The following is a 55,776-nucleotide window of genomic DNA, read 5'->3' as shown; positions in this document are numbered from 1 at the left end:
AAAGCGGCGGCACAGCTCGCAAGGGACAAGGCCAAGGAACGGGCCGCCAATCAGGTACTGCCCGAGACATTCAGCTGGGTTGACTCCGTCAGCAATCGCTTTCGAAAGAAGCCTTGATCATGCCGTTTCAACAGAACACAGCCAGCCCACGCCCTGTCGACGGGCTGGCTTTTTCATGATGGAAGGGGAAGGTTCTGACCCTTGATGTGACATTATCTGTCGACTCGCATGACCCTTTATCTCGTTTTTTCTGCGCACAAAGGGATTCACCCCAACCCGAAAAGCACCTGAAATGGATATTCATGCTATTGATATAAAAGGTAAAATCGTCCTGAAAATCCAGACATCCGGCACAGAGTACCAACTGAGAGATAAAGTTTGCTTTAACAAAGCGTGCGTGTTCTAATCGACAGCGATAGTTCGGCAGTTCAGTCCTGATTATGTTAGGCAGTCATTTTAGTAAAGCAGTGATTAGTGCAAGTGTTATTTCGATGATGCTTGACGAATAATTCTCCTTCTTTAGTGCTTCCCCTACGTATTACTGACGAAAAATCAAAACTTGCCATCTGATGGCATTTCAAACACTAAATTTGAGAGTAATTATTATGTCCAAAGTGACTGGTACCGTAAAATTCTTCAACTCCGAAAAAGGTTTTGGCTTCATCTCCCCGGTTGACGGCAGCAAAGACGTGTTCGTACACTTCTCCGCTATCCAGTCCAACGGTTTCAAAACCCTGGAAGAAGGTCAGCGCGTTGAGTTCACCATCGAGCAAGGCCAGAAAGGCCCGGCTGCTGCCAACGTAGTTGCCCTGTAATTCAAGTCAGGGATACCGTCACCCCGCTTCTGCCGGCTGAACGGATCCACTGCAAGAATTGAAAAAACCCGCTTCGGCGGGTTTTTTGTTGCCTCAAATTCACCCTGCCCGCCATCCCCACCCTGCTCCTATCCTTGCATACCTCCGCTTCTCTGCTGGCGAGAGGATAACCGCACAATATTAATGAGATTAATTATCATTTACATGGTCATCCGTGATCACTACAATGCCTGCCGACCGCCGGGATCACTATTCGATTGAACCTGCCTGGTCCGGGTTTCACGCGGGATGCGGTGAGACCCCCCATCGATTCACCCAAAGGATGAATGCATCTTCTTACTAAAAAAGAGTTCAGGCCAACATGATAACAATGCACCGCAACAAGCTGACCACGCTCATTCTCGCCGTCCTCGCCGCCAACGCCCATGCCGCCGAACAGGAGGTCATGGTGGTGACCGCCTCCGGCTTCCAGCAGAAGATCGAGAACACCGCCGCCTCCATCTCGGTGGTGACGCGCGAGCAACTGGAGAAACGCGCCTACCGTGACGTGACCGACGCCCTGAAGGACGTGCCGGGGGTGGTGATCACCGGCGGCGGCAGCAGCAGTGACATCAGCATTCGCGGCATGAGCTCCAAGTACACACTGATGCTGGTCGACGGCAAGCGGGTCGACAGTCGCGGCACCCGTCCCAACAGCGACGGTCCCGGCATCGAGCAGGGCTGGCTGCCGCCACTGCAGGCCATCGAGCGGATCGAGGTGGTGCGCGGCCCCATGTCCTCCCGTTACGGCTCTGACGCCATGGGCGGGGTCATCAACATCATCACCCGCAAGACCGCCAGCATGACGGCCTGGCAAGGTTCGGTGCAGGCCGACTCCACCTTCCAGGAGAACAAGGAGTCCGGCAACATCTTCCAGAGCAACGCCTACACCGCTGGCGCCCTGGTGGATGGTCTGCTGGGGGTGCGAGTGAACGGTCTGCTCTCCCACCGCGGCGAGGATCAGTTCCAGAACGGGTTCGCCGAACAGGAGATGCGCAGCGGCACTGTGGTGTTCAGCCTGACGCCGGACGAGCACAACCGCTTTGACTTCGAGGCCAGCCGCGGTCTGCAGGATCGCAACCGTACACCAGGTGGATCTCTCTCTGCCACAACGAAGCCCAGTATCTATACCTACGAACGCACCAACTACGCCATCACCCACGACGGCCGTTATGACTTCGGCTCTTCCACCAGCTACCTGCAGCGGGAAGAGAACACCAACCCCGGCCGTCAGATGAAGCTCATCAACACCATCGCCGACACCCATACCCAGTTCGAACTGGGGGCTCACTACCTGAGCGTGGGCGGTCAGTATCGTTATGAAGATCTTCAGGATCAGCAAAACCAACTCAACGTGGCCAACCGTGCCAATCAGCTGACTCGCTGGAGCTGGGCCCTGTTCGTGGAAGACGAGTGGTCGCTGACCGACAGCTTCGCCCTCACCGGCGGCGTGCGGATGGACCGTGACCAGAACTACGGCACCCACTGGAGCCCGCGTCTGTACGGCGTCTGGCACCCGGCCGAATTCTGGACCCTGAAGGGTGGCGTCTCCACCGGCTACCGCTCACCGGATCTGCGCATGTCGGCCGCCAACTGGGGCCAGGCCACCGGCGGCGGCACCCAGGACGGCATGCTGGTCGGCAACCCGCAGCTCAAACCGGAAACCAGCGTGAGCCAGGAGATCGCCCTGCTGTGGGATGGTCAGGAGGGGCTGAGCACAGGGCTGACTCTGTTCAATACCGACTTCGAGGACAAGATCTCCGAGATCCGCCGCTGCACCAGCAAGGATGATCCCTCCTGCACCCTGAACGGTCACACCTATGACTTCATCAGCGACCGCATCAACGTCGACAAGGCGAACATGCGCGGGGTGGAAGGCACGGCCAACTGGGCCATCAACGAAAAGTGGTCGCTGGCCTCCAGCTACACCTTCACCCAGTCCGAGCAGAAGAGCGGTCCGAACGAGGGCAAGGCACTTAACCAGATGCCGCGCCACATGTTCAACACCACGGTCGACTGGAAGAGTACCGATGACGTCAGCCTCTGGTCACGGGTCAACTTCCGCAGCAAGACCTCGGACTACCTGAGCCGGGTCAGAATGGCCGACGGCACCCCTTCCTACACCTTCTTCGACACGGGTCTGGTCTACAAGGCCAACGAACATCTGAACGTCACCGCAGGCGTCTACAACCTGTTCGACAAGACGGTGGACTACAGCAGCTTCGGCACAGTGCTGGATGGTCGCCGCTACACCCTGGGCATGACCTACAACTTCTGATGACTCACCGCCGCCCACCCTGGGCGGCGGTTCTTTATTGCCCCGCCTCGTCTGCCCCCTCTTTCACATAGCTTGCCGCCTGCCAGGTGTTGCGCCCCAAAGATTTGGCACCATACATCAGCTGATCCGCCTGCAGCAGCACTCGTCGGCCCTCTGCCCTCACCTCGGCCGGCACCCACACCGCCCCCGTGCTGATGGAGATGCCAAGCTCCCCGGCGCTGGTCGACAGCTTGCGGCCATTGACCTCCCGCCCGATCCGCTCGGCCCACTGCTGCAGCGTTGCCATGTCGACCACCAGCAGACTGATGCAGAACTCCTCGCCGCCGATGCGGGCGAACAGGGCGCTGGCGGGCAACACCCGCTGCACGCGCTCCACCATGGCCGACAGTACCTCGTCGCCGACCCCGTGCCCGAAGTGATCGTTGATCCCCTTGAAGCGATCGAGATCGAACAGCAGCAGGGCACACGGCTCGCTGCTGCTCAGTCGTTGTTCCAGCAGCGGCAAGAAGGCGCGCCGGTTGAGGATGCCGGTCATGGAGTCGGTGCTGGCGAGACGCTCCAGCCTGGCGTTGGCCTGGATAAGCTCGGCGGTACGGCTCGCCACCGCCCGCCGCAGCTGGATGATGTAGGCCATCAGCACCAGGCCGCCGACGGCCAGCAGCCAGGGCCAGAGATGAGCCGGGTAGACGGTCTCGATATGCATCCACTTGCGGATGATCCGCTCCCGATCCGCCTCGCCGATGTGGGCGAAACCTTGCTCCAGCTCCTGCAGCAGCGCCTGATTGCCCTTGGCGACGGCAAAGCGGACGTCATCGCTGTAGAGGTGGCGCACCGGGATGAAGCGGGTGGGATCCGCCGCGGTGTAGATGTAGAAGTTGGCCACCTGCAGGTCGGCGATGAAGGCTTCCAGTTCGCCGTTCAAGGCCGCGCGCAGCATGGCGTCGTTGTCATCGAAGGTGCGCAGCCGGGTGCGCGGGAAGTTCTTGCCGGCGTAGTACTCCTCGAACCCTCCCGCCACCACCCCCACGCTCTCGTGCAGCAGGTAGTAGTTCACGTCCGAACCGCGCAGGGAGTTGGCGAAGAAGAGCTGGGCGTCGAGGTGGGAGAGGGCCTGGCCATAGTCGTAGACCATATTGCGCTCCGGCGACCAGAGCAGGCCACCATGGACATCGGCCTGGCCGTTGCGAACCAGATCCAGCGAGCTCTGCCAGTCCACCAGCTTGAACTGGATGGGGCGACCGGTGACGCGGCCATACTCGCGCCACAGATCGATCAGCAGGCCATCGGGCTGACCCGCTTCATTGAGATAGGAGAAGGGCTGCCAGGCCTTGGAGTTGGCCACGATGAGCGGTTTGGGCGCTGTGTTCGCCCATGCCGGCAATACCAGCGCCCAGAGCAGCAGCAACCACCCGTATCCGACTCGCCACCTGACTCCCGACTCACCTGCCATCCCTGTACCGACCCTGCTGTTTGGCCGTCTGCGCGGCCATCGATTATCACCATCTTCAGCATAGGAGAACAAGCATGAGCGAGTATGAAACGAGCGTGATGCCGGCCGGACCAGTGCAAGACCAAAAACGAAAAGGGCACCCGCAGGCGCCCTTTTCATCGACTCGTTCGCCCCTCACAGCGGCAGGCTGATGCGAGCCTCCAGCCCGCCCTGCTCCCGGTTGTGCAGGGTCAGTTCGCCCCCATGCTGGTGCACCAGAGTGCGGGCGATGGAGAGCCCCAGCCCTACGCTGCCGGATTCGGTGTTGCGGGCCTCGTCGAGGCGCACGAACGGCTTGAACACATCCTCCAGCCGGGCCGGATCGATGCCGGGCCCCTGATCGCAGACCCGGATCACCAGCTCGCTGTCGGTGCGTTCCAGCGACACCTCGGCGCTGCCGGCATACTTGATGGCGTTGCCGATGAGGTTTTGCAGCACCCGGCGCAGGGTGTTGGCGCGGCAGGCGTAGACCTGCTTGCCCTCTGCCAGACAGGTAACCGGCTGACCTGTGTCGGCATAGTCGTCGCACAGGCTCTCCAGCAGGCTGACCAGGTCCAGCTCCCGGGTCGCCTCCTGCTGCCCCTCCTCCCGGGCAAAGCTGAGGGTGGCCGCCAGCATCTGCTCCATCTGTTGCAGGGTCTGCTGGATCCGCTCCTTGTCCTCCCCCTCGTCCAGGAATTCGGTGCGCAGTCGCAGGCTGGTGATGGGGGTACGCAGATCGTGGGAGATGGCCGCCAGCATGCGGGTACGGTCCTGCACGAAGCGATCGAGCCGGGTGTGCATGCGGTTGAAGGCCTGGATGGACTCACGCACCTCGGTCGGCCCCTCTTCCCGCAGCGGCTCTATGTCCTCGCCGCGGCCGAGCCGGTCCGCGTTGGCGGCCAGCTGCTTGAGCGGCCGGGTGGCACGACGGAACAGCCAGATCATCATGCCGATCACCAGGCTCGCCACCAGCATCAGGTTGAAGGTGGTCTGCCAGGACCAGCTGGCCGACTCCTTGTCCACCAGCGAGCTGAACTGCAGCCAGCCGCCGCGCGGCAGCTGGATGGAGCCGTACAGCCGCATGTCCTGCGGTGGCGGCACCCCCTTGCGGTCCTTCATCATCCGGTTGTGGTGCTGCCAGGCCCGGCTGCGCTGGGCATCCTGCTTGAGCTCGGCGCTGATCTCCACCATCAGGGTCGAGGGGTAACCCAACCGGGAGCGCACCAACTGCTCGAAACGGGGGCTACGGTTGTCCGGCTGCAGCGGCTCGTCGGCGATGCGCAGCAGCAGGGTCTCGCTGCGGCTCGCCTTGAGGATCTCGTCATAGAGGGAGGGGGGCGAGAGGGCCAGCAGCCGCACCACCGAGACGATGCGCTGCATGGCGTTGCGGCTGTTGACGTAGCCGAGCGCCTCCTCCCGATCGGTGCGATAGATCTGGATGCTGAGCAGCTGGATCAGCACCAGCCCGGCCAGCGCTACCAGGATGATCTGGCCGGTCAGCCCCTTGGGCCACAGCTTCGACCAGCCGCGTCTTAACATCCCCACCGCCTTATACCTGGGTCACATCGGCGGCGAACAGGTAACCGCCGCCCCAGATGGTCTTGATAAGCTCCGGATTCTTGGGATCCCGCTCCAGCTTGCGCCGCAGCCGGCTCACCAGGGTATCGATGGCGCGGTCGAACGCCACCGCCTCGCGGCCACGGGCCAGATCCAGCAGCTGATCCCGGCTCAGCACCCGCTGCGGCCGCTCCAGAAAGACCCGCAACAGGTCGAATTCGGCGGTAGAGAGGCTCAGGCCCACCCCTTCCTCATCCACCAGCTCGCGCCGGTTGATGTCGAGGAGCCAGCGATCGAAGCGCAGATCCCGGGTCAAGGCCTCGGCCGCCGGCTGCGGCTCGACCTGGGTGCGGCGCATCACCGCCTTGATGCGGGCCAGCAGCTCGCGCGGATTGAACGGCTTGGCGAGGTAGTCGTCGGCCCCCATCTCCAGCCCTATGATGCGGTCGGTCTCCTCCCCCATGGCGGTAAGCATGATGATGGGCAGGCTGGACTTGGCCCGCAGCTCGCGGCAGAGGGTCAGGCCGTCTTCTCCCGGCATCATTAGATCCAGCACCAGCAGATCGAACTCCCGCTCCTCCAGCAGCCGCTTCATCTCCTTGCCATCGCGGGCACAGCTGACCCGCAGGCCGTGCTGTTCCAGAAAACGCTTCAGCAGATCGCGGATCTCGCTGTGATCGTCGACCACCAGAATGTGGGTGCTGTTTTGATTCATGGGGACCTCCTGTTAGAGCTGGCACGAGTATACGAAAATCCGCCGGGCGGTTTGTGTCAAAGTGTGCCAGATCAGCAAGATGCCACACTCTGCTACAAAAAAGCGGCCGCTCGGCAAAGTTGAGACACAGACCGGCTGTTTACTGTGACCACCCCATCGGTTGCAGGAGCAGACAGGCCATGCTGGCCCTCACCACCCCCTTGCTGCTGGCCTTTGCCGCCAGCGAAGCCCTTGCCAGACAGGCAAGGCGCACATCCGGCCAGACCGACCCGGTGCAAGCCGGCGCCGTCGACGCGGCAGCAGACGATACCGGCGTGCCCGCCGACCAGGCGACCGAGCCCCCTTCGTCATGATGCGCCCCCTCCAGTGCGCACCCTGACCTTCCCGCCGCCCCTGCGGCATCTCATCAAGGAGAATCGACTCATGATCAACAAGACCATGGCCCTGTTCATGCTGGCCGGACTGGCCCACACCGGGCTAGCCCAGGCCGCCCTGCCGGCCGACGTCAGCGTTGCCCCCGGCCTGCTGTTCGTCAACTGGCACGACACCGCCAGCAGCGGCGATGCCCATCCGACCCTGGAGGTCCACAATGCCGCCGGCGACCTGATCAAGCGGGTCCCTGCCCGGCTGAACGGCATGCAGCAGGTACGCCTGCCGATGCGGGCCCAGGGTGACCTGACCCTCAGCCTGGATGGCGAGAGCAGCAGCTATCGGATGCCCTACAACGTCGGTAGCGGTCGCCAGCGCTAAGCCGGCCAGCCTGAAAATACCCCGTCAGCGACCAACGCTGACGGGGTATTTTTATTGCCCGCCCAACATGGGCCCGGTCAATGCCCGGTACAGGGTCATGGTGTCACACTCTGCTACAAAATAGGCTTCAACTGGCAAAGTTCAGACACCTGTCTGGTGTGTAATCAGGGTCAAGGCGAGCAAGCCGACCCCGAACTCAATCCGCAAGGAGATAGACCATGAAAAAACTGACCAAGACTCTGCTGACCGCCACCCTGATCCTTGGCCTGCCGCTTGGCGCCTATGCCGCCAGCGAAGCCGTCAGCACTGCCCAGCCCGGCATGATGACCGACTGCCCGATGGACGGCAGCGGCATGATGGGCGGCAAGCACCATGGCGGCCGCCACGACAAGATGGCCCGCATGCAGAACATGACCCCGGAGCAAATCCAGGCGAACCTGCAGCAGCGTTACGACAAGATCGAAGATCCGGCCAAGAAGGCCGAGTTCGTGAAAAACCTGAATCTGCGTGCCGACGGCATGACCAAGCACGCCGAAGCGATGAAGCAGTTCGCCGAAGCGCACCAGTAATTCGAAAGCAGCAAAAAGGGGCCCGCGGGCCCCTTTTTTCATGCACGTCGTTCAGACTCAGGCCTTGGTCTTGTCGGCCAGGTTCAGGGTCTTGACGGTTTCGCCTTCGAACTTGATGAGCACGGTTTTCTGGGCCACTTCGGACTCCTTGAACAGGCTCTTGGAGGTCTCTGCCAGCATGGGGGAGACCTTGTTCAGGGCGCCCAGATCATAGGTCCACACTTCCAGACCGGCTTCGGTCTTGGTGCTGGCCGGTGCGCCCAGCTTCTCTTTGATGGCCTGCTTGTTGGAGCCGCCTTCCTTGATGTCCAGCGCCTTCTTGATCGCCTCGTTGGAGGCGCTGTCCATGGCGGTGCCGGCCATCTCTTTGGCAGTGCTGGTCACGCTGCTGGTCACTGTGTCGGTCAGGGAGTCCATCAGGCCGGCGTTGGCCATCAGAGGCAGTGCAGTCAGGGCAACCAGGATGCTCTTTTTCATCGTTTCATGTCTCACGGGGTTTAAAGAGCGCGCATCAGACCAGCGTACCCGTACGGAGTCAAGATGAGGCTGAGGTCAAGACGCATTCGGGGGGAAGGATTAGCACCATCCGGCAGCCAGCGGCCTGGCGGGGCGGCCGGCTACTGGCAGATCTGGTTCTTGCCCGTCTGCTTGGCCTGATAGAGGGCCCGATCCATTCTGACCATCAGCTGACCCATGCTCTCGTCCGGCCGGTACTCGGCCAGCCCGAAGCTCATGGTGATGGAAAAGTGCTCACACACCGGCGTCGCCATCAGCAACTGCCGCAGCTTGTCGGCCACCCGCCAGCCATCGGCCAGGCCGGTATTGGGCAGCACCACCATGAACTCGTCCCCGCCCCAGCGGGCAATCAGGTCTATTTCGCGAATGTGGCTGCGCACCAGCGCCACTATGTTGATCAGGGTCTGATCCCCCGCCTGGTGGCCGTGGCTGTCGTTGATCTGCTTGAAGTCGTCCACGTCCATGGCGATGACGGAGAAGGGTTGCTGAAAACGCTTGGCCCGCTCGCACTCCTGCCGAATGGTGCGCTCCAGCCGGTAGCGGCTGGCGGCACCGGTCAGGGCGTCGGTTTCCGCCAGCTGGCGATTCTCCTCCGCCTTCTGCTGCAGCGCCTCGTTGAGCCGCACCAGCTCGGCGGTGCGCAAGGCAATCTGCTGCTCCAGGGTGTGGTTGCGCCGCTCCAGCTGCTCCAGCAGCAGCTTCTGGGCGTGGATGTTGCGGTGAGCGCCGATCATCCGGGCCACAGAACCGTCCGGGTTGCGGGCTATGATGCGGCCGCAATCCTCGATCCAGATGTAGTCGCCGCCGCGGCTGCGGCAGCGATACTCGACCCGGTAGTCGGGGGCGGCGCCGCTCAGGTAGGCGTCGAAGCAGGCCATCACCTGCTCCATGTCGTCGGGATGGATCACGCTCTCCCAGGTGAAGACAGTGTTGCCGAGGGTGTGGGGCTCGTAGCCCAGCATCCGGTACCAGCCGGGATTGCGATAGACGAACCCGGTGTTGGCGTTCCAGTCCCAGATGCCGTCGCTCACCACCGCCAGGATGCCGTGCACCACAGCTTCGCTGACGTCCGAGATCCTGATCGTGTCACTGTCTTGCAGCATAGAGACCATCCTTGCCCTCTCACCCCCAACTGCGGGAAATGCAATCTGATTGAAGAAAAACGACTATGGGGAGACGACTCCCATGAAACCCAACTCTGTCGCGGCCAGCCGGCTCATGGCCCGTCTCCGGTTATCGGCCGCAATCAGGTTCGTCTGAACAACAGTAGCAACCAGTGTGACTCAATACACTAGCCTTTTCCGGTTTTAAAGGCGGGATGATGCCGGTGGCGATAGTGGCTGGGCGCCAGGCCATGCTGGCGTTTGAAGGCGGTAGAGAAGTGGTACTCGTTGCGAAAGCCACACTGCTCGGCCAGCAGCTTTACCGAATCGGCCCGGCTGGCCAGCAACAGCGCAGCCCGTTGCAGCCGCAGCCGTTGCAGCAGCGCCATGGGTGCCAGCGCGAAGTGCTGCTGGCAGAGCCGGTAGAGCTGGCGCTCGGAGAGATGCAGGGCGCTGGCCATGCGCGCTATGTCCCAGGGCTCGGCCAGCGCCTCCTTGAGCAGCAGTTCGAGGCGCAGCGCCAGCCGCTCGCCGCGCCGCTGCCCCTCTCCTTTCTGCAACAGACGGCGCAGATAGAAGCCGAGCTGCTCCACCAGTAGGGCGCTGAGCAGCGGGTCCTGGTGGCGCTCCTGCTCCGCATAGAGGTTCTCGATGGTGCGCAGCAGAGTGGCCTGCTGGGAGGTGCAACCCAACCGGGATTGGCTGGCGAAGGCATCCCAGGGGGAGTCCTTGTGCAGCAGCAGCCACACCAGCTCCCACTCGCTCGACTGCTGGCTCAACGGCTCGCTCGGTGGCTCTCTCAACTGCTCACTAATCGGCTCACTCAGCTGCTCACTAAGCTGCTCTCTCAACTGATAGCAGAGCGGCTCCCCGGCCGGGATCAGAGCCCATTCACCCACCTGCAGCCGCGCCATGCGATCGCCCACCAGCACCTCCCCCTCGCCCCCCAGGGTCAGCAAGAAGCAGTGCATATCGGCAAAGCGGCGCGCGATGCGGTAGCGAGTCTTGAGGCGAGAATAGCCCGCCAGCCACACCTGCTCCTGCGCGAGGGCCGGCAGCAGGCTGTCACAGCAGATCTGCTCGCGGCAGTCGGGGGAGACATCGATAAGCTCGATGTTGGCAGTTTCAGACATCATCAGGACGGACTCAACCATGTCGAAGGGGCAGGCCCCAGCATAGCATTAAGGGCATCAAGTCACAGGAGACCAGCCATGCATATCCATCACGTCGCCATCTGGGCGCAGGATCTGGAGGCGCTCACAACATTCTACTGCACCCTGTTTGGCGGGCAGGCCAATGAGCGTTACCACAATCCAAGCAAACAGTTCAGCTCCTACTTCGTGCGCTTCGAAGGGGGGGCCAGTCTGGAGCTGATGCACACCCCCATCCTGTTTCCGGCGGATCTGCGCCTGCCACACCCGCTGCAGGGGCTGGCCCATATCGCCTTCTCCCTCGGCAGCACAGAGGAGGTGGACAAGATGACCGCCCGCCTCAAGCTGCTCAAGGGCGCCGAGGTCAAACACCTGGACGGCCCCCGCTGGACCGGCGACGGCTATTACGAGAGCACCTTTCTCGACCCGGAAGGCAACCGGCTGGAGTTGACCATCTAATCCCAGAGATCTCCCCTCACCCTGCCCTCTCCCAACGGGAGAGGGGATAAAGCAGCATCGAAGATATGATCGCCAGCCATGTTGATTCGGTTGAAGGAAAAATAGCCAACCAAGTAGGTTCGATTAGCGAAGCGTAATCGGACAGCGTATTTGCTCCCTTCTCCCCTTGCGGGAGAAGGGTCGGGGATGAGGGGGGAGGAAAAAAGAGATTACACGGTAAACGTTGAACGTTGAACTTCGTTCAGCCACCACCTTCGCAACAGCCTGATTGATGCGGGTCTCGAGCAGAAATATATACGGGACTACCAATTGCCAGATCATATCACCTGAGGCGCAACACCATATTTCAGACAGGGTGACACCAGCGCCACTCAATATCATATTCAGAAAAATAAATATTAATTTGGCCCGCGGTACCAAAAACAGCGTCTCAATATTTAATCCTGTCTCTGGCGTGATGCTGCTTTTGATTGTCATCATCGTGTAGCCCCATATCGTGTCGCAACCAGTCTGGCATATTCTCCTGCTTGAATGTGCGAGCCTTGTCGGCCCTTCTGGTCAATATTTTCATGATCGATTCGATCAGATTGCTTCCTGCCGTTTCCATGATAACCTCGCCTTGATTTCGCCGTTTGATTGGACGTCGAGTGTTATTAATCCGGGCCAGGAAGGCCAACGATGAAAGCTAACCAGACACATAAGCGCAAGTTATACATCGCCCAGATCGGTGCCCTGCACACCTTCGAGGCGGCGGCCCGCCACGGCAGCTATTCCCGCGCCGCCGAGGAGCTGTTCATCACCCAGGCGGCGGTCAGCCAGCAGATCCGGGGACTGGAGCAGAGTCTGGGGGTCAAGCTGTTTGTCCGCGAGGGGCGCAACATGCGCCTGACCGAGCGGGGTGCACGCCTGCTCCCCTGGGTCAGCCAGGGCATGGCGGCATTCGAGCAGGGCATGGCCGCCCTCGAGTGTGAACCGCTGGCAGGGGTGCTGAACGTCACCGTCATCCCCTCCTTCGCCAGCCGCTGGCTGATGCCGAGGCTCTGGCGCTTCGTCGAACGCCACCCCGAGGTCGAAGTGCGCCTCAACGCCAATCCCCAGGTGCAACCCATAGGCCGGGGTGGCATGGATCTGGCGATCCGCTACTGCAACCGGGTCGACCCCGAGCTGAGCTCCTGCCTGCTGATCCGGGAGTGCGTCTTTCCGGTCTGCTCGCCGGCCCTGGCCGAGCGGCTGCAGCGTATCGAGGATCTCTACGACACCGTCATCGTCTCCGGGCCCGACTACGCCGGAGTCTCGTGGGAGAAGTGGCTGCAGGAGTCGGGCTATCGGCTCGACCTGAGCCGGATCAAGCGCTTCGAGGTCAACAACAACAGCCTGGCGATCGACATGGTGCTCTCCGGCAAGGGGGTCGCTCTGAGCCGCAACGTGCTGGCGGGGGATCTGATCGCCAGCGGCCTGCTGACCCGCCTCTTCACCAAGAGCTACAACCCCGACAACGACTACCATCTGGTCTGGGATCCCGACTCCCCCCGACTGACCCGGATCCGCTGCTTTACCGACTGGCTCAAGGAGGAGGTCGCCCAGGGCCCCGGCTGCCAACCGGATATGCAGGCCGAACCATAAGCCAGAGGCGGTTGGAGAGTGTGGATATCCGACGACCCGAATATCTGGTTTGTCGAAATCCCGCTTAAGGGGGCCTCCAATTAGGTGATCGTCGGATTACGCGACCATCCGGTTACGCTATTGTCCGATTACGCGACCGTCCGATTACGCTTCGCTAATCGAACCTACAAATGCCGGATAATCCCTTGGTGCGAAAGATATAAAATGATGCCCAACCTCCCTTCTCCCGTTTATTAAAAAAGGAGGAGAAGGGTCGGGGATGAGGGGGAGGAAAAAAGAGATTACGCGGTAAACGTTGGGCTTCGCTACGCTCAGCCACAACCTACACAATCGGTAGGTTGGTGCTGAGCCTGCGAAGCTCAACATACGAGATGTTATTTGTTTTTTGACAATCTTTCTATTTCACCAGATTTTTCTAGGACATACCACATAGCCTGGCCTAAGTTAGTCACATGATATTGCGTTATATATATCGGATTATGTTTTAGTAAACCTAAGTTTGAAAGCTCATATTGATAGTCCTCATCAAATCCCATCGAGATATCAGCATAATATGACCCCATGCATTTAGAAAGAGGCGGGCTATATCTTTGAATTACATTTATTAGACGCTGGAATGTATCTACATCGTATCGTTTCTCACTCAAGCCAATCACCGCTTGAGCAAGCCATTCTGCCCTATTAACGTTCTGAGCATTATCAATAATGAAGATCAGCTCACATCCAAGCTCACTCAGCTTTTCTTTATCTAAAATGTTTTCGTCAACAGCGGTGATGTCATGTTCATTTAACTTACTGATAAATGCTTGCAATTTTTTCGCAAAGATAAGATTAGATATGTCATTTCCTGCTTGGAGTATTTTAAGCACAGAGCCAATGAGAGGAAAATCCTTGAGAACCCCCTCTTTTAAAAAATAATCCAAGGTAAACTCACCTACCTCGGAAAGCATGTCCAAAGCCTTGCCCTTCATATATATTTCTCCAACACTATTACCTCATACCACAATATTCGGTATGTAGAAAGATGATTAGACAACAGCAATCTCCCTTCACCGCCGTCCAACCCATCACTCCCCCAACCTCTGTGCCAATCCCGAATAACGCTCGGTCTTTTTCCGCACGGCCTGTGCCAGCAGGGCGCGATCGCCGTAGAGATCGAGCCGGGCTTTGGCGCGGGTGATGCCGGTGTAGACCAGCTCGCGGGTCAACAGCGGGCTGGGACTGTCCGGTAGTACCAGCACTGTATGGGCAAACTCCGAGCCCTGGGACTTGTGGATGGTCATGGCGTAGACGGTTTCGTGGGGCGGCAGCCGGCTGGGCAAGAGGGCCCGCAGGGTGCCGTCCGGCTGCTCAAACCATACCTTGAGCCGCCCAGTTTCATCGGGCAGGCAGAGCCCCATATCGCCGTTGTAGAGGCCGACCCCGTGGTCGTTGCGCACCACCATCACGGGGCGACCCGCATACCAGTCGCCATCGCGGGCAATCAGGCCAGCCCGTGAGAGGGCCAGTTCCAGCCGCTCATTGAGCCCCAGCACCCCGAACGGGCCGTCACGCAGAGCGCAGAGGATCTGGAAGCCGTTGAACGCCTTGAACACGGCGGCGGGCTCCTCCCCCGCGCGGGCCGCCTTGAGGTAGCTGCCGTAACCGGCCACCCCCTGGGCAATCAACTCGTCGTAGGCCTCCCCCGCCCAGGGATGCAGGCTGATATCCATAAATCCTGCGCCCCAAACCGCCTCCACCGCCGCCGCATCGCCGCCATTGCAGGCGCGCGCCAGCTGGCCGATGCCGGAGTGCTGATCGAAGCGCCAGCTCTTGGCCAGCAAACAGAGGCTGTCACGCACCGGGGCCCCTGCGGGCGTGCCCTGCAGGCGATAGCCGGTCTGGCGGGAGAGCCAGTCCGCCTGCGCGGGGCTGATGCCCTGTTCGATAAAGCTGCAGATATCGCCGAGCACGGCCCCCGCCTCCACCGAGGCGAGCTGATCCTTGTCACCGAGCAGAATGAGGCGAGCGTGGCTTGGCAGCGCGTCCAGCAAGCGCGCCATCATCGGCAGGTCCACCATGGAGGCCTCATCCACCACCAGCAGGTCGAGGTGCAGCGGGTTGCCCGCGTGGTGGCGGAACTGGCTGCGCCCCGGGATAACCCCGAGCAGCCGGTGCAGAGTGCCCGCCTCGGTGGGGATGGCCTCCACCCACTCGGGGGGCAAGTCCAGGGCCTGCAGGGCAGAGCCGATACTCTCGGTCAGACGCGCCGCCGCCTTGCCGGTGGGGGCCACCAGCCGGATCGCCGGGGCCTTGCCCCCTTGCAGGCCGGTCTCCACCAGAATGGCCAGGAGCTTGGCGACCGTGGTGGTCTTGCCGGTGCCGGGGCCGCCGGAGATCACCGCAAAGGGGCGTGCCGCCGCGGTGGCCGCCGCCAGCTTCTGGCCGTTGCAGCAGAGCGCCTCGGGCACCAGCGCATCCAGTTTGTTCAGGTCGTTTGCGGCCTGGGCGCTGGTCAGCAGCCCTTCGATGGCGGGCCACTCCACTTCGTTGGGGAACACCAGATCCAGGTACTTCTCGATAAAGTGGCGGGCCGAGAAGTCGGGGGCGAGGCGGGCCTTGAGCAGGGCCGCGAACACCAGGCCGTAGTCGCGGGCAAAGAGGCGCGACAGGGCCGGGGCGATCTCCGGCCATTCGGCCCTCTCGCTTAACGCACGCAGATGGCGGGCCACCTCTTGCTCGTGATCGTGGTAGCGGGTGAGGTAGAGGCGGCCGTGCCAAAGCCGCAGCGGCCAGCGCGGGGCGAGCCCCTCATCCTGTTCGCTGCCAACCAGCGGGCTTGCCGCAAACAGGGCGGGCCAGCTCGCCGGATCCGCCAGATCGGCCAGCAGATCCCGGCCCTGATCCGGATCCAGCCCGAACGGGCGCAAGGATCCGGCAGATAACATCTCCAGCGGCAGACAGACATGGCCGCGCCCCAGCTCAAAGCAGGCGAGCGCCGCCCCCAGCACCAGCTCGGGGCTGCCGCCCAGATCGGCCACCAGCTTGGCAAATTGCAGATCCAGCTGGCGGATGCGCCCCGCCAGCGCCAGGGTCTTGAGCCGTTCGATCATCATTGCGCTCTTCATGCTTCTACCCCGTTATCCGAAACTTGTGCGAGGGCGGGCGTAGCCCCCTCGCTAAACAGCCGATCCAGCCCCAGCACCAGCTCACGGCTGGGGCGAGTATGGAAGATCCCCCCCTGCGGCATGCCACGCAGGAACAGATAGAAGACCCCGCCAAAGTGCTGGTCGAAGTCGTAGCCCGGCAGACGCAGGGCGAGCAGCCGATGCAGCGCCAGGGAGTAGAGCTGGTATTGCAGATCGTAACGATGCTCCACCATGGCCTGCTCCAGCGCCGGACGGCTGTAGTCGGCCGGGCTCATGCCGAGGTGGTTGGATTTGTAGTCGAGCAGATACCAGCGCCCCTGCCACTCGAACACCAGATCGATAAAGCCCTTGAGCATCCCCTGCACGGTGGCAAAGCTGAGGGGCTTGTTGCCCCGCGACAGCGGGTCGTGCTGCTGGCAGAGGGCGGTCAACGCCGGTGCCGTCACCCGCCCCATGGGCAGGAAGAATTCCAGCTCCACCTGCTTGCGCTCGGGGGCCAGATCCCGCAGCCGCACCGGCTCGCCACTCTCTGCAAGTAACGCGGTTTCAAGCGGCGTATCCAGCACCGCCTCCACCTGCTGTTGCAGCACTTGGGCCCAGCTCTCGTCGAAGCCGTCCTGCGCCAGCAGGGTAGCGATATGCTGTGCCAGCGGCTCGCCGCCCGCGCTTTGAAAGTCGATGGTCTCGAACAGGCTGTGCAGCAAGGTGCCGGGGCGCGCCCCCTTCGGGAAGGTGAAGATGGAGGGCTGGGGCGCCTGCACTGGCTCTTCGGCAGCCAGCGCGGCCGCCTCGGTCACCACTTCGTCATCGAAGCCGGGATTGGCCAGCACCCCCTTGCTGTGACCGTGGCCCTGGGCCGCGAGACCGGTGTAGGAGCTGATCCACCAGTCCCGCTCAAGGGTGCCGCCAAAGCGGCGCACCTGGGGCTCGCCCAGTTGCTCCTCTTCTGCCGGCAGCGGGGCCGGACGGGTGAGCGAGGGCTCACCGACGGCTACCCCGGGCAGCGCCTGCGCCAACTCGGTCAGAGCGGTCGCCAGGGTGGCGGCGTCCCCCTCTTCGCCCTTTTGCAGCAGGTAGCCGATGGCGGTCTGGTGCAGGTCGGTCTTCTCCGACTTGCCATTGCCGGAGCGCACCGGCGCCAGCCCCAACCAGGTGGCGTAGACGCCCCGAGTCAGCGCCACGTAGAGCAGGCGCAGATCCTCGGCGAGGCGCTCCTTGTCGGCCTCTGCGAGAGAATCCTCGTTGCCGGTGAGGTCCAGTATGGTGCGATTGCCCGCTTCATCGGCCTCGTGATAGAGGGGGGTATCGGCGCTGCGGTGGCTGCAGATAAAGGGGAGGAACACCAGCGGGTACTCCAGCCCCTTGGATTTGTGGATGGTGACGATCTGCACCAGCTTGCGCTCGGACTCCAGGCGAAGTATCTGCTCAGCATCCTGGCCGCTCTGGCGGTTTACCGCTTCCCCCAGCCAGCGCAGCAGGGCGTATTCGCCGTCCAGCTCGCTGCTCACTTGCTGGAGCAGCTCCCCCAGATGGAGGAAGTTGGTCAGCCGCCGCTCCCCGTAGGGGCTCGCCAAGAGGGATGCGGCGAGATTGCGCCGGTGCAGCAGGGCCCGCAGCATGGCCAGCACGCCGCGCTTGTGCCAGACCTTGCGGTACTCCATAAACTCCTGCACCGCGCTCTCCCAGGCCCGCTCGTCACTGGCAAGCTCGTCGAGTGCCTTGGCGTCGAGATCGAACAGGCCGGTGGCGAGCGCCGCCCGCAGGCTCCTCTCCTCGCTCGGGTTCTGGCAGGCGTGCAGAATGAGCAGGATCTCCCGCGCCTCCACCTGTTCCAGCACGCTCTCGCGATTCGACAGATACACCGAGGCGATGGCGAGGCGTGCCAGCTCCTGCTGCACTAGCTTGCCCTCGGCACCGGTGCGCACCAGCACGGCAATATCGCCCGCTTTCACCGGCGTCTCGCCGATCAGCGCCTTGTCCTCGCGGGCCAGGGTCAGCAGGCGGTGGATCTCCGCCGCCGTGGCGCGGGCCATCTTGCTCTGGTAGTCCCCCCGGTTGAAGGTGGGCTGGCCGGTGAGCTGCCAGCAGTGCAGCACGGGGGCGGTTTCACCGTCGAGGCGCAGCGCCTTGCTCTTGCCCTGCGCCTCCACCGGCAGGAAGGGGATATCCGCCTCGTAGATAAAGGGATCCTTGGCCTGCTCGAACAGGCCGTTGACCGCGGCCACCAGGGCGCCGCTGGAGCGCCAGTTGCGCCCCAGGGTGTAGTGGGCGCTCACATTTCGCCGCGCCTGAATGTAGGTGAAGATGTCGGCGCCGCGAAAGCCGTAAATGGCCTGCTTGGGGTCACCGATCATCAGCAGCGCCGTGTCCTGGTGGCCGCCGTACAGCCGATGGAAGATACGGTACTGCTGGGGGTCGGTATCCTGGAATTCATCGATCATCGCCACCCGATAGGTGGCGCGAATGCGCTCGCAGAGCCGCTCGCCAAGGCTGGAACCCAGCGCACCGTCGAGGTCTTTGAGCAGATCGTCGAACGAGAGCTGATGAGCCTGGCGCTTGCTGGTCTGCATCCGGCTGCGCACCACCACGGCGGCCCGCTGCAGGATAAGATCGCGGATGCCGGGGCGACTCGCCAGCAGCTCGTCGATCTCGTTGAACAGCGGCAGGGTCGGCACGTCGCCCCCCTTCTTGAGGTTCGCCTCCAGCACCGTCTGGCCGAAGCGCTCCAGCTCCTTGGGAATGGCGTAGCCGCTGGCATCAATCTGCGCCCAGTCGGCTATCTTGGCGAGCCACCCCTCGTAGTTCTTGCCGGTGTAGCGGCTGATATGGCCGTCGGTCTGGCGGCGGATCTCGTCCACCTGCGCCAGCCAGGCCTCCTTCACCGCCTCGATGCGACCCATGGCCGCCTGATGGCGGGCGGCCAGGGTCTCGTCCCCTGCCGGCGGGCGCATCTCCAGCTCGCTGTTGTCGAGCCAACCGTTCATCTCCCGCAGCAGGGCGGCGGGGCTCGGCCAGAGCGCGCGTACCGCGCTGGCCAGGGTTTTATCCACCGGATAGAACTCGGCGCGCCAGTAGTCGCTCACCGCCTGCAGCCTGAGCTGGCTGTCATCGGTGAGAAATTCGGTTTCGAAGAGGGCGCCCGACTCGAAGGCGTTCTGTTTCAGCATCCGCTGGCAGAAGCCGTGGATGGTGAAGACGGCCGCCTCGTCCATCTGCCGCTCGGCGGCCAGCAGGCGGCGGGCCGCCAGCTCGTGATCCTCCACCTCCTCCAGCAGCTGGGCCAGCAGGGTATCGCCGCTTTGCCCACGCATAAAGGCGAGGCGCGCCTCGTGGATGCGGCCGCGGATCCGCCCGCGCAGCTCGGCGGTGGCCGCCTCGGTAAAGGTCACCACCAGGATCTCGGTCACCGACAGGGGCCGCTCGTGGGCGCTGGGCTGACCGGCGTCTTCCCCTTCTTCGATGAGCGGGCCGTGGCCCAGCAAGAGGCGCAGATAGAGACCGGCGATGGTGTAGGTCTTGCCGGTGCCGGCAGAGGCCTCGATCAGCCGCTCGCCATGGAGGGGAAAACGCAGGGTATTGAGCGGATTGGCCATTATTGCAACTCCTCCAGCGCCTTGAGCAGCGGGGTCAGGTGTTCGCGGGCCAGCGTCTGCAGCTGGGCCAGCACCTCGTCATCGAGTTCCGGGAAGCAGCGGGCGACGTAGACGTCCTGCCCCTCCCCCGTCACCATGTAGCCGCCGTTGAAGCGGGCGAGGGCCGCCTTGTCGGCGGCCTCCGGTTTCTCCGGATCCTTCTCGATCCCCTTGATCCACTCCCAGGCGGTGCTGGGGAAGAACGGCAGCGGCCGCTTCATCCCCTGCATCCAGAGGGCCACCAGCGCCGCCAACTTGGGCCGAGCCTCGTCTGCCGGGAGCCTGGCCAGGCGCAGGCTCTGCTTGGCGTCGAACAGCAGGGTGTCGCCGGGGGCATCACTCAGGGAGAGGCAAAGGTGCTGGATCCAGCCCAGCAGCAGATCCTTGCCGTTGAAGCTGCCGGGTTTGATCACCAGCAAGCGCCCCTTCTGGGTGTCGATCCACCCCTGCAACTGGCCCTGGGTCAGGGAGATATCGATCTCCACCGCCTGTTTGTCCGCCTCATTGGCCGCCACCCAGGGACGTAGCCTCTCCGCCAGCTTGCCCATCTCGGCGTCCAGATCGTCCAGCAGCAGGCTGCCGAACCAGCCCTGGGGCAGCAGGCCGGAGAGCTGCAGGCGCTGGCGACGCTCCTCACTTTCCCCCTGTGCCAGATGGGCATCGAGCAGCAGCGCCTTGAGCTGGTAGTGCTGCAGGCCGTCCAGCTCGAACGGCTCGCTGTCCTCGATCTCGGCCTCGTCCAGCTCGAACCACACCTTGAGGCGGCGGTTGAGGAAATACTTGGCGGGCTGGCGATAGAAGCGCAGCAGCTCCGCCAGCTCCAGCCCCTGCTCCTTGCCCCATTCGGGGGGCAGCGGCAGCTCGCCGCTCTGGAAGTTGGCGGCCCCGCGCTGCGGGCTCAGGGCCGGCAGCCAGTCGGCGGCATAGGTGAAGAGGCCGGAGCCTGCCTCTGGATAGAAGTAGCTGCGACTGTAGGGGGTGAGCGGGTGTTCGACGATCAGGTGTTCGAGCAGCCGCTTGCCGGACGTCTCGTCATCTAGGCCCTCATCCCCCGCCAGCACGAAGCCCTGGCGCACATAGTCGATGAGTTCGGCCAGCAGCACGGAGGGCACCTTCTCGCTGTTGTCCTGGGCACTGAAGCCCTGATAGCTGATGTAGAGCCCCTGCTGAGCGCTCAGCAGCGCCTCTAGGAAGAGGTAGCGGTCATCGTCGCGGCGCGAGCGATCCCCGCGCCGGCCGGCCACCGCCATCAGGTCGAACCCCATGGGGGGCAGGGTGCGCGGGTAGACGCCATCGTTCATGCCGAGCAGGCAGACCTGCTTGAAGGGGATGGAGCGCATCGGCATCAGGGTGCAGAAGTTGACCTGACCGGCGAGGAAGCGCTGGCTGGAGCGGGACTCCCCCAGCACGCTGCCGAGGTGATCCTGCAGCAAATCGGCACTGATGGGCTGCTCGAAGCGGGCCTCGCCGAGCTGGGCGAGCCAGTCCGCCAGCTGGCTGCGAATAAGCTGCAGCTGGCGCTCTTCATCCTCGTCGGCCTGATAGAAGCGCTCCAGCAGTTCGTTGAGGCAGGCGATCCACTCGGGTAGCGACTGCGCCTGTTGCAGGCGGGGCAGAAATTCCGCCAGGGAGTCGACAAACCAGGCGAGCTTGCCGAGCGCCAGCCCCTGCTGCCCCTCGATATCGGCGTAGGGCAGGATGCCCGCCACCGGCTCGCCATCCCCCATGGCAAAGCCGAGCAGCATGCGGCGCAGGCCGAACAGCCAGCTGTTGCCAGAGAGGCGCGGCAGATCGAAGCGCTCCGGGTAGCCGTCATCCAGCCCCCAGCGGATGCCGGTCTCCTGCACCCAGCGCCGCAGCTGGTTGAATTCGTCGTCATCGAGCTCGAAGCGGCGCAGCACGGCGGGCACCTCGAGGATGGCGAGCAGCTCGCCGGCCCCCAGCCGGGCGTTGGGGAGTCTCAGCAGGGCGAGGAAGCTCTGCAGCAGCGGGCTCTCCTGGCTCGCCGCCCGATCGGACACCGCGAAGGGGATCTGGCCTCTCGCCCCGAACACCGCCTGGATATAGGGACCGTAGCTGTTCACATCCGGCATCATCACCACCACGTCTTTCGGGGTGAGGGTGGGGTCTTGCTCGAACAGCGCCAGCAGCCGGTCGTGCAGCACCTCGAGCTCCCGCATCGGGCCGTGACAGGCGTGGATCTGCAGGGAGCCATCGGCCGGATCTATGGGGCTCTTGTGATGGCTGCTGTCGAGATCGAACTGACCGGCCCCCCGTTCGGCCAGCTCCAGCACATCCTTCTGGATGGCGCGCAGCAAGCTGGTATCGTCGATATCGACAAAGGCCTCGATCTGCGGCACCTCCAGCTCCATCAGCTGGTGCAGGTAGTCGCGCCCCAGCTTGCCCATGGAGGCGAGCAGCGGGTTGGCGGGGCCCTGCAGGGTGTCGAGATCGGTACCGGGCTTGAGCTTGTTTTCGAGGCGCGCCAGGGTCTTGCGATCGAGCAGGTCCCCCCAGTAGTAGCGGCAGGGGTTGGTGACGAACAGGTGCACCTCCACCTCATCCCGGCTGCCGAGGGCCAGCAGCGCCTCCACATAGCGCGGCGGCAGCGCCGAGATGCCGAACACGAAGACCCGCCGGGGCAGCTTGCCCGGCAGCTCGGCGGTGCGCTCCAGCTCGTGGATAAACTCCTCGTAGAGGTTGGCACGGTGGTAGCCGCTGGGGGCCAGCGCCAGGGTGCGAGCCACCAGCTCGCGCCAGAGCTCCGGCTGCCAATCCTGACCGCTCACCCCGGCCAGCTCCTGGCTCAACCCTTCCCCCTGTTCCCAGCGGGCGATCCAGTCCGGCCGATAGACCAGATACTGGTCGAACAGATCCGCCACCTTCTGGCAGAGCTGCCACAGCCGCACCTGCTCGGGCGCCTTGGCGGGATCCTGCAATGACTCCGCGTCATCCCCGCCCAGATAGGCGGCCAGCGGCGCAAAGGCGGGGCGGTCGAGCAGGGCGGGCAAGATGGTCATCAGCTGCCAGCTCATGGAACCCTTGTTGTAGGGGCTCTGGCGCGGCACGTCCGCCAGCACCCGGGTGAACATTTCCCAGATAAAGCTGGCGGGCAGCGGAAAGTCGATATTGGCGGCGATGCCGAAGGCCTTGGCCAGCTCCAGCTTGAGCCACTGGGCCATGCCCGGGCTCTGCACCAGGATCTGCTCGCGCTCGAAGGGGTGAGCGAGGGGGGTCTGCCGGATGCGGCTCACCAGCAACTCTTTGAGCAGATCCAGCTGATTGGAGTGGTAGAGGGTAAACATGGGCAATTCCCGCCAGTGCAAAAGAGGGGTCAGCGCGGGAAAACCTCAAGGATCCCCGTCACGTCACAGGTATCGGGATTGTCGGGGATCGGGGGATAAGATGCAAAAGGCGCTTGTTGTCGCCGATCACGTCGCCGTCATCTGCCGCAGGCAAATGTGGCGGGCATAAAAAAGCCGGTGCAACTGCACCGGCCAAAAGGCGTTGGAAAACTCGAACCTGCGGGGTTTACCAGTTCTTGCCGAGGCGGCCATCCAGGCTGAAGGCCCCTGCACCGGCCGCCGCCAGGGCCAGGAAACCACCGGCCACGGAGACGTTCTTCATGAACATCAGCATCTGCATCTGGTCGGCAGGCTGATAGTGGAAAATAAAGGCGGCCATCAGGGTGAAACCGGCCATCAGCACGGAGAGGCTGCGGGTAAACAGGCCCAGCATGATGGCGAGGCCACCACCCAGCTCCAGCAGGATCACCAGCGGCAGGATGAAACCGGGCACGCCCATGGCTTCCATATACCCCTGGGTACCGGCGTAACCGCCGATCTTGCCCCAGCCCGCAATCACAAACATCAGAGCCAGCAGTACGCGACCCACCAGCAGTGCCAAATCTTTCATCTTGTCCATTTCAATATCCTCGTTTTGCGTCACATCACCGCTGACTGCTTCAGGGTAGGTCAAATAACAGGGCTTGGCTGGCACTCATGGCCACCAGATCCCATTTGGGCTCATCACGACTGAGTACCCCGTCGCCGGGTCGGGCAGCCAGACCGTTGGCGGCAAGCTCCCCTGAAATCATCTGCAGGTAACCGTGTCGGCCGGCCAGCTCCCAGGTGAGGCTCTCACCCGGTTCAAGCTGCAACCGCCATACGCGGGCCTGCTGGCGGATCCTGAAGGATCCTGCTTCGCCGTCCGGTGACGCCACCAGCGTCATGCCCGGGTTGGCTTCAATCTTCTTCTGCTGATAGCCGGGTGTCGTGCCGTGTTCGTTCGGCTCGATCCAGATTTGCAGCAGGGAGAGCGGCTCGGTCTGCGAGGGGTTGTATTCGCTGTGCCGGATGCCGGAGCCTGCGCTCATCAGCTGGAAATCCCCCGCCGGGATCTGCTCGGCATGGCCGAGGCTGTCCTTGTGCTCTATGGTGCCTTGCAGCACGCAGGTCAGGATTTCCATGTTGGCGTGAGGGTGGGTCGCGAAACCGCCACCCGGCGCCACCAGATCCTGATTGATGACCCGCAGCACTGAATGCCCCATCCAGTCCGGGTCGTAGTAGTGCCCGAAGGAAAAGCTGTGGCGCGCATCCAGCCAGCCGAAGTTGGCCTTGCCGCGCGCTTCTGCGGCTCTCAATTTCATCATGGTGTGCTCCTCACGTACCGATACGGTTGATTAACGCTGTTTGCCGCTACCGATGCCGAACGGAATGCGGTAGTCGCTGCTCTGCTCACCCAGGCTCACGGTCAGGTTGCCCTGGGTGCGGCTCGGGATCTGGACCTGCTGGCTGCCCATCAGGTTGGCGTGGACGGAGGCAACCAGGTCGCCAGACTCGTCACGCACTTCCAGCATGGGGTTGCCCTTGCCTTCCACCGCGGCGGTGGCGTGCCAGTTTACAAACAGCACACCCGGGGCGGCGTTGAGGTCGGCCGGAACGGAAGCCTGAGCAAAACCTGCGGTCATCAGGCCTGCAACGGCCAGCATCTTGATTACGTTTTTCATGTTCATTCACTCTCTTGGTTTTATGTCATTGCCAAGGCCGCTGTGGCCAGAATCAATGCATCCATGCAAGAGGTCATTCAAATAGTGTGTTGTTCTTTCACCGAAGTCAGACGCCCTGATTGAGGGGGTCACAGTCTGGAACTACCCGTTTATTTGGCTGCTTGGCGCTCCTGCCTAAGCGTTGATTGAATATTAAAGACACTTGGCCTAACTTGTTAGCGAGATAAACTGGCAAACATGTTCAAAAAAATTGAAGGCAATTTATGGCCAAGGAACTGAACAAGGAACGGGCGCTGACCCTGGAAGCCATCCGGGTGCTGGATGCCATCGATCGCCGCGGCAGCTTCGCGGCGGCAGCCGACGAACTGGGCAAGGTGCCCTCGGCGCTGAGCTACACGGTACAGAAGCTGGAAGACGAGCTGGACGCCATGCTGTTCGACCGCAGCGGCCACAGAACCAAGTTCACCCCGGCCGGCCGCATGCTGCTGGAGCGCGGCCGGATTCTGCTGGAGGCGGCCGAGCATCTGGTGGGCGAGACCCGGGCGCTGGCCCGCGGCTGGGAGACCGACATCACCATCGCCGTCGATGCGCTGGTGCCGCTGCAGGCGCTCTACCCGCTGGTGGAGCGGCTGGCCGAGCTGACCGATACCCGGCTGCGGCTGCGGGCCGAAGTACTGGCGGGCAGTTGGGAGTGTCTGGAGGATGGCCGGGCCGACCTGCTCATCTCCTCCCTCAATCCCGACATCATGATGACCGGCATCAAGCACCAGCCGCTGCAGGAGGAGGTGATGCTCTACGTCGCCCACCCGGATCATCCCCTGCATCAGGAGCCGGAGCCCCTGGCGGACGATACCCTGCGCCGCTACCGGGCCATCGCGGTGGCCGACACGGCGCTGCGCAAGCCGGTGCTCACCTATCGTCTGCTCGACAAGCAGCCGCGGCTGACCGTCAGCACCATGGGCGAGAAGCGCGATGCCCTGCTGGCGGGGATCGGGGTCGGCACCATGCCGCTGAGCTGGATTGAAGAGGACATCCGGGCCGGACGGCTCAAGGTGATCAGCCCCGAGTATCGTCACCAGATCCAGGTGGTGCTGGCCTGGCGGCGCGACACCATGGGCAAGGCCAAGAGCTGGCTGATCCGGGAGATACCCAAGCTGTTTCCCTGCAAGGGGGAATAAATGTCTGCCGCGCGAGGGCGGCGGCGCAGGAAGTGCCGAAACTGAGCCCCTGTCTTGACGGCGGGCTCAGATTCTAGGAAAAGAAAAAAGCGGCCCTCTTGCGAGTTCCGCTCAATGCCAGGAAAGAATAAAAAACCTTGCGGTTTAAAAAACCCTTAAATTGGAAGCAAACAATCGATTTCTCAACCAGGAAGGTCTTGAATCCGATTCGTTTTGAATTATGCGCGATGTTTTATGCGCCACCAGCAAAATGTTGAACGGTTGAAGGATATGCACCGCAGAGTATCACTATCTGCAACCTTCGAGCGCGACTGGTCTGGCCATTTCAATCGATTAGGTCGGGTTTGTTTCCTCTGGTTTTTTAAAGTGTCAATATCTGAGCCCACAACGACAAAAGAACTCAATTTCTGACACAACATAAAAATGCAGATAAAGGAATAGTTGCATGACCTACAGCCAGACCCTGGCCAACAATATTCTCGACACCCTGAAGAAGACCCTGACCGACAAGGGGATCCGCTATCAGACCCTGGCGGAAGCCATGGGGGTCTCCATCGCCACCGTCAAACGGATGATGAACAAGCCCTCCCTGCCGTTCGACACCCTGCTGGAGGTGTGCCATCTGGTGGGGCTCTCGTTCGAGGAGTTGCTGGACCGCACCCAGGACGCCCAGAGCCGGCGCGCCGTCTTTACCCAGGAGCAGGACGAGGCGTTCCACAATGAGCCCGGTCTCTACGCCTTTCTCGCCAACATCTTCTGGCGCGACAAGACCCTGATCGATCTCAAGCGGGAGTACGGCCTGACCGATGCCTCCTGCTACCTCTATCTGCGCAAGCTGGAGAAGCTCGGCATCCTGCAGCTCGGCATCGACAACAGTTACCACTTCCTCATCAGCGAGCGGATCAGCTTCGAGCAGCACAGCCGCTTCGCCCGTCAGCAGGCGCGCCAGGCGATGTCGGTGCTGGGGGACTATCTGGTGGAGAACATGCACAGACCCAACAACTACATGGCCCTGTGTCAGCTCCATCTGGACGAGAGCGAGGCGATGGCGCTGATCGAGCGGATGAAGGAGTACTGGCACCAGGAGCTCAAGCTCAACCGCCCCGCCATCGGCCAGCGGGAGGGCAGCAAGACCTACACCATGTCGCTGCAACTGGCCGACTGCGGCTACCAGAGCTTCGACGACCTGATCCCCAATATCGACAACTGATCCCGGCGGATCCCGCGGGATCCGCTCCCCCTCCTTTCCTCACAGGCATGACCCGCCAGGACACGCCGGATCCACGAGCCGGGTTTGCGGCAGCTTGCCTGCGAGTGGCTGCAATGCTCGCGTATCGAAACAGATGCGGATGGCGTCCGGTCGCCAGTGTTCGATGTCGCAATCCACCAGCGCTCCCCGCTCGTCGTAGTTGACCCGCACCAGCCGCAGCACGGCGCTCCCCTCCGCCAGATTGAGGGCGCGGGCAATGGCGCCGCGCGCCGCCGAGGGGGTGATCTCAAGGCTCGCCCCACCCTGGCCTATGCCATAGCGCTCCCGATAGAGCTCGGTGAGGGAGCTGGCCAGCGGCGCGCTGGCGATGTCGGGAAACCGGCTGGCCAGCAGGTGGTGGCTGACGTGCAGCACGGGGCGGCCGTCGATGAGGCGCAGGCGGCGGATTTCATAGAGCGGGGTGAAAGGCTCCAGCCCCATCCAGCGGCAGAGCTCGCTGCTGGCCAGCTCGCCGCCGTGGGCCAGCACCCGGGTCTCGGCGGTGCGCTGCTGCTCGCCGATCCACTGGTGAAAGTGGGTGTGGATGGCGGGGTCGTAGGTGAGGCGGGGCGGTGCCACGAACCAGCCGCGCCGCTCGGCCCGGTAGATGAGGCCATCCGCCTCGAGGCTGGAGAGCGCCTCCTTGATGGTGATGCGGGTGGTGGCGAAGCGCTCGCTCAGGGCCCGCTCGGCCGGCAGTTGCTGCCCTGCACCCAGCTGGCCGCTGCCGATATAGCGGCGCAGGGTCTGGCAAATCTGTTCACACTTGGAGGCGCGGCCATCGGCCACTGCCCGCTCGCTCAATCTCGGTTCGATCACGCTCATCTTCCTGTCGATCATCCTGGCTGCCGTGGCTGGTTCAACCTCTCGCTGGAGTAGTCCAGCCTCACTCGGATTGAGAGTTGTAACCGTGCAGGATGACAGCGCCATGACAGGGCGATTGTCATCAAACTGCCATCAAAGCGCCCCGCCACCGTCATATTTCCCCTCTAGCATCCCTCTCGAACCTTAACTGACCTAGTCCAGAGGGATGGAATGATGAAAAGCGTGATCGCAAGTGCACTGGCCCTGGTGGCCATCAGTCAGCCACTGTTTGCCGCCGAGAACATCGCGGATCTCGAAAAGGCCGCCCGCGGTGAAGGCCAGCTCAGCAGCGTCGGCATGCCGGACAGCTGGGCCAACTGGAAGGATACCTGGCAGCAGCTCGGCAGCATCTACGGCATCAAGCATCAGGACACCGACATGAGCTCGGCCCAGGAGATCGCCAAGTTTGCCGCCGAGAAGGGCAACGCCACCGCCGACATCGGCGATGTGGGCGGTGCCTTCGGCCCGGTCGCGGTCAAGCAGGGGGTCACCCAGCCCTACAAACCCTCCACCTGGGCCGACATTCCGAACTGGGCCAAGGATGCGGATGGTCACTGGATGCTGGCCTATACCGGCACCATCGCCTTCCTGATCAACAAGGATCTGGTCAAGGCCGCCCCCACCAGCTGGCAATCCCTGCTGGGCGGCGACTACAAGGTGACCCTGGGTGACGTGGGTGTCGCCTCCCAGGCCAACAACGGCGTGCTGGCGGCGGCCTATGCCACCGGCGGCAGCGAGAAGAACCTCAAGCCTGCGCTGGAGCTGTTCGGCAAGCTGGCCCAGCAGGGCCGTCTGTCGCTGAACGACCCCACCATCGCCAACATCGAGAAGGGCGAAGTGGAAGTGGGTGTGCTGTGGGACTTCAACGCCCTGAACTACCGCGACCAGATCGACCCCAAGAAGTTTGATGTGGTGATCCCGAGCGACGGTTCCGTCATCGCCGGCTACACCACCATCATCAACAAGTGGGCCAAAAACCCCAACGCCGCCAAGCTGGCGCGGGAATACATCCTCTCCGACGCCGGCCAGATCAACCTGGCACGCGGCTACGCCCGCCCCATCCGCAACAACGTGACTCTGCCGGATGACGTCAAGGCCAAGCTGCTGCCGGCCAAGCAGTACGCCAATGCCAAGCCGGTCCAGGATCACGCCGCCTGGGAGCAGAGCTCCAAGGCCCTGCCGCGCCAGTGGCAGGAAACCGTCATGATCAACATGCAGTAAGGAGCGGCCAGTGCAACACAAGGTGATAGTGGTACTTGTGGATGGCCTCTCTGCCGAGGTAGCCCATTGCATGGGCTACCTCGCGGGCATGGTGGAGGCGGGACAGGGGTTGCAGGCCACCCTGAGCTGTGCCCTGCCCTCCCTCTCCCGGCCCCTCTACGAGTGCATCCTGACCGGGACGACGCCGGTGGAGAGCGGCATCACCCACAACGGGGTGAGCCGTCTCAGTCGGCAGGAGTCCATCTTCCATCTGGCCCGCGCGGGCGGCAAACGCACCGCCGCGGCGGCCTACCACTGGGTGAGCGAGCTCTACAACCAGAGCCCCTGGCAAGCGGCGCGGGATCGCTTCACCCATGACGAGCGACTGCCCATCCAGCACGGCTGTTTCTACTGGGAGGACGGCTACCCCGACAGCCATCTGCTGATGGATGGCGAGTGGCTGCGCAGCCAGTACGACCCCGATTTTCTCTTGATCCACCCGATGGGGGTGGACGATGCGGGCCACAGGTTCGGCCTCGACTCCCGTCAGTACCGCAATCAGGCGCGCCGGATGGACAGCCTCTTGGCCGACCTGCTGCCCCAGTGGCTGGCGGAGGGGTATCAGGTGGTGATCACCTCGGATCACGGCATGAACAACGACTTGAGCCACGGCGGTACCCTGACCGAGGAGCGCCGGGTACCGCTCTGGCTGTTTGGCGATGCGTTCGTGGCCCAGTGGCCGGCCGGTCCCGCCATGCAGCAGACCCAGCTCTGTGCCCTGATGGCCGATCTGCTGGGGGTTTCCCACGACAAGCCGGGCTGCCCGCCGCTGCTCAAGGCCGGCAACCTGCCGGAGGTACACTGATGATGCCCGCGACTACCGAGATCCTGGCGGATCAACCCGCCATCACCCGGCGCCGGCTGCGTCGCCACTGGTTGCCCGCGCTGGTGCTGCTGCCGTTCATTCTCTTGATGATCCTGTTCCAGCTCGCCCCCATGGTGTGGGTGCTGGTGGGCAGCTTTCAGACCCCCGATGGCTGGGGCCTCGACTACTACCGGGAGATTTTGAGCTCCCCCTTCTACCTGCAATCGTTCGGCAACTCCTTGCGCATCGCCGGCATCGCCAGCCTGGCGGGGCTCGCCATCGGCACGCTCGGGGCGGCGGCGCTGCGCCACAGTGGCGAGCGGGTAAAACGGCTGCTGCTGGCCTTTGTCACCATGACCGGCAACTTCAGCGGCGTGCCGCTGGCCTTCGCCTTCATCATCATTCTCGGCATCAATGGCGCCGTGACCCTGTTGCTGAAATCCTGGGGCCTCATCGACGGCTTCAACCTCTACTCGGGCAGCGGCCTCATCCTCATCTACACCTACTTCCAGATCCCGCTCGCTCTGCTGCTGCTCTACCCGGCCTTCGATGCGTTGCAGGATGAGTGGCCCCAGGCCGCCGCCCTGCTCGGGGCGAGCAAGAGCCAATATGTCTGGCACGTGGCGCTGCCGGTGCTCACCCCCGCCCTGCTCGGCACCCTGATCATCCTGTTTGCCAACGCGGTGGGGGCCTATGCCTCCGCCTACGCCCTCACCACCGGCAACTTCAATCTGGTGACTATCCGGGTGGCGAGCCTGGTCTCCGGCGACATCTTCCTCGAGCCCAATATGGCGGCGGCGCTGGCGGTGATCCTGATGGTGCTGCTGGGGGTGGTGACGGCCGCCAACCAGTGGCTGCTGAAAAAGAGCTACGTGAACAAGGGGCAATCCCATGCATGATTTGAAACCTGGCTGGCCGCGCTGGGTGCTGGGGGCCCTGGTGGCTACCCTGCTGCTGCCCCTGCTGGCCACATTTCTCTACTCCATCTCCACCCGCTGGGGGGCGACCCTGCTGCCGGATGGCTTCACCCTCGACTGGTATCTCAAGCTGTGGGGCGATCCGCGCTTTCTGGCGGCCTTTGGCCGAAGCCTCCTGGTCTGCTTCGCCACCCTGCTGCTGGGCACCCTGGTGCTGGTGCCGACCGTGCTGGTGGTGGCCTACTACTTCCCCAGGCTGGATCCCTGGATGAACCTGTTGATCCTGCTCCCCTTCGCGGTGCCGCCGGTGGTCTCCTCAGTCGGGCTGCTGCAGATCTATGCCGATGGCGTCCTGCCCATCATCGGCACGCCGTGGATCCTGATCGGCACTTGGTTCACCGTGGTGCTCCCCTTCATGTACCGGGCGCTGGCCAACAGCCTGCAGGGGGTGCCGCTCAGGGATCTGATGGATGCCGCCCACCTGCTGGGGGCGAGCAGCCGCCGCGCCTTCCTGCTGGTGGTGATCCCCTGCCTGCGCAAGGGGCTGCTGGCGGCGCTGTTTCTGTCGCTCTCCTTCCTGCTTGGCGAGTTCGTGTTCGCCAACATGCTGGTGGGCACCCGTTACGAGACCCTGCAGGTCTACCTCTACAACATGCGTTCGACCTCGGGCCACTTCACCAGCGCGCTGGTGATGAGCTACTTCCTGCTGACCCTGCTGCTCACCTGGGCGGCCAACAGATTTCATAGGTGAATCAAGATGTTCCATCTAGAAGTGAATCAACTGCACAAATCCTACGGCGACACCCGGGTGTTCGAGGGGATCGAATTCGGCATCCGCAAGGGGGAGCTGGTGACCCTGCTCGGCCCCTCCGGCTGCGGCAAGTCCACCCTGCTGCGGGCGCTGGCCGGGCTCACCCCGGTGGATGGCGGTCAGGTGCGGGTGGCCGGTGAGGAGATTACCTGGCAGGAACCCCAGAAGCGGGGCATCGGCATGGTGTTCCAGAGCTATGCCCTGTTCCCCAACATGACGGTGCGGGACAACGTCGCCTTCGGCCTCAAGATGAAGCCCCAGCCGGGGCGAGATCTGGCCGCCAGCGTGCAGGAGGCGCTGGCGCTGGTGGAGCTGACCGGCTTTGAGCGCCGCTATCCGGCCGAGCTTTCCGGTGGCCAGCGCCAGCGGGTGGCCCTGGCCCGGGCTCTGGTGGTGCAGCCGCGGATCCTGCTGCTGGACGAACCGCTCTCGGCCCTGGATGCCCGCATCCGCCGCAGCCTGCGCCAGCAGATCCGCGAGATCCAGCAGCGCCTCGGGCTCACCACCATCTTCGTCACCCACGATCAGGAGGAGGCGCTCACCATGTCGGACCGGATCTTCCTGATGAACAAGGGATCCATCGTCCAGAGCGGCACGCCGGAGGAGATCTACACCCGCCCCGCCGATGCCTTCGTGGCAGGCTTTATCGGCAACTACAACCTGCTCGATGGCGAGCAGGCCAAGGCCCTGTTCGGCCAGCACTGTCGTGGCAAGCTGGCGCTGCGACCTGAATCCCTCTCCCTGCTGCCGGCCGGCGCCCGCAGCGACGAGCCGCACCTGCCGGGGGTTATCAGCGGGCAGCAGCTGCTCGGCAACGTGATCCGCTATCAGGTGAGCTGTGAGGCAGGCCTGCTGACGGTGGATTGCCTCAACCGCTCGGCCCGGGATCTGCTGCCGGTGGGCAGTGCCGTGACCCTGGCGGTGGCCCGGGATCAACTCTGTGAGGTAGCATGACGCCCCATTACATTTCCATTTTCACTGCGAGGAGCACCCATGGCACTGGCACTGTTTGATCTGGACGAGACCCTGATTGCGGGGGATTCCGCCAGCCTCTGGCTGGAGTACATGGTGACCGAGGAGCTGGCCCCGGCCGGCATGATTGCCGAGGAGCAGGCCATGATGTCCCTCTACCATCAGGGCAAGATGGACATGCACCAGTACATGGCCTTCACCCTGCAGCCGCTGGCAGGCAAGTCGCGCCAGTGGCTCGACCCGCTCTGTGCCCGCTTTGCCGAGCAGGTGCTGCGCGAGCGCATCTACCCTGAGGGGGTGGAGCGCATCGAGTGGCACCGCAAGCGGGGCGACGAGCTGGTGCTCATCTCCGCCTCCGGCGAGCATCTGGTGGCCCCCATGGCGCAGATGCTGGGGATGGATCACTGCGTGGCCATCCTGCTGGATGAAGAGGCCGGCATGCTGACCGGCCAGACCCGTGGCACCCTCAGTTTTCGCGAGGGCAAGGTGGCCCGCATCAACCAGCTGTTTGCCGCAAGCGCCGACCCCTGGCGGGAGAGCCACGGCTACAGCGACTCCCACAACGATCTGCCACTGCTGCAGGCGGTGACCCACCCCCATGCGGTCAATCCCGCCCCGGGCCTGCGCCAGATCGCCACCGAGCAGGCCTGGCCCACTCTCGACTGGCAGCTAGCCTCCTGAATGAAGAAGAGGCCCTCAGGCCTCTTCGTTGCTCAGCAGTGCATCGTTGGCAGGGGGCGTCTCCTCCTGCCCCTTCGCCTCTGCTCGGCCCAGATGGATGCAGTTCTTGCCGTCACGTTTGGCGCGATACACCTCGGCATCGACCGCCGCCAGCAGCGCCTTGCCATCCATCCCCGCCCGGCTGGCCACCAGCCCGCCGCTCAAGGTGATCCTGAGCCCCGGCTCGCGCCAGTCCAGTGACTCCACCCCCTTGCGGAACTGCTCCAGCAGCATCTGGCAGAAGTGGATGTCCGGGTTGACCAGCAACACCACCAGCTCTTCGCCACCGTAACGGCAGACCCAGCCGTGATCCCCCAGCAGGGCCCGGCCGAGCTGGCTCACCCGCTTGAGCACCACATCCCCGGTCTGATGGCCGAAGGTGTCGTTGACCCGCTTGAAGTCGTCCAGATCCACCATGGCCAGGCAGAACGGCTGCTGATCCTGCAGCAGTCGGTTGAAACGTTCATCGAAGAAGCGGCGATTGTAGAGGCCGGTCAGCTTGTCCAGGTTGGCCTGCTGGCGCGCCTCGTGATAATCCTTGCTCACCTCGGCCAGCTCGGCATAGACGTGCCTGAGCTCGCGCATGCCCCCCAGGGGTACTCCGTCAGGCTCCATCCGGCTGGCCCGGATCATGCTCGAGATCTCGTCGAGCATGCGCCGAAAATAGCGGGACCAGATCAGCGCCAGCATCAGGTAGAGCACACAGGCCAGCGCCACCATCAGCAGCACGTTGAGGGAGACCCTGTCCACCACCGCCATCACGCTGGCCGCCGGCTGCACGCTGATCAACACCCAGTTGCGCTCCTGCAGCCTGCTGTAGGCCACGAACTGACGGGAGTCCTTGTCCAGAAAGATGCCATCCTCCTGCGTGAAGCGAGCGAGCCATTCTGGGTGGGTCATGGGCTTGAGCAGCTGGGCCGCATCAGGATGAGCCAGCACCTTGCCGGACTGGTTGACGATCATCTGGTAGCCCTCACCCAGCTGGCGATTCAGCTGGGCGGAGAAGGGGGCCAGGATGGCATCGACCGCAAGGACCCCGCGCACCTTGCCCTCCCTGTCGGTCAGGGCCCGCGCCAGGGCGATCACCAGGTTGCCGTTGGTGTAGTCGTAATAGGGCTCTGTCCAGACCATCTTGCCCACGTGCTGGCTGGCCAGCTGATACCAGGGACGCACCCTGGGATCGAAGTTGGCATCCGCCTGCCAATCGGGGTAGATCAGCATCTGGCGCTCGGCGGTGCCGACATAGATGTAGACCAGATCGGCCATGATCCCCTTGTAGAGCTGCCACTCCTTCAGATAGGTCTCGGTGTTGAGCAGGCGGGGACCGCTGATGTCCTCAACCTTGACCCTGTCGTAGATGAGGGTGAACTGGCGCTCCATCTCGTGCAGATAGGGCTCGATGAAGACGTGACGAAGCTGGTGGTTGGTGGCGAGCAGGCGTTGCTGCAGCTCGCTTTGCAGACTCCGCTCCATGTGCAGGTAGTAGATACCACCCAGCATCAGCACCGGAATGAACAGCAAAAGCAGGCCCAGACGCATCCTTGTTACCAGGGACCAGGTTTTTTTGGCGACCGCTCGTTTAACCAATCCTGACTCCTGCTATTGCCAGACCACGCGTAGTGTCAGAATATCAGCAGCGCGAGATGGCGTCCAAAAGGAAGCTGTTTATCTGCTCAATTAGAGGTAATCGACACGGATGCTGAACCCGGACCTGTTGATGGCGCTGCACTACTGCGCCGTGATCACCCTGACCGGGGCGATCACCTCCGAATATTTCCTGTTCCGCCGCGGCATGTCCATCGAGCAGGTACGCAAGCTGCTGCTGGCCGACGGTCTGGCGGCGCTGGCCCTGCTGCTCATCTTCATCACCGGGGTGCTGCAGGTGCTCGCCCACCCCGACGAACCGGCCGTGCTGCTCGCCAATCCGGGCTACCGCACCAAGCTGCTGCTGTTCTTCGTGATGGCCATCAGCTTTGGCTACCCCAGCCGCCTCTTCTATCGCTGGCGCCGCTCCCTGCGCCAGGGACGCGCCCCCATGGTCTCCATTCAGCAGCAGTTCTGGGTGATCTGGATCCTGCGCGGCAACCTCTTGCTGCTCGCCCTCATTCCCCTGCTGGCCAGGATCGCCAACGGCTAAGTCCCCCGGCCTGCGGCAGTGCAGCGAGATACCCGCTCACGCCGCCAACTTCACCGACAGCGCAAGACAAATCCCCCCGCTCACGGTTATCTTGGAGGCTGGCGCTTTGCGGCACGGCCCTGCCCGTCCGTCTTTCAGGGATGAATCTATGCGTTCGAACATGATGTTATTGATGGCCGCCGCCATCTGGGGGCTGGGCTTCGTCGCCCAGCGGCTCGGGATGGACCACATGGGCCCTTACACCTTCAACGGCCTGCGCTTTCTGCTGGGGGCCCTCTCCCTGCTGCCGCTCTTGTGGTGGCTCAAATCCCGCCAGCCGGGCGGGCAGGCCGGAGATCGCCGCCTGCTGCTGACCGGCGGCCTCATCGCCGGTACCGTGCTGTTCAGCGCCGCATCGCTACAACAGGTGGGGCTGCTCTACACCACGGCCGCCAAGGCAGGCTTCATCACCGGCCTCTACATCATACTGGTGCCCGTCATCGGCCTGGCCCTGCGCCACAAGACGGGGGCCAACACCTGGGTTGGCGCCCTCATCGCCATGGCGGGACTCTACTACCTCAGTGTCACCGAGGATTTCACCATTGGCTACGGCGACCTGCTGCAGGTGGTGGGGGCCCTGTTCTGGGCGGTGCACCTGCTGGTGCTGGATCACTACTCGAGCCGGGTCGCCCCCATTCGCCTCGCCGGGGTGCAGTTCGTAGTGTGCGGCCTGCTCAGTCTGGCCACCGCCTTCTTCATCGAGATCCCCTCGGTGGCCGGTGCCGTGGCCGGCTGGCAGGCGCTGCTCTACGCCGGCCTGGTGTCGGTGGGGGTGGGTTACACCTTGCAGGTGGTGGGCCAGCGTGGCGCCCACCCGGCCCATGCCGCCATCATCCTCAGCCTGGAGACGGTGTTCGCCGCCATCGGCGGCGTCCTGCTGCTGGGGGAAACCCTGGACGAGCGCGCCTTCGTCGGCTGCGCCCTGATGCTGGCGGGTATGTTGATCTCCCAGATCCGCCTGCGCTGGTGGTGGAAATCCCGGCGGGACAAGGTGCCCAGCCAACCATGATGAGGTAACGGCCAGCCTCCATCCCAAATAAAACGAGGCGCCCACAGGCGCCTCGTTTTATTGCCGCGCGTCTAGCGCACGCTGGAGCAGAAGCTCACGTCATCGCGCAGGGGATCGTTGCTCACGCTGTGGTAGAGCTCGAAGCAGGGACCGCTGCCGAACTCCAGCCCGGCCGCCACTATGTCGCCCACATGCTCCTGCCAGCGCGGCCCGTACTGGCTGCGATCGGTGATGAGGTAGCGGGACTGGGCATAACGGCCGGCCGGAATGAGCTGGGTCTCCACCTCCCCCTCGCCCCGGGTCTGGGGCGGCACAGTGATGCCGATATCGGTGCGGCACTGGGCCGGCGGCGTCACCTCCGGGTTGTCGTGGTAGATGAAGATCCACTCCCCGCCCTCCAGCCCGCGGGCGGCGGCCCACTGGTGCAGGCGACCGCAGACGGCGTCATAGCCTTCGCCATAGGGACCGGTGACCCGCATATAGGCCAGGGTACGGGCATCCATCTCGACGGTTTTCATGGTGTTGCTCCTTGCTGATGAGTGGCCTTCAGCATAAGGGGACAGACCATCCCATGCGTGTCCATCCTTGCTCTCTAGGTGTCCATTCTTGCCCTTGTCGCGGCGAAAGGCCCCCGGGGTACAGCCATAGTAGCGACGAAACGCCTTGGCGAACGCCTGGGAGCTGCCGAGCCCAGCCCCCAGCGCGATGGCGGTGACGCTGGCATCTGTGTAGCAGAGCTGCCAGGCGGCACGCTGCATGCGCAGGCGCCGGCACATCTCGCCCGGAGCTTCCCCCGCCACGGCGGTGAACACCCGGTGAAAATGGTAGAGGGAGAGGCAGGCCCGCTCCGCCAGCGCCTCGATGGTGAGATCCGGATCCTGCTCCAGCGCCCGCAGCACCGGGATGAGCCGGCGACGGTAGTCGATCATGGCCGGATCCTCGCCATGTAGAGGGCATCCACATACTCACCCTGGCGAAAGGCAAAACCACGGGCCAGCCCCTCCTCGATGAAGCCGAACTTGCGATAGAGCGCCAGCGCCGCTGCATTGTCGGCATAGACGGTCAGCTCAATGCGGCGCAGGTTGAGCCAGTTGTCGGCCATCTCCAGCGCGGCCCCCAACAGGGCGGAGCCCACTCCCTTGCCCGCCCAGTCATCCCGCACCCCCATGCCGATACAGGCCACGTGTTTGCGCCTGGGGTTGGGCTCGATATGGAGTGAAATATTCCCCACCAGCAGACCGTCGACTTCAGCCACCAGCGCCACCACGCTGCCGCTCTCCAGTCGCTTCTGCCAGACCCCAAGGGTCGGATAGGGCAGTTGCAGGGTGCCCGCCTGGGCATTGGGCATGGCATAGAGATCCCGCAAGGCGGGGGCATCGGCCGGTTCGGCGTGACGAATGGTGATCTGCATCTGAGGCTCCTTCTCGAAAACTTCATCATGCAGTATCAGAAGGGTCCGGTCATCCCCCTGCCACGGTTATTTGCGCGGGCAATTTGGCGTCCCATCGTCATGGGGCAGCACCGGGCGGCGGACAAACAAAACGGGGGCACAAGGGCCCCCGCATCATCACGACGCATGATGAATAAAAAACGGAGCCAGAGGCTCCGTGTTTCACTGCAGTATCAATCTCGAACGGAACGCGCTTCGCGCTCTGCACGTTCCCGTACCAACAGGCGTTTGTACCACCAGCTGTTGCGACGACGTTGAGTGTTGGAAGAGCGACGAGCCATTTCTGAAGTCCCAGTCAAGAGAGGAAAAGAGCCGCATTATGCGATAGAGGTCACGTCCATGTCTTTAGCTGGATCAAGAAAAGCCTCACTGGCCCACGGTGATGGTGCCGCTCTGTGTCGCCTTGCCAGCCGCATCCGACGCCCTTTGTGGCTCGCGCCAGACCAGAGGCCCGTTGCTTTCCTGTTCGTTTTGCGCAGCGCACTCCAGCCAGTCATCACCCTGCCGGATCCGGGCCCCTGCCGAATACTTCTGATCCTGATACCAGCAGACCCGCTCCGGCAGCGATCCCAGCGGCAACACCAGCTCGCTGCCCACTTCCGTCCGCTTCGGTTCTGCCGCCACGCCGATACCGGTCGCACCGCCCAGCAGTGCCAGCAGCAGCCAGCCGCCTGCCCTCTTGCCTGAATTCATGATGTCACTCCTCGCTTGATGAAGAATGGAAGCGACCGGCAGCCGCACAAACTTGATTAATAAGCGGTGCCCTCTCTGGCATTCCCAAGCCAATATGGTAGCCTGCCAGCGCCTGCCCGCCCGTCTCAGAACCGGGCCAGGAGAACCCGTTGAATTTGTCGGCCCCAGACAAATATAACCTTATTAATCAAATCGTTATTTGGATATTATCCCAATGCGTATCATGCCGTTGCTCCAGGCGGCCTGCCTGAGCCTGATGTTGTCCGCCTGCGTTGCCCCCCTGCTGATGATGAGCCCCACCAGCCAGCTGATGTGGGCCCTGCTCAAACCCCTGGTCGGCTTCGATCCCAACCAGGCCAACCTGTTTGAACAGCCCCTGATCAAGGACCGGATGACCGCCATCCTCGGCCCCAACTACGACAGCACCATGCAGCTGCTCAAGACCGCCAACGAGCTGCAGCAGGAGGGGCCGCTGTTCTACGTGGTCTCCCGCTATGCCCCCATGCCCGAGGTGGCCAAACAGGCAGGCATGGTCTGGAACTCGCAGACCAACCAGATGTCTGTGATGCTGCTCAAGGGCGACGGCACGCCCCAGGTCTTTGGCGAAAACCTGGCGGCCAGCACTCCGAGCTGGCCCAGCGAGATGCAGAACTGGCAGGCGCAGGGCAATCCGGCAGCCAGTGCGCTCTCCGGTGCCACCAACAGCCTGAGCGGCGCGGCCACCGGCAGCTCGCTCTTCGGCAGCGTGCTGGGTTCACTGCAGCAGGGCGCCAGCAAGACCATGGCTGACACCACCCAGCAGGTCGTGAACGGCGCCGCTACCTCGGCTCAGCAACAAGCCGGCAAGGCAGCCAGCAGTGCCACTGCTACCGTACAACAGCAGGCCACCAAGGCAGTGACCGAGCCCGCCAAGCAGGCGGTCAGCAGCGCCACGACCACCGTGCAGCAACAGGCAGCCAAGACGGTGGCAGAGCCCGCCAAGCAGGCAGTCAGCAGCGCCGCTGCCACCGTGCAGCCACAAGCCGCCAAGGCCGTGACCGAGCCTGCCAAGCAGGCAGTCAGCAGCGCCGCTGCCACCGTGCAGCAACAGGCCGCCAAGACCGTGGCCGAGCCCGCCAAGCAGGCAGTCAGCAGCGCGGATGCCACCGTGCAGCAGCAGGCCGCCAAGGCCGTGACCGAGCCTGCCAAGCAGGCGGTCAGCAGCGCCGCTGCCACCGTGCAGCAACAAGCCGCCAAGACAGTGGCAGAGCCTGCCAAGCAGGCAGTCAGCAGTGCCGCTTCCACCGTGCAGCAGCAGGCCGCCAAGACCGTGACCGAACCGGCCAAGCAGGCGGTCAGCAGCGCGGATGCCACCACCGCCGGCAAGGCGGTCGCCGATGCGGCCGCCAAGGCCGAAGCCGCGCGCGCCGCCGCCGAAGCCGAGATGGAAGCACTGCTCAAGTAACCCCTCCCCAGGCCATCGCAAGATGGCCTGGCTGTTTTCCCCTCCCGCACTCCCCTTCCGCCCGCTCCCTGGCAGCGGAAATCATGAACTTCTCGGTATAACTCCCTAAACTGGATGAAGACGACTTTTCGCAAGGAGTGCTGCCATGTCGCGTCTGCTCGGTCTGTTTGTCTGCTGCTGTCTGGGGGCCGCCCTGCCCGCCTCGGCGTTCACCTATTACTCCGAGCAGAACATGCCGTTCAACGGCCAGGATGAGAAGGGCAACAGCACCGGCCTGGCGGTGGAGCTGTTGAGGCTGATGTGGCAGGAGATGGGGGAGCCGGAGCAGCCCATCCACTTCATGCCCTGGGCCAAGGCCTGGTACCTGCTGACCCAGCAGCCGGATGCCGTGCTGTTCACCACGGCCCACACCCGGGCGCGGGATCCCCACTTCCTCTGGGTCTGCCCCATCAGCCACTCGCGGGTGTCGCTGGTGGGCCGCAAGCGGGATGCCCCCAAGGTGACCGGCAAGGCCGATCTGACCAGGCTGCAGATCGGGGTGATGCAGGCGGACGTGGGGGAGCAGCTGCTGCTCAACCGGGGCATCAGCCCCGCCAACCTGATGTCGGTGGAGCGCATGGATCAGGTGGTGCGCCAGCTCATCATGGCCCGCACCGATCTGGTGGCCGGCAACGAGGTGATGCTGTTTCATCAGGCCAGGCAGCTCGGTTTTTCGTCCGATACCTTCGTCACCGTCGCCACCCTGGCGGATCAGGACAACTGCTTCGCCTTCAACCCGGCGGCGGACAAACAGCAGGTCGCCCGCCTGCAGCAGGCGCTCGACAAGGTCAGACAGGGGGAAGCCTTCAAGCAGCTCATCGCCCGCTACCAGGATGTGGTGCAGCCACCTCCGGCCGATCACCTGCCGCGAATAGAGTAAGTACCAGATACAAACAGGCCACCCGAAGGTGGCCTGTTTCATGGTACGAGCCGCTCACTGGAAGTGATGGTCGTGCTCGGACTTCTTGGTCTGGGCGCCCTCGCTGTGCTCGATGGCGGTGCGGATGAGGTCGACCCCGGCCCGGATGATCAGGACCCCCATGTTGACCAGCTTGACGCAGACCCACATGAAGGTGATGAGCAGGATCAGCTTGAGCACGGTCTGGAACGCCTCCAGGAAGTTCTGCTCCAGCTGGCCGGTCAGGCCGCTGGCACTGGTCATCAGCCAAGTGTACACCTCGCGCACGAAGGGGATGCGACTCGGCATCTCCAGCACGTCCAGCGCGGCAGGCAGGGCCTGGAAGATGACGATGCTGCCGAACAGGATCAGGATGACACCGATGGCGATGCCCAGAAAAAAACCAAACTGTTTCATGGAAGGTCCCAAGGTTTGCTGCATGGAAATAACATAGCTGCCAATACTAGGGACTGCCTTACCCCACGGCAATCCTTGCGCGCCGGGTCGCCCGCTTGCCACGCCGGCCCGGCCCCGGCGCCCGGCCACAAACCATTGCCCAACTATCTGATTTCTGTGACGCTTGTGTCCATCACCCCCTATCGGTCAGGCCTTCATGTTGCGCCACTGTTTTTTGCTGCTCTGCCTCCTGCTGTCGTCACCGCCCCTCCTTGCCGCCCCGACGGCGGCCGTCTGCGTGGTCAAGCACCAGCAGCAGCTGTTGCTGGTGCAGGACAGGGTCTCCTCCCGCTACAGCCTGACCGGTGGCTACATAGATGCAGGGGAGACACCGCAACAGGCGGCGCTGCGGGAGCTGTATGAAGAGACAGGTCTGCGGGGCCGGGTCGTCGCCGAGCTGGGGCCATGGCAGCGCGCCCTGTTGTTTGCCTGTCAAACCCTGGAGCCCATCCGCGCACAGACCGGCTCTGGCTTTGTCTCCCTGCTGCAGGCCCCCAATCTGGGCGGCGAGATCCTCAACGCCAGGCTGATCGCGCCGGCCCGGTTGCCGGATGATCAACGCCGCTTCCCGGCCCAGCTCGACTTGCTGGCCCCCCAACTGGCCGCCATGCCCGACAGCCCCGTGCTCTGGCTGCCCGATTTTCGTGGCGAGGGCAATGCACTGCACCGCATGGAAGTCCCGCTGATCCACCAGCTGCAGACCTGGCTCGGTGCCCAGGTGCGCTGGCTCGAGGTCAGCAACCTGTTCGGTTCAGCCGCCTTTCAGCTTGCCCTGCTACCCTTGCTGCTGCCCTGGCTGGGCTGGCCCCGGGTGCGCCAGTTGCTGCTGACCATGCTGACCCTCACCCTGCTGGTGCAGCTGGCCAAGGAGGGGATCGGCTGGCCCAGACCCTTCCATCTCGACCCCGCCCTGGCACAGGGCAGCGCCCAGGGTTTCGGCATGCCGAGCGGCCACGCCGCCTCGGCGCTGCTGTTCTGGGGCGTGTTGCTCAGAGCCTGCTGGCCCGCCAACCCCTGGCGCAGTGCCTCCCTGGCCCTGCTGCTGGCCGCCCTGACCGGACTGGCCCGGGTCTGGCTCGGGGTACACTTCCTGTCGGACGTGGCGGCCGGTTTGCTACTTGGCGCCTTGCTGCTGGCCCTGTATCCCCGCCTCGCCGGCCTGGCAGCCAGTCGCCGGGGCTGGGTCGGGCTCACCCTCGCCTGCGCGCTGGCCGCCGGGTGGAGCCAATCTTCGGCGCTGGCGGGCCTGGCCACCTTCAGCCTGGGGCTGACCCTCGGCATGCTGTTGCCGCTGCCGCGCACGGCGCCGGCCGGCTGGCGTCTCCCCTTGCTGGCCCTGCTCGGTGGCCTGCCGCTGGGGGCATTGTGGTGGGCGCTGCCGCTCTGGCTGACCAGCTCCTGGCTCATTCTGCTCGGCCAGTGGCTGCTTTATTGTTGCCTGGGGCTCTGGTTGAGCGCCGGTCTCTGGTGGATACTCTCTCTCGTGAATAATGACCCGCTACCCAAGGGCCCAGGCCCTGACAAGGGATTGCTATGAATATGAAAAAAGTGGATTTAGCCAAGATAACCCTGGGAGTGCTGTTTATCAGCCTCCTCATCGTCTCCTGCTTCATGGTGCTGCGCCCCTTCCTGCCCGCGCTGGTGTGGGCCACCATGATCACCATCGCCACCTGGCCGCTGATGCTGATGGTGCAGCGCCTGCTGTGGGGCAAGCGCGCCCTGGCGGCCCTCTTCATGACCCTGGTGCTGCTGCTGATGTTCGTCATCCCGCTCTTCATGGCGCTGGCCAACGTGGCGGAGAAGGCGCCCATGCTGATCGAGCTGGGCACCACCATCAGCCACTCCCCGCCCCCCGAGCTGCTCTGGCTGCAGCAGGTGCCACTGGTGGGCAGCAAGCTTTATGACTTCTGGCAGCAGATCCTGGCGAGCGGTGGTCAGGTGCTGTTCGCCAAGCTGGCCCCCTACTTCGGCCAGACCGCCCGCTGGCTCGCCTCCCAGGCGGGCAATTTGGGGCTGCTGTTCGTCCACTTCCTGCTGACCGTCGGCATCTGCGGCCTGCTCTACCACTCCGGTGAAGTGGTGGCGACCGGCATTCGCCGCTTCGCCCACCGGCTGGCCGGCGAGCGCGGCGACAACGCCACCGTGCTCGCTTCACAGGCGATCCGCGCCGTGGCCATGGGGGTCGTGGTGACCGCCCTGGTGCAATCCTCGGTGGCCGGTGTCGGTCTGCTGATTGCCGGCATCCCCTACACCATGATCCTGGTGGTGGTGATGTTCCTGCTTATCGTCGCCCAGATTGGCCCCTTCCCGGTGCTGCTGGCCTGCGTCGGCTACCTCTACTGGAGCGGCGACACCACCTGGGGCACCTTCCTGCTGGTCTGGTCGCTGCTGGCGGGCACCATGGACAACTTCCTGCGCCCCTTCCTGATCAAGCGCGGCGCCGACCTGCCGCTGATCCTCATTCTGGTGGGGGTTATCGGCGGCTTGCTGGCGATGGGGATCATCGGCCTCTTTATCGGCCCGGTGGTGCTGGCGGTGGGTTACACCCTGCTGGATGCCTGGATCAAGGAGGGTGACCACCCTACCGGTGACAAGGTAGACGCCCTACCTCATGACAAGGCACTGTCATAAGGTCAAACGCCGCCCGAGAGGGCGGCGTTGTTGTTTTACAGACAAGAGCCAAAGAGCAAGGCCTTGTGCCGGCACAGAACCAAAGTTCGAACGTTTTCAGCCAAATCCGAACCAAGGTTCGAGCCAACCCCTTTCTCCCCCTGTTCCCTCTCGCTGCCGCCCACCACAATGGCGCCACCATTCAGGAGAAACAACAGATGAACGAACTGAGAGCAACCCGCGCCCTGATCAGCGGCGGCGCAAGCGGAATTGGGCTGGCCATCGCCGAGGCGCTGGCTCGGGAAGGGGTGGAGCTGGTGCTGGCCTCCCGTCGCCACGCCCTGCTGGAGCAAGAGGCTACCCGCCTCTCGACGCAATACGGGGTAAGAGTCCTGCCTCTGGTGCTGGATGTCTGCGATGCTTCTCAGGTTCGAGCCCAGCATGCCCGGGCCAGCGCACTGCTCGGCCCCATCGATCTGCTGGTCAACAACAGCGGGGTCGGCAGCGATTATCTGGTGCAGGATCTGCCGGAATCGGAGTGGGACAGAGTGATGGACACCTGCGCCAAAGGCAGCTTCCTGCTGACCCAGGCTTGCCTGCCGGACATGCTGTCTCGGCGCCACGGCACCATCATCAACATCGCCTCCCAGGCCGCCAAAAACGGCTATGCAAGGGCCAGCGTCTACTGCGCCGCCAAATTTGCCGTCTTGGGGTTTGCCAAGGCGCTGCGGGAAGAAGTCCAGCATCAGGGCATTCGGGTTCACACCCTCTGTCCCGGCCTGGTCCAGGTGCCACCACCGGCCTGTGCGGATGAGCGCAAACCCGGTTGGTTGCAGGTCTGGGATCTGGCCGAGGCCGTACTCTACACACTGCGTCAACCCGCCCATGTGCAGCTGGACGAGATCGGCATGACAGGGATCTGAGGACTGCTGAGAGGCAAACAGGGGCGCCGAAGCGCCCCGTCAGCTCATGGCAAGGGAGTATCAGGCTGGCTGATGGAGGGTGATGCAGTGAATGCCACCACCACCGGCGGCCACCGGATCGATATTGATCTGCACGATGTCACGGCCGGGGTAGAGACGGGCCAACAGCTCGTGGCAGTAGCGGTCGGCCGCCTTGTCGCCAAACTCGGGGGCAATGACGGCGCCATTGATCGGCAGATAGTTGATATAGCCGGCGGCAAAGTCGCGGCTGCGGCTGAAGCGGTTGTCCCGCCCATCGAGCGGTGGCGGCAGTACATGCAGCTCCAGCTTGTTGCCGTCGGCATCGGTGGCCTGTTTGAGGATGGCCAGGTGCCGGCGGGTCACCTCGTAGTCGTGGGACTGGGGGTCGTTGTCCAGATTGACCACCACCACCCCGGGGCGCACGAAGCGGGCGTAGAAGTCGACGTGAGCATCTGTGATGTCCTTGCCCTTGATGCCGGGCAGCCAGATGATTTTGCGCAGCCCCAGATTGGCCTTCAGCTCCGCCTCCAGTTGCGCCTTGCTCACCCCCGGATTGCGGTTGTTATTGAACCAGCAGCTCTCGGTCAGGATGGCGGTGCCGTTGCCATCCACCTCGATGCCGCCCCCCTCACCGGTCAGCTTGCTCCGCAGATGACGGGTGCTGGCCTGCTGGCTGATCAGCTCGGCTACCTCCGCATCCTGCTCGTGCTCCTGCTTGTCACCCCAGCCGTTGAAGTTGAAATCCACCAGCCCCAGCTCCCCTTTGCCGTTCTGGACGAAGACGCCGCCGGTATCCCGCAGCCAGATATCGTCCAGCTCGGCGACGATAAAGCGGGTGTTCTGTTCGCCGCAGAGTTGGCGGGCCAGCGCCTGTTCGGCTTTGCGGCAGAGCACGCTCACCTGGGTATAGGGCACCATGGCCTGCACCAGCCGGCCTATGGTGGCCTGCACCTCTTGGTAATCGCGACCCCAGATATCCGCGCTGGCGGCAAAGGCGACCCAGACCCGGGTCTGAGAGGCGGCCTCATCGGGCATATGGAACGGCTCGCCGCTGGTGGCGGTATCTTCACCTGCGTTGTTGCTGGCTGCACTGACCTTGCCCGGCAGGTTGCCGAGCCCGGCCAGCGCGCCAATGGCGGCCAGCTGTTTCAAGACGTTGCGTCGGGATGACATGAAAAACTCCTTGGATGATCGCGCTCTTGACCGTCGATGAGTGGCCGAAAATGACAAGCGCTGTTAATCAAATTGCGTTGAGTAATAGACTATCTGTCGCATGGATGGCGAACAAACGATCGATTTTCCGTAAAAGTGATAAGTGGAGCTAATCAATGGTGTTCAAACAGTGGCCCCCGCTCAACGTGCTGCGGGGCTTTGAGGCGGCGGCCAGGCTCGGCAGTTTTCATCAGGCGGCGCAGGCGCTGCACCTGACCCAGTCCGCCATCAGCCAGCAGATCCGCTCGCTGGAAGAGCTGCTGGGCCAGCCGCTGTTTCACCGGCAGGGGCGCTCGGTCACCCTCACCGATGCGGGGCAGGATCTGCTGGAGACCACCCAGAGCGTGCTGTTGCAGCTGGCGATGGGGATCCAGCGGCTGGAGCAGTACCGCAAACCCAACCAGCTGGTGCTCAACACCAGCACAACCCTCGCCCGCCACTGGTTGCTGCCGCGGCTGGGGGCCTTTCATCGCGCCCATCCCGAGGTCGATCTCTGGCTGTTCACCAGCGACGAAGAGCCCGACATGGCCGAGCAGACCATCGATCTTGCCCTGCGCTGGGATCTGGCTCCCCAGGCCGAGTGTCGCCACCAGCTGCTGCTGGCAGACCGCCTGCTGCCGGTGGCCGCCCCTTCCGTGCTGGCGTTGCCGGCGGCAGAGCGCACCACATTGCACGGGGAGCGGGTGCTGGACTGGCACCACTGGACCCTCAAGGGCGGGGAAGATCTGCAGCTGCAGACCCGGGGGCTCAACTTCTCCGATCCCGGTCTCTTGCTGGACGCCGCCTGCCAGGGGCTCGGCATCGCCCTGGTGAGCGAGCGGCTCTCCCGTCCCGCCCGTCAGCAGGGGCAACTGTTGCCGCTCTCCACCCACAGGGTCAAGGGGCCGCAGTGGCATCTGCTGGTACATCAGGAGAGCGAGACCATGCCGGAGTGCCGCGCCTTCTGTCGCTGGCTTGAGTTGCAGTTTGCCGACCCCGCTCCCGCCGAGGATGGTTTGCCATCCCTCTGAGGCAGGTCACTGAAACGGGCCGGCAAGGGTGGTTAAATGGGCGTTCGTCTCTTTGCCGGATCTTGTCGTGACCATCCTGTCCGCCTCCATGCCGCCAGCCCGGGACTGGCCTGACTATCTGCAGGCCTCCTGGCTGCGCTGCGCCCACCAGACCAGCGCCACCCTCTGGCATCCGCCCCACAGTGCCAAGGGGCAGACCTTGCAGAGCCTGCGCCAGCGCAAGCGCGACCTGCTCACCACCGGCGAGATGGCGCTCGAGGATCTCTACGAATTCATGGAGGGGCGCCCCTGCGCCCTGCTGCTCACCGACGAGAGCGGCTGCCTGCTGGCCCAGACCGGCCACCCCGACACCCTGCGCGAGCTGGCGGCGTTGGGGTTTGGCCCCGGCGCCTTCTTCAGCGAGGGGCGCATCGGCACCAATGCCATCAATCTGGCGGCGCTGGAGGGAGTGCCGCTCTGCGTCAGCGGCCCCCAGCACTTCAATCAGACCCTCCACCCCTGGCACAGCTGCGCCAGCCCGGTCTACAACAGCAACGGCCGTCAGGTCGCCATCATGGCGCTGACCTGCAAGGTGGAGGAGGCGAGCGCCGGCGATCTGGCGCTCACCGTCAGCGCCGGGCGCGAGCTGGCCCACCTGCTGCAGATGGAGACCCTGATGCAGGAGTCCCAGCACCACCTGAGCGAGCTCTACGCCCTGCTGGACGGCATGGATGACGGCGTACTGGCCTGGGATCCCCAGGGCCGGCTGCGCTACCTCAACGCGCTGGCGGCCAATCGGCTGCGGCTCGATCCGGCGCTCTGCCTCGGCCAGCCACTGGAGCAGCACCTGCTGTTGCCCCAGCGGTTGCAGCTCGCCATCAAGGGGCAGACTCCACTCAGCCATGTGGAAGTGACGCTGGAGAAGCTCGGCGCTCAGGAGGGGGAGTTCATCAATGCGCTGGTGAGCCTCAAGCCGCTACCCGGGCCGGACGGGGTCAGTTTTATCGCCCTGCTGCACCCGGTCGACAGGCTGCGGGCCATCAGTCAGCTGCGCCAGACGGTACCCGAGCTGTCGGCGCTGGTGGGCGAATCGAGCGCCATGCGCAAGCTGTTGCGTTACGCCCGGCAGGCGGCCCACAGCCAGGGCCCGATCCTGCTGCGCGGCGAGGAAGAGGTGGGCAAGGCCCAGCTGGCGGAGGCGATCCACTTCGGCAGCGAGCGGGCCGCCGGGCCGCTCATCACCCTCAACTGTCAGGCCCTGCCGAGCGAGCGGATGGCGCTGGAGCTGATGGGCTCCGATGAGGCCGGACAGGAGCGGGCCGGCAAGTTCGAGCTGGCCCACGGCGGCACGCTAGTGCTGGAGCAGGTGGAGTGCCTCTCTGCCCCCATGCAGGCGGCGCTGCTGCAACTGCTCAAGACCGGCCGCCTGCAGCGCTTCGACTCGGCCCGTATCCTGCCGCTCAAGGTGCGGATCATCGCTACCAGCAGCGCCCCACTGGAGCAGAAGGTGCAGGAGGGGCACTTCGGCCGCCAGCTGCTCTATGCGTTGCAGGCGTGCGAGCTGTGGCTGCCAGGCCTGCGCGAGCGCAGCGCCGATCTGCCCGGCCTCATCAGCCAGCAGCTGGCTGCGCAGGGGCGCGAGCCGGTGCGCCAGTTCAGTCCGGCGGCCCTCGATTGCCTGCTCGCCTATCCCTGGCCCGGCAATCTGGGGGAGCTGCGCAGCGCCATCGAGCATGCCCTGCTTCACGCCAGTCAGGGGCTGATCCCGCCGGAGGCTCTGCCGGCCGCCATTCGGCACGGTTATCAGCGGGTGGCGGACGAGGTGGTGGGGCAGCCGCTGCTCACCCTGGCCGAGCTGGAGCGCCAGGCCATTTTGCGCTGCGCCCACGCCTGCAAGGGGCAGGTGAGCCAGATGGCCCAGCATCTTGGCATCAGCCGCACCACCCTCTGGCGACGGCTGAAACTGCTCGAGATCGATCCCGCCGACTACCACGGCTGACGCCGGCCCGAGCCACTACATATCGGTTCGCTGAACATGAAAAAGGCCCCGCAAATGCGGGGCCTTTTCTATGGCAAGCTGGCTGGTCGTTACAGCCCCAGCTGGTGGGCGGTGACGATGGCCGCCAGCACATCCTCGGCGGTGACCTTGAACGGCATGTTGTGGATGGTCTCCCCTTCCGCAGTGGAGGCCTTGGCCACCTCCATCAGGCGCGCCATGTCCAGCTCCTTGACCCCCATCATATGCAGATTGGTCGGCAGGCCGATGGAGCGGCAGAAACTCAGCACCGTATCGATCTCCGCCATGGGGGCGTTCTCCAGCACCAGCTGCACCAGGGTACCGAACGCCACTTTCTCACCGTGATAGAGGTGATGACACTCGGCGAGCTGGGTCAGGCCGTTGTGAACCGCGTGGGCGGCGGCCAGACCACTGCTCTCGAAGCCGATGCCGCTCAGATAGGTGTTGGCCTCGATGATGTTCTCCACCGCCTTGGTGCAGAGCCCCTGCTCTACCGCCAGCTTGGCCTTGTAGCCATCGGCCAGCAGGGTCTTGTAGCAGAGCTCGGCGATGGCCTGGGCCGCCAGGGTGGAGGCGCCACCGGCCATGGTCTGGCAACCGGACACCTTGTTGGCGCGCGCCTCGAAGTAGGTGGAGAGCGCATCCCCCATGCCGGAGACCAACAGCCGCACCGGGGCACGGGCAACCACGCCGGTATCCATGATGACCATGTTGGGGTTGGTCGGGATCATCAGATATTCGCTGAACTGCCCTTCCGGGGTGTAGATGACCGCCAGCGCACTGGTGGGGGCATCGGTGGAGGCTATGGTCGGCACTATGACCACCGGCACCTGCTGGTAGAAGGCGACCGACTTGGCGGTATCCAGCGTTTTGCCGCCGCCGATGCCGATGATGACGTCAAACGGCGTCTGCTTGCAGCGGGCCAGCAGGCGGTCAATCTCGGGGCGGGAGCACTCGCCGTTGAAGCAGTCGAACTCGGGCTGGATGCCTGCCCCGTGGAAGCTGGTGGCCACGGTATCGCCAACCAGCTTGGTGACGAAGGCGTCGGCAAGGATCAGCGGCTTGGCGCCGAGCGCCTTGACGTAGTTGCCGATGTTGGCGAGGGCCCCGTTGCCTTGCACGTATTTGCTGGGGCTGATGATGATGCGGTCCATATTTTATCCCTCTCTCTTTATTTCGTAAGACTTCTTTTGAAACTAAAGGAGGCGAAGGGGCGGCAGTGCCGGGGACTCCTTCGTCTTTTACTTGCATGACAGTGGCGCTGCGCAGGCTCGGCGAGCGAGCACAGCGCCTTGAAGCAGGCAGGTCAGTCGCCGAAGCGCTCCGCAGCCAGCTGCTGGAAGCAGGCCAAGGCGGCCTCGGCATCCTCCCCGCGTGCCAGCAGGGTGAGCGTGTCCCCCTGGCGCACATCGAGCATGGTGAGCCGGGTCAGACTGCGGGGATTGGCCTCTTTCTTCCCCTTCTGCAGCTTGAGTTCGGCGGCAAAGGGCTTGAGGGCGGCCACCAGGCGGGCGGCGGGGCGCACGTGCAGGCCGTGGGGATTGTCCACCACTACTTCGCAGCGCAGCCAGCCGTCGTCGGGTGCAGGAGCGGCTTCAACGGCCTGCGGCTCCGCCTTGCCCGGCAGCATCGCCTGTTTCGGGCCAAGGGCCCCCAGCGCCTCGGCGGCGACCTCATCCAGCGTCAGGCCGGAACCGGCCGCCACCACGGCGGCCAGGGTGCCCTCGACCAGCGGGGCCGGGCAGAGCCGTACCCGGGCGCCCAGCTCGGGGGGCAGTAGTTCGAGGGCGGTCTCGGCGCTCAGGAGAGCGCTGCCCAAGTCCATCAGCACCAGCACCCCGCTGCCGTCATCCGCTTCTTCAATCGCACTCATCACGGCGATGGCGTCGGTGCCGATGGGGTGGTCGGGGTCATCGACTCCGGCCGCCAGCAGCAGTTTTGCCGGGCTGCCCAGCTGGTCGGCCAGCGCTTTCAAGCCGGCCGCAAGCTGGGCGCTGTGAGAGACCACTACGATTCCGATCATGTTTACAACCTCGCTCTGTCGCGCAGGGCGGTCAGCAGCAGCAGGGTCGAGGTGGCCCCGGCATCCTGATGGCCGATGCTGCGCTCGCCAAGATAGCTGGCGCGCCCCTTGCGGGCCTGCATCTGGATGGTGGCCTCGGTGCCGGCGGCAGCGGCCGCGACCGCCTTGTCCAGCGCCTCGGGCAGCGGCAAGCCTTGTTGCTCCGCCTGCTGCAGGGCGGCCAGGGCCGGCCACCAGGCGTCGCACATGGTCTTGTCACCCGGCTCGGCGCGGCCGCGGGAGACGATCCCCTCCACCCCGTCGCTCAGCATCTTGCCAAGCTGGCCGAGGGTCAGGCTCTGGCAGGCATCGCTGCTGGCCGCGGCCCGGATGAAGAAGGTGCCGTAGAGCGGGCCGCTGGCGCCGCCGACCGAGGAGAGCAGCGTCATGCCGGTGGTTTTCAGCACCTGGCCGATGTCTTTGTCCGCCACCGCCGGCAGCTTCTCGGCCACCTTGGCGAAGCCGCGTTGCATGTTGAGGCCGTGGTCGCCATCGCCGATGTCGGTATCCAGCGCCGTGAGGTAGTCACGCTGCTCGGTGAAGATATGCTCGCAGTCGAGCAGCCAGTTGACGATCTGATGTTTGCTTAGCATGGGAATGAGGGCTCCTTAGCAGCCGCGACGCAGGGCGGGGGTGTGAACGGGGGCATCCCACAGGGTCATCAGTTCGTCATCCACCTTGAGCAAGGTGATGGAGATGCCGGTCATGTCGAGGGAGGTGCAGTAGGGGCCGATCAGGTTGCGCACCAGATGGATGCCCGCCTCTTCACACAGGGTAGCGAGGCGGCCATAGACGCCGTAGAGCTCGGAGATCGGGGTGCCGCCGAGGCTGTTGACCAGTGCGATGACCCGGTCACCCTTGTTGAACGGCTCGATAAAGGTGTGCTCCTCCTGCCAGCTGCCGGAGGCTCTATCCCAGTGGCGCAGGGTGCGACCATAGGGGGTGTTGTCGACCAGCTCCTTGAACATGTCCTCCACCAGGGTGTTGAGGTCGGTGAAGGGGCGGCGTTCGATGCCCGGCTCGCCGTGGATGCCGACGCCGAACTCCACCTCGTTGTCCGCCAGGGTGAAGGAGGGCTTGCCGGCAGCAGGCACGGTGCAGGCATGCATGGCCACCCCTATGGTGCGGCTCTGGTTGTTGACGCGGCGGGCCAGCGCTTCGCAGCGCGCCAGATCATAGCCCGCCTCGGCTGCGGCACCGACCAGCTTCTCGCACAGCACGGTCGTGGCAACGCCACGGCGACCGGCGGTGTAGAGGCTGTCTTTGACCGCCACGTCGTCATCGATCAGGGCGAAGCCCACTTTTACACCATCGCCGTGCAACAGCTCGACCGCGGTCTCGAAGTTGAGTACGTCGCCGGTGTAGTTCTTCACCAGAAACAGCACGCCCGCGCCGCCATCGACCGCCTGACCGCACTCGTACATCTGATCCGGGGTCGGGGAGGTAAAAATCTCGCCGGGGCAGGCGCCATCCAGCATCCCTTTGCCCACCAGACCGCCGTGCATCGGCTCGTGGCCGCTGCCACCGCCGGAGACCAGCGCCACCTTGCCCATCACGGGGGAGTCGGCGCGGGTGATGTAGTGGGGTTCGATACGTACCTTGAGCTCGGGGTGGGCGGCTGCCATCCCCATCAGTTGTTCACGGACCACGGCATCGACGGCATTGATCAGTTTCTTCATGGCTCACTCCTTGGCTTGCCACCGCTCGGGTGGGCAAATGGTTGATGGAGCCAGTCTAACGGCAGAAAAGAGGATAAAAATGACGGGCTGTTTGGTTCGGATTTGAAACAGCAGAAGAGAGGTTGGCGTTTCAATCTGAAACAGTGCAGAGCAAATAAGAGCAAAACTGTTAGCCGTCTCACAGCCAATAAAAAGGGCCCCGCGGGGGCCCTTCGCTACAACAGCAATAAGCTGACGGGTTAGATGGCCCAACCACCGGCATAGAAAACGACCAGCGCCACGGCGATGATGACGGTGCCGATGTTGAGCTTCTTCCACTCGGCGGCAAACAGGCGGCCGATCACCAGGGCCACGAAGCCCAGCATGATGCCGGTGACTATGTTGCAGGTGAGCACGATGAAGACGGCGCACAGCATGCCGGAGAGCGCATCTACCGAGTCGTTGAAGTCCAGCTTGGTGACATTGCCCAGCATCAGCAGACCGACGTACATCAGCGCCGGTGCGGTGGCGTAGGCCGGTACCAGATAGCTCAGCGGGGAGAGGAAGATCATCAGCAGGAACAGCACGCCGACTAGGGTGGCGGTCAGACCCGTCTTGCCACCCGCGGCAGTGCCTGCGGCGGACTCGATGTAGACGGCAGCCGGTGCACCACCGACGGCGCCTGCCACCATGCTGCTGACGGAGTCGGCAGTCAATGCCTTGCCGCCACTGATGATATGGCCACGCTCGTTGATAAGGCCCGCCTGACCAGCCACGGCACGGATGGTGCCGGTGGCGTCAAACACCGCGGTCATCACCAGCGCCAACACAGTGGGGATAACCACCGGATTGAGGGCACCCAGCAGATCCATGCTACCTACCAGAGAGCCCTTCTCGCCCGTCAGACTCGGCATGGCGAAGAAGCCCTGCCAGGTCACTTTCGGGTCGAAGATGAGGCCGAGGATGGAGATGGCGATGATCACCATCAGGATGCCGCCCGGCACCTTGCGACGTTCCAGACCAAAGATGGCGGCCAGACCCAGCACCGTCATGATGACCGGGAAAGCGGTCACTTCACCCAGTTGTACCGGCAGACCGGCACCTTCGTTCTTGATCACCATGCCGACGCCGTTGGTGGCGATCAGCAGCAGGAACAGGCCGATACCGATGCCGGTGCCGTGGGCGATGCCGGAGGGGAGGTTGTCCAGGATCCACTGGCGCACGCCGGTGACGCTGATCAGGGTGAACAGCACCCCCATCAGGAAGATGGCGCCCAGCGCCACCGGAATGCTCAGCCCCTGCCCCAGCACCAGGCTGAAGGCGGTAAAGGCGGTGAGGGAGATGGCACAACCGATGGCCATCGGCAGCTTGGCCCACAGACCCATTAGCAGGGAGCCGAAAGCGGCGATCAAGCAGGTAGCCACAAACACCGGGCCCTGTTCAAAGCCGGCAGCACCCAGCATGTTCGGCACCACTATGATGCTGTAGACCATGGCCAGGAAGGTGGTCAGCCCCGCGACCAGCTCCTGGCGCACGCTGCTGCCGCGTGCAGAAATGGAAAAATAAGAGTCCAGAAAGCCGCCGTTCCCTGATTGGGCGGCCATATCTTGCTTTGCCATAACTAATCCTGAAAGTGTGAAGGAAATCGTTTGCGTGAATGGCGCGCAAAATAGCAAGAATTTATCCGGATTGCAGCGATTTCCCTGATTTTTTCATCAAAATCACAGGGAACGTTCTCGTTCGGGCACAGATATGACGGGTTCAGGCTGCCTCTCTTCCCCTGCGAGCGTAAACGACCCACCTATACTGCAGGTAACCATTCACGCCGCCAGACGGGAGATACCCATGCACACCCGCAATCTGCTGAACGATATCCCCTCGCCACTCCCCACCGAACTCTTTCAGGATCTGGTCAGTACCAATCACCTGAGGATCGAGCGCATTCTCTCCCATGGCCATCAGACGGCCCTCGGTGAATGGTACGATCAGGACGAACATGAGTGGATCCTGGTGGTGCAGGGCGAAGCCAGCCTGCTGTTCATCGAACCGCAAACCCAGCAACAGCAGCTGGTCCAGCTGGGGCCGGGAGATCACATCAATATCCCTGCCCGCCAGAAGCACAGGGTCGAGTGGACCCATCCCGACATGACCACCGTCTGGCTCTGCGTGTTTTACTGAGTCGCATGAGGAAAAAGAGGCAATTCGGGGGAAATGAGGACGGTGTCGGAAACGAAAAAAAGCCCAGTCGTTAGACTGGGCTTCTTAAGTAGTGGCGGAGCGGACGGGACTCGAACCCGCGACCCCCGGCGTGACAGGCCGGTATTCTAACCGACTGAACTACCGCTCCGCATTCGGTTAGCTTTCGCTAAATCTTTTGCTGCTTCTTTATGAGGTGTCATCCTCGCAGCCGGTCATGTCTTTCACATCACCGTTTAATTGGGTGCCTGGCAGTGTCCTACTCTCGCATGGCGAATGCCACACTACCATCGGCGCTACAGCGTTTCACTTCTGAGTTCGGCATGGGGTCAG

The 55,776-nt window shown here is 63.6% G+C and carries 51 protein-coding genes and 1 tRNA gene (1 of these 52 only partly in view); 26 read left to right on the top strand and 26 right to left on the bottom strand.

Annotated features, from left to right (window positions below; genetic code table 11):
- From AB5Y95_RS14545 to AB5Y95_RS14535, 3 genes are all read left to right on the top strand, one after another.
- Window positions 1–117 carry the final stretch of a DUF3811 domain-containing protein gene (locus AB5Y95_RS14545; RefSeq protein WP_017785534.1) on the top strand. Its footprint begins 168 nt before the window's first position, so the window shows 117 of its 285 coding nt (coding positions 169–285); its start codon lies beyond the left edge, outside the window; the stop codon is at window positions 115–117.
- A 488-nt stretch (window positions 118–605) separates the two neighbouring features.
- Complete coding sequence (locus AB5Y95_RS14540; protein WP_005306081.1) at window positions 606–815, top strand: cold-shock protein; 210 nt, start codon at window positions 606–608, stop codon at window positions 813–815.
- 370 nt (window positions 816–1,185) lie between these two features.
- Window positions 1,186–3,132: a ligand-gated channel protein gene (locus AB5Y95_RS14535; protein ID WP_368161479.1), complete on the top strand. Its 1,947-nt coding sequence runs from the start codon at window positions 1,186–1,188 to the stop codon at window positions 3,130–3,132.
- 34 nt (window positions 3,133–3,166) lie between these two features.
- Here the strand turns inward: AB5Y95_RS14535 and AB5Y95_RS14530 are convergent, their stop codons facing one another.
- The 3 genes from AB5Y95_RS14530 to AB5Y95_RS14520 form a co-directional block, all read right to left on the bottom strand.
- A complete protein-coding gene (locus tag AB5Y95_RS14530) occupies window positions 3,167–4,654 on the bottom strand; it encodes a transporter substrate-binding domain-containing protein (protein WP_368161473.1) in 1,488 nt (495 codons plus the stop codon).
- A gap of 102 nt (window positions 4,655–4,756) precedes the next feature.
- Window positions 4,757–6,142, bottom strand: coding sequence for an ATP-binding protein (locus tag AB5Y95_RS14525; RefSeq protein WP_005306091.1), 1,386 nt, complete (start codon window positions 6,140–6,142; stop codon window positions 4,757–4,759).
- A gap of 10 nt (window positions 6,143–6,152) precedes the next feature.
- The gene (locus tag AB5Y95_RS14520) at window positions 6,153–6,875 is read right to left on the bottom strand and encodes a response regulator (protein WP_017782167.1); all 723 of its coding nucleotides are present in this window, start codon (window positions 6,873–6,875) and stop codon (window positions 6,153–6,155) included.
- 179 nt (window positions 6,876–7,054) lie between these two features.
- Between AB5Y95_RS14520 and AB5Y95_RS14515 the strand changes: the two genes are divergently transcribed.
- The 3 genes from AB5Y95_RS14515 to AB5Y95_RS14505 all read left to right on the top strand — a co-directional run bounded on the left by AB5Y95_RS14515 (window position 7,055) and on the right by AB5Y95_RS14505 (window position 8,194).
- A complete protein-coding gene (locus AB5Y95_RS14515) occupies window positions 7,055–7,228 on the top strand; it encodes a hypothetical protein (protein ID WP_005306098.1) in 174 nt (57 codons plus the stop codon).
- Between the two features lie 70 nt (window positions 7,229–7,298).
- Complete coding sequence (locus tag AB5Y95_RS14510) at window positions 7,299–7,625, top strand: hypothetical protein (RefSeq protein WP_126880664.1); 327 nt, start codon at window positions 7,299–7,301, stop codon at window positions 7,623–7,625.
- 218 nt (window positions 7,626–7,843) lie between these two features.
- Window positions 7,844–8,194 carry a hypothetical protein gene (locus AB5Y95_RS14505; RefSeq protein WP_005306105.1) on the top strand — a complete coding sequence of 117 codons (351 nt, stop codon included), beginning with the start codon at window positions 7,844–7,846 and terminating at the stop codon, window positions 8,192–8,194.
- Window positions 8,195–8,251: 57 nt separating this feature from the next.
- Here AB5Y95_RS14505 and AB5Y95_RS14500 read toward each other — a convergent pair whose 3' ends face one another.
- From AB5Y95_RS14500 to AB5Y95_RS14490, 3 genes are all read right to left on the bottom strand, one after another.
- A complete protein-coding gene (locus tag AB5Y95_RS14500; protein WP_005306108.1) occupies window positions 8,252–8,671 on the bottom strand; it encodes a hypothetical protein in 420 nt (139 codons plus the stop codon).
- A gap of 140 nt (window positions 8,672–8,811) precedes the next feature.
- On the bottom strand, window positions 8,812–9,813 hold the full coding sequence (locus AB5Y95_RS14495; protein ID WP_368161472.1) for a diguanylate cyclase: 1,002 nt from the start codon (window positions 9,811–9,813) through the stop codon (window positions 8,812–8,814).
- Window positions 9,814–10,001: 188 nt separating this feature from the next.
- The gene (locus AB5Y95_RS14490; protein ID WP_368161471.1) at window positions 10,002–10,949 is read right to left on the bottom strand and encodes a helix-turn-helix transcriptional regulator; all 948 of its coding nucleotides are present in this window, start codon (window positions 10,947–10,949) and stop codon (window positions 10,002–10,004) included.
- Between the two features lie 75 nt (window positions 10,950–11,024).
- On the opposite strand from AB5Y95_RS14490, the gene AB5Y95_RS14485 reads away from it, so the two are divergent.
- A complete protein-coding gene (locus AB5Y95_RS14485; RefSeq protein ID WP_021466292.1) occupies window positions 11,025–11,423 on the top strand; it encodes a VOC family protein in 399 nt (132 codons plus the stop codon).
- Between the two features lie 678 nt (window positions 11,424–12,101).
- On the top strand, window positions 12,102–13,046 hold the full coding sequence (locus tag AB5Y95_RS14480; protein WP_126880666.1) for a LysR substrate-binding domain-containing protein: 945 nt from the start codon (window positions 12,102–12,104) through the stop codon (window positions 13,044–13,046).
- 374 nt (window positions 13,047–13,420) lie between these two features.
- Here the strand turns inward: AB5Y95_RS14480 and AB5Y95_RS14475 are convergent, their stop codons facing one another.
- The 7 genes from AB5Y95_RS14475 to AB5Y95_RS14445 form a co-directional block, all read right to left on the bottom strand.
- Complete coding sequence (locus AB5Y95_RS14475; RefSeq protein ID WP_042006072.1) at window positions 13,421–14,017, bottom strand: hypothetical protein; 597 nt, start codon at window positions 14,015–14,017, stop codon at window positions 13,421–13,423.
- A gap of 96 nt (window positions 14,018–14,113) precedes the next feature.
- Window positions 14,114–16,153, bottom strand: coding sequence for an exodeoxyribonuclease V subunit alpha (gene recD / locus AB5Y95_RS14470; RefSeq protein ID WP_368161470.1), 2,040 nt, complete (start codon window positions 16,151–16,153; stop codon window positions 14,114–14,116).
- Entirely contained in the window at window positions 16,150–19,767 is a 3,618-nt protein-coding gene (gene recB, locus AB5Y95_RS14465; protein WP_368161469.1) for an exodeoxyribonuclease V subunit beta, read from the bottom strand. Before recB ends, recD begins: the two co-directional genes overlap by 4 nt.
- Window positions 19,767–23,111 carry an exodeoxyribonuclease V subunit gamma gene (gene recC / locus AB5Y95_RS14460; RefSeq protein ID WP_368161468.1) on the bottom strand — a complete coding sequence of 1,115 codons (3,345 nt, stop codon included), beginning with the start codon at window positions 23,109–23,111 and terminating at the stop codon, window positions 19,767–19,769. The genes recB and recC overlap by 1 nt, the downstream gene beginning before the upstream one ends.
- Before the next feature lie 226 nt (window positions 23,112–23,337).
- Window positions 23,338–23,730, bottom strand: a complete 393-nt coding sequence (locus AB5Y95_RS14455; RefSeq protein WP_005306139.1) for a DoxX family protein — start codon at window positions 23,728–23,730, stop codon at window positions 23,338–23,340.
- A gap of 40 nt (window positions 23,731–23,770) precedes the next feature.
- Window positions 23,771–24,457 carry a pirin family protein gene (locus AB5Y95_RS14450; RefSeq protein WP_005306141.1) on the bottom strand — a complete coding sequence of 229 codons (687 nt, stop codon included), beginning with the start codon at window positions 24,455–24,457 and terminating at the stop codon, window positions 23,771–23,773.
- Between the two features lie 30 nt (window positions 24,458–24,487).
- Window positions 24,488–24,820: a hypothetical protein gene (locus AB5Y95_RS14445; protein ID WP_011707661.1), complete on the bottom strand. Its 333-nt coding sequence runs from the start codon at window positions 24,818–24,820 to the stop codon at window positions 24,488–24,490.
- 257 nt (window positions 24,821–25,077) lie between these two features.
- Between AB5Y95_RS14445 and AB5Y95_RS14440 the strand changes: the two genes are divergently transcribed.
- Window positions 25,078–25,992 (top strand): LysR family transcriptional regulator, encoded by a 915-nt coding sequence (locus tag AB5Y95_RS14440; protein ID WP_005306149.1) that lies wholly within the window; start codon window positions 25,078–25,080, stop codon window positions 25,990–25,992.
- 445 nt (window positions 25,993–26,437) lie between these two features.
- A complete protein-coding gene (locus AB5Y95_RS14435) occupies window positions 26,438–27,202 on the top strand; it encodes a helix-turn-helix transcriptional regulator (RefSeq protein ID WP_216973489.1) in 765 nt (254 codons plus the stop codon).
- 39 nt (window positions 27,203–27,241) lie between these two features.
- On the opposite strand, the gene AB5Y95_RS14430 is transcribed toward AB5Y95_RS14435, so the two are convergent.
- A complete protein-coding gene (locus tag AB5Y95_RS14430; protein WP_368161467.1) occupies window positions 27,242–28,081 on the bottom strand; it encodes a UTRA domain-containing protein in 840 nt (279 codons plus the stop codon).
- 198 nt (window positions 28,082–28,279) lie between these two features.
- Here AB5Y95_RS14430 and AB5Y95_RS14425 point away from each other — a divergent pair, with 198 nt between their 5' ends.
- From AB5Y95_RS14425 to AB5Y95_RS14400, 6 genes are read left to right on the top strand one after another with little or no spacing between them, the layout of a single operon-like run.
- Window positions 28,280–29,326 carry an ABC transporter substrate-binding protein gene (locus tag AB5Y95_RS14425; RefSeq protein WP_368161466.1) on the top strand — a complete coding sequence of 349 codons (1,047 nt, stop codon included), beginning with the start codon at window positions 28,280–28,282 and terminating at the stop codon, window positions 29,324–29,326.
- A 10-nt stretch (window positions 29,327–29,336) separates the two neighbouring features.
- Window positions 29,337–30,170, top strand: coding sequence for an alkaline phosphatase family protein (locus AB5Y95_RS14420; protein ID WP_219326923.1), 834 nt, complete (start codon window positions 29,337–29,339; stop codon window positions 30,168–30,170).
- Window positions 30,170–31,069, top strand: coding sequence for an ABC transporter permease (locus AB5Y95_RS14415; protein WP_368161465.1), 900 nt, complete (start codon window positions 30,170–30,172; stop codon window positions 31,067–31,069). The genes AB5Y95_RS14420 and AB5Y95_RS14415 overlap by 1 nt, the downstream gene beginning before the upstream one ends.
- Entirely contained in the window at window positions 31,062–31,838 is a 777-nt protein-coding gene (locus tag AB5Y95_RS14410; protein ID WP_368161464.1) for an ABC transporter permease, read from the top strand. The genes AB5Y95_RS14415 and AB5Y95_RS14410 overlap by 8 nt, the downstream gene beginning before the upstream one ends.
- Before the next feature lie 6 nt (window positions 31,839–31,844).
- Window positions 31,845–32,852, top strand: a complete 1,008-nt coding sequence (locus AB5Y95_RS14405; protein ID WP_025202543.1) for an ABC transporter ATP-binding protein — start codon at window positions 31,845–31,847, stop codon at window positions 32,850–32,852.
- 39 nt (window positions 32,853–32,891) lie between these two features.
- A complete protein-coding gene (locus tag AB5Y95_RS14400; protein ID WP_017785516.1) occupies window positions 32,892–33,551 on the top strand; it encodes an HAD family phosphatase in 660 nt (219 codons plus the stop codon).
- 15 nt (window positions 33,552–33,566) lie between these two features.
- Here the strand turns inward: AB5Y95_RS14400 and AB5Y95_RS14395 are convergent, their stop codons facing one another.
- The gene (locus AB5Y95_RS14395; protein ID WP_368161463.1) at window positions 33,567–35,177 is read right to left on the bottom strand and encodes a diguanylate cyclase; all 1,611 of its coding nucleotides are present in this window, start codon (window positions 35,175–35,177) and stop codon (window positions 33,567–33,569) included.
- A 109-nt stretch (window positions 35,178–35,286) separates the two neighbouring features.
- Here AB5Y95_RS14395 and AB5Y95_RS14390 point away from each other — a divergent pair, with 109 nt between their 5' ends.
- Complete coding sequence (locus AB5Y95_RS14390; protein WP_005306181.1) at window positions 35,287–35,727, top strand: DUF2214 family protein; 441 nt, start codon at window positions 35,287–35,289, stop codon at window positions 35,725–35,727.
- Window positions 35,728–35,875: 148 nt separating this feature from the next.
- Window positions 35,876–36,775, top strand: coding sequence for a DMT family transporter (locus AB5Y95_RS14385; protein WP_368161462.1), 900 nt, complete (start codon window positions 35,876–35,878; stop codon window positions 36,773–36,775).
- Between the two features lie 71 nt (window positions 36,776–36,846).
- On the opposite strand, the gene AB5Y95_RS14380 is transcribed toward AB5Y95_RS14385, so the two are convergent.
- The 3 genes from AB5Y95_RS14380 to AB5Y95_RS14370 form a co-directional block, all read right to left on the bottom strand.
- Window positions 36,847–37,704, bottom strand: coding sequence for a GyrI-like domain-containing protein (locus tag AB5Y95_RS14380; RefSeq protein ID WP_368161461.1), 858 nt, complete (start codon window positions 37,702–37,704; stop codon window positions 36,847–36,849).
- Window positions 37,701–38,186: a GNAT family N-acetyltransferase gene (locus AB5Y95_RS14375; RefSeq protein ID WP_005306188.1), complete on the bottom strand. Its 486-nt coding sequence runs from the start codon at window positions 38,184–38,186 to the stop codon at window positions 37,701–37,703. The genes AB5Y95_RS14380 and AB5Y95_RS14375 overlap by 4 nt, the downstream gene beginning before the upstream one ends.
- A 405-nt stretch (window positions 38,187–38,591) precedes the next feature.
- Window positions 38,592–38,918 (bottom strand): YnjH family protein, encoded by a 327-nt coding sequence (locus tag AB5Y95_RS14370; RefSeq protein WP_010635865.1) that lies wholly within the window; start codon window positions 38,916–38,918, stop codon window positions 38,592–38,594.
- Window positions 38,919–39,132: 214 nt separating this feature from the next.
- On the opposite strand from AB5Y95_RS14370, the gene AB5Y95_RS14365 reads away from it, so the two are divergent.
- Together AB5Y95_RS14365 and AB5Y95_RS14360 are read left to right on the top strand one after the other, a co-directional pair.
- A complete protein-coding gene (locus AB5Y95_RS14365) occupies window positions 39,133–40,362 on the top strand; it encodes a hypothetical protein (protein ID WP_368161460.1) in 1,230 nt (409 codons plus the stop codon).
- 145 nt (window positions 40,363–40,507) lie between these two features.
- Window positions 40,508–41,281, top strand: coding sequence for an ABC transporter substrate-binding protein (locus tag AB5Y95_RS14360; protein WP_017787909.1), 774 nt, complete (start codon window positions 40,508–40,510; stop codon window positions 41,279–41,281).
- A 54-nt stretch (window positions 41,282–41,335) separates the two neighbouring features.
- On the opposite strand, the gene AB5Y95_RS14355 is transcribed toward AB5Y95_RS14360, so the two are convergent.
- A complete protein-coding gene (locus AB5Y95_RS14355) occupies window positions 41,336–41,716 on the bottom strand; it encodes a hypothetical protein (RefSeq protein WP_161957736.1) in 381 nt (126 codons plus the stop codon).
- Between the two features lie 196 nt (window positions 41,717–41,912).
- Between AB5Y95_RS14355 and AB5Y95_RS14350 the strand changes: the two genes are divergently transcribed.
- From AB5Y95_RS14350 to AB5Y95_RS14340, 3 genes are all read left to right on the top strand, one after another.
- Window positions 41,913–43,292, top strand: a complete 1,380-nt coding sequence (locus tag AB5Y95_RS14350) for a phosphatase PAP2 family protein (RefSeq protein WP_368161459.1) — start codon at window positions 41,913–41,915, stop codon at window positions 43,290–43,292.
- Window positions 43,289–44,386, top strand: a complete 1,098-nt coding sequence (ydiK, locus tag AB5Y95_RS14345) for an AI-2E family transporter YdiK (protein ID WP_368161458.1) — start codon at window positions 43,289–43,291, stop codon at window positions 44,384–44,386. Before AB5Y95_RS14350 ends, ydiK begins: the two co-directional genes overlap by 4 nt.
- A gap of 197 nt (window positions 44,387–44,583) precedes the next feature.
- Window positions 44,584–45,288 carry an SDR family oxidoreductase gene (locus AB5Y95_RS14340; RefSeq protein ID WP_368161457.1) on the top strand — a complete coding sequence of 235 codons (705 nt, stop codon included), beginning with the start codon at window positions 44,584–44,586 and terminating at the stop codon, window positions 45,286–45,288.
- 60 nt (window positions 45,289–45,348) lie between these two features.
- Here AB5Y95_RS14340 and AB5Y95_RS14335 read toward each other — a convergent pair whose 3' ends face one another.
- Window positions 45,349–46,482, bottom strand: coding sequence for an agmatine/peptidylarginine deiminase (locus AB5Y95_RS14335; protein WP_368161456.1), 1,134 nt, complete (start codon window positions 46,480–46,482; stop codon window positions 45,349–45,351).
- Between the two features lie 155 nt (window positions 46,483–46,637).
- Between AB5Y95_RS14335 and AB5Y95_RS14330 the strand changes: the two genes are divergently transcribed.
- Both AB5Y95_RS14330 and dhaR read left to right on the top strand, forming a co-directional pair.
- Window positions 46,638–47,531 carry a LysR family transcriptional regulator gene (locus tag AB5Y95_RS14330; protein ID WP_368161455.1) on the top strand — a complete coding sequence of 298 codons (894 nt, stop codon included), beginning with the start codon at window positions 46,638–46,640 and terminating at the stop codon, window positions 47,529–47,531.
- Between the two features lie 67 nt (window positions 47,532–47,598).
- Window positions 47,599–49,509 carry a dihydroxyacetone kinase operon transcriptional regulator DhaR gene (gene dhaR / locus AB5Y95_RS14325; protein ID WP_368161454.1) on the top strand — a complete coding sequence of 637 codons (1,911 nt, stop codon included), beginning with the start codon at window positions 47,599–47,601 and terminating at the stop codon, window positions 49,507–49,509.
- Window positions 49,510–49,598: 89 nt separating this feature from the next.
- On the opposite strand, the gene AB5Y95_RS14320 is transcribed toward dhaR, so the two are convergent.
- The 5 genes from AB5Y95_RS14320 to AB5Y95_RS14300 form a co-directional block, all read right to left on the bottom strand.
- Window positions 49,599–50,681 carry a glycerol dehydrogenase gene (locus AB5Y95_RS14320; protein WP_368161453.1) on the bottom strand — a complete coding sequence of 361 codons (1,083 nt, stop codon included), beginning with the start codon at window positions 50,679–50,681 and terminating at the stop codon, window positions 49,599–49,601.
- A gap of 152 nt (window positions 50,682–50,833) precedes the next feature.
- Window positions 50,834–51,550 (bottom strand): dihydroxyacetone kinase phosphoryl donor subunit DhaM, encoded by a 717-nt coding sequence (gene dhaM, locus AB5Y95_RS14315; RefSeq protein WP_094696287.1) that lies wholly within the window; start codon window positions 51,548–51,550, stop codon window positions 50,834–50,836.
- A gap of 2 nt (window positions 51,551–51,552) precedes the next feature.
- Window positions 51,553–52,182: a dihydroxyacetone kinase subunit DhaL gene (gene dhaL, locus AB5Y95_RS14310; protein WP_005306235.1), complete on the bottom strand. Its 630-nt coding sequence runs from the start codon at window positions 52,180–52,182 to the stop codon at window positions 51,553–51,555.
- 15 nt (window positions 52,183–52,197) lie between these two features.
- On the bottom strand, window positions 52,198–53,268 hold the full coding sequence (dhaK, locus tag AB5Y95_RS14305; protein WP_368161452.1) for a dihydroxyacetone kinase subunit DhaK: 1,071 nt from the start codon (window positions 53,266–53,268) through the stop codon (window positions 52,198–52,200).
- 239 nt (window positions 53,269–53,507) lie between these two features.
- Window positions 53,508–54,866, bottom strand: coding sequence for an NCS2 family permease (locus AB5Y95_RS14300; RefSeq protein WP_010635854.1), 1,359 nt, complete (start codon window positions 54,864–54,866; stop codon window positions 53,508–53,510).
- A 226-nt stretch (window positions 54,867–55,092) separates the two neighbouring features.
- On the opposite strand from AB5Y95_RS14300, the gene AB5Y95_RS14295 reads away from it, so the two are divergent.
- A complete protein-coding gene (locus AB5Y95_RS14295; RefSeq protein WP_368161451.1) occupies window positions 55,093–55,425 on the top strand; it encodes a cupin domain-containing protein in 333 nt (110 codons plus the stop codon).
- A gap of 92 nt (window positions 55,426–55,517) precedes the next feature.
- Here the strand turns inward: AB5Y95_RS14295 and AB5Y95_RS14290 are convergent.
- Window positions 55,518–55,594, bottom strand: a tRNA-Asp gene (locus AB5Y95_RS14290).
- Window positions 55,595–55,776: the final 182 nt, after the last annotated feature.

The sequence above is a fragment of the Aeromonas sp. R5-3 genome, from assembly GCF_040908225.1.
GTDB lineage: Bacteria > Pseudomonadota > Gammaproteobacteria > Enterobacterales > Aeromonadaceae > Aeromonas > Aeromonas dhakensis.
This window is presented reverse-complemented; position numbering and strand designations above follow the sequence as displayed.

Excerpts from the sequence above, each read along its gene's own strand:
- AB5Y95_RS14540 (WP_005306081.1), top strand. The coding sequence starts at position 606 with ATGTCCAAAGTGACTGGTACCGTAAAATTCTTCAACTCCGAAAAAGGT.
- AB5Y95_RS14535 (WP_368161479.1), top strand. The coding sequence starts at position 1,186 with ATGCACCGCAACAAGCTGACCACGCTCATTCTCGCCGTCCTCGCCGCC.
- AB5Y95_RS14525 (WP_005306091.1), bottom strand. The coding sequence starts at position 6,142 with ATGTTAAGACGCGGCTGGTCGAAGCTGTGGCCCAAGGGGCTGACCGGC.
- AB5Y95_RS14520 (WP_017782167.1), bottom strand. The coding sequence starts at position 6,875 with ATGAATCAAAACAGCACCCACATTCTGGTGGTCGACGATCACAGCGAG.
- AB5Y95_RS14515 (WP_005306098.1), top strand. The coding sequence starts at position 7,055 with ATGCTGGCCCTCACCACCCCCTTGCTGCTGGCCTTTGCCGCCAGCGAA.
- AB5Y95_RS14510 (WP_126880664.1), top strand. The coding sequence starts at position 7,299 with ATGATCAACAAGACCATGGCCCTGTTCATGCTGGCCGGACTGGCCCAC.
- AB5Y95_RS14505 (WP_005306105.1), top strand. The coding sequence starts at position 7,844 with ATGAAAAAACTGACCAAGACTCTGCTGACCGCCACCCTGATCCTTGGC.
- AB5Y95_RS14500 (WP_005306108.1), bottom strand. The coding sequence starts at position 8,671 with ATGAAAAAGAGCATCCTGGTTGCCCTGACTGCACTGCCTCTGATGGCC.
- AB5Y95_RS14495 (WP_368161472.1), bottom strand. The coding sequence starts at position 9,813 with ATGCTGCAAGACAGTGACACGATCAGGATCTCGGACGTCAGCGAAGCT.
- AB5Y95_RS14490 (WP_368161471.1), bottom strand. The coding sequence starts at position 10,949 with ATGATGTCTGAAACTGCCAACATCGAGCTTATCGATGTCTCCCCCGAC.
- AB5Y95_RS14485 (WP_021466292.1), top strand. The coding sequence starts at position 11,025 with ATGCATATCCATCACGTCGCCATCTGGGCGCAGGATCTGGAGGCGCTC.
- AB5Y95_RS14480 (WP_126880666.1), top strand. The coding sequence starts at position 12,102 with ATGAAAGCTAACCAGACACATAAGCGCAAGTTATACATCGCCCAGATC.
- AB5Y95_RS14475 (WP_042006072.1), bottom strand. The coding sequence starts at position 14,017 with ATGAAGGGCAAGGCTTTGGACATGCTTTCCGAGGTAGGTGAGTTTACC.
- recD (WP_368161470.1), bottom strand. The coding sequence starts at position 16,153 with ATGAAGAGCGCAATGATGATCGAACGGCTCAAGACCCTGGCGCTGGCG.
- recB (WP_368161469.1), bottom strand. The coding sequence starts at position 19,767 with ATGGCCAATCCGCTCAATACCCTGCGTTTTCCCCTCCATGGCGAGCGG.
- recC (WP_368161468.1), bottom strand. The coding sequence starts at position 23,111 with ATGTTTACCCTCTACCACTCCAATCAGCTGGATCTGCTCAAAGAGTTG.
- AB5Y95_RS14455 (WP_005306139.1), bottom strand. The coding sequence starts at position 23,730 with ATGGACAAGATGAAAGATTTGGCACTGCTGGTGGGTCGCGTACTGCTG.
- AB5Y95_RS14450 (WP_005306141.1), bottom strand. The coding sequence starts at position 24,457 with ATGATGAAATTGAGAGCCGCAGAAGCGCGCGGCAAGGCCAACTTCGGC.
- AB5Y95_RS14445 (WP_011707661.1), bottom strand. The coding sequence starts at position 24,820 with ATGAACATGAAAAACGTAATCAAGATGCTGGCCGTTGCAGGCCTGATG.
- AB5Y95_RS14440 (WP_005306149.1), top strand. The coding sequence starts at position 25,078 with ATGGCCAAGGAACTGAACAAGGAACGGGCGCTGACCCTGGAAGCCATC.
- AB5Y95_RS14435 (WP_216973489.1), top strand. The coding sequence starts at position 26,438 with ATGACCTACAGCCAGACCCTGGCCAACAATATTCTCGACACCCTGAAG.
- AB5Y95_RS14430 (WP_368161467.1), bottom strand. The coding sequence starts at position 28,081 with ATGATCGACAGGAAGATGAGCGTGATCGAACCGAGATTGAGCGAGCGG.
- AB5Y95_RS14425 (WP_368161466.1), top strand. The coding sequence starts at position 28,280 with ATGAAAAGCGTGATCGCAAGTGCACTGGCCCTGGTGGCCATCAGTCAG.
- AB5Y95_RS14415 (WP_368161465.1), top strand. The coding sequence starts at position 30,170 with ATGATGCCCGCGACTACCGAGATCCTGGCGGATCAACCCGCCATCACC.
- AB5Y95_RS14410 (WP_368161464.1), top strand. The coding sequence starts at position 31,062 with ATGCATGATTTGAAACCTGGCTGGCCGCGCTGGGTGCTGGGGGCCCTG.
- AB5Y95_RS14405 (WP_025202543.1), top strand. The coding sequence starts at position 31,845 with ATGTTCCATCTAGAAGTGAATCAACTGCACAAATCCTACGGCGACACC.
- AB5Y95_RS14400 (WP_017785516.1), top strand. The coding sequence starts at position 32,892 with ATGGCACTGGCACTGTTTGATCTGGACGAGACCCTGATTGCGGGGGAT.
- AB5Y95_RS14390 (WP_005306181.1), top strand. The coding sequence starts at position 35,287 with ATGCTGAACCCGGACCTGTTGATGGCGCTGCACTACTGCGCCGTGATC.
- AB5Y95_RS14385 (WP_368161462.1), top strand. The coding sequence starts at position 35,876 with ATGCGTTCGAACATGATGTTATTGATGGCCGCCGCCATCTGGGGGCTG.
- AB5Y95_RS14380 (WP_368161461.1), bottom strand. The coding sequence starts at position 37,704 with ATGATCGACTACCGTCGCCGGCTCATCCCGGTGCTGCGGGCGCTGGAG.
- AB5Y95_RS14375 (WP_005306188.1), bottom strand. The coding sequence starts at position 38,186 with ATGCAGATCACCATTCGTCACGCCGAACCGGCCGATGCCCCCGCCTTG.
- AB5Y95_RS14370 (WP_010635865.1), bottom strand. The coding sequence starts at position 38,918 with ATGAATTCAGGCAAGAGGGCAGGCGGCTGGCTGCTGCTGGCACTGCTG.
- AB5Y95_RS14365 (WP_368161460.1), top strand. The coding sequence starts at position 39,133 with ATGCGTATCATGCCGTTGCTCCAGGCGGCCTGCCTGAGCCTGATGTTG.
- AB5Y95_RS14360 (WP_017787909.1), top strand. The coding sequence starts at position 40,508 with ATGTCGCGTCTGCTCGGTCTGTTTGTCTGCTGCTGTCTGGGGGCCGCC.
- AB5Y95_RS14355 (WP_161957736.1), bottom strand. The coding sequence starts at position 41,716 with ATGAAACAGTTTGGTTTTTTTCTGGGCATCGCCATCGGTGTCATCCTG.
- AB5Y95_RS14350 (WP_368161459.1), top strand. The coding sequence starts at position 41,913 with ATGTTGCGCCACTGTTTTTTGCTGCTCTGCCTCCTGCTGTCGTCACCG.
- ydiK (WP_368161458.1), top strand. The coding sequence starts at position 43,289 with ATGAATATGAAAAAAGTGGATTTAGCCAAGATAACCCTGGGAGTGCTG.
- AB5Y95_RS14340 (WP_368161457.1), top strand. The coding sequence starts at position 44,584 with ATGAACGAACTGAGAGCAACCCGCGCCCTGATCAGCGGCGGCGCAAGC.
- AB5Y95_RS14335 (WP_368161456.1), bottom strand. The coding sequence starts at position 46,482 with ATGTCATCCCGACGCAACGTCTTGAAACAGCTGGCCGCCATTGGCGCG.
- AB5Y95_RS14330 (WP_368161455.1), top strand. The coding sequence starts at position 46,638 with ATGGTGTTCAAACAGTGGCCCCCGCTCAACGTGCTGCGGGGCTTTGAG.
- AB5Y95_RS14320 (WP_368161453.1), bottom strand. The coding sequence starts at position 50,681 with ATGGACCGCATCATCATCAGCCCCAGCAAATACGTGCAAGGCAACGGG.
- dhaM (WP_094696287.1), bottom strand. The coding sequence starts at position 51,550 with ATGATCGGAATCGTAGTGGTCTCTCACAGCGCCCAGCTTGCGGCCGGC.
- dhaL (WP_005306235.1), bottom strand. The coding sequence starts at position 52,182 with ATGCTAAGCAAACATCAGATCGTCAACTGGCTGCTCGACTGCGAGCAT.
- dhaK (WP_368161452.1), bottom strand. The coding sequence starts at position 53,268 with ATGAAGAAACTGATCAATGCCGTCGATGCCGTGGTCCGTGAACAACTG.
- AB5Y95_RS14300 (WP_010635854.1), bottom strand. The coding sequence starts at position 54,866 with ATGGCAAAGCAAGATATGGCCGCCCAATCAGGGAACGGCGGCTTTCTG.
- AB5Y95_RS14295 (WP_368161451.1), top strand. The coding sequence starts at position 55,093 with ATGCACACCCGCAATCTGCTGAACGATATCCCCTCGCCACTCCCCACC.